Source organism: Brevundimonas sp. (assembly GCF_050729455.1).
Taxonomy (GTDB): Bacteria; Pseudomonadota; Alphaproteobacteria; order Caulobacterales; family Caulobacteraceae; genus Brevundimonas.
Window position 1 is genome coordinate 1 of the sequence record NZ_JBOHLI010000014.1, and the last position, 51730, is coordinate 51730.

The following is a 51730-nucleotide window of genomic DNA, read 5'->3' on the forward strand; positions in this document are numbered from 1 at the left end:
CGCCGTAACGCCGCGCGCGACCGCGCCGGTCCAGCGCGCCGAAGCCCCCCGCACGCCGGAAAACCTGACCGCCGCGCTGAACGGCGGGACGGCGACAACCACGCGCCGCACGACCTCCGCCGCCACGCCTGCGCGCACGCCGACACGCGAAGTCGCCCGCCAGCCCGCCGGACGCTGGACGGTTCAGGTCGGCGCCTTCCGCGAGGAATCGGTCGCCCGCGACTGGCTGAACGACGTCAGCCGCCGCTTCCGCACCCAGTTCACCGACGCTCAACGCGACGTTCAAAGCGCCGACGGCTGGTATCGCTCGCGCTTCACCGGCATGAGCCAGGCCGCCGCCGAGGCCGCCTGCGAAGCCCTGGGCGAGCGCCGCGTCACCTGCATGGTCATCCGCCCCAGCTAATCGCTTTACCGACCCTGACCGTTGAGCCAGCCGCCTTCGGCCAGGCGGGCGGCGTAATCGCGCACGTCCGCCGGCCAGTCCTGGATCGCCGCATCGAACGCGGTCCAGTCGCCGGCGAACAGCATTCGCGCCGCCTCCTCATAGCCCGGCTTGTCGCCCGCCACGGCGGTCATGAAGCGATAGGCGGCCTCGCGGCTGCGGCGCACCCTGTCCGGCCCTTCGGCCTCGCGCAGGGCGTTCTCGACCAGCTTCCTCAAGGCCACCGACGCCCCGCCCGGCTGGGCCGCCAGCCAGTCCCAGTGACGCGGCAGCAGCGTCACTTCGCGCGCCGTCACCCCCAGCTTGGGTCGCCCCGGCCCACGCCTCTCGACAGGCTCGGCGGGCAGACGCGCCAGCACAGCGTCCAGATCGCCGCGCAGGTCGAACTCCACAGGCCGCGCCTCGGCGTCGTCGAACACCAGAACCCCCTCCCCGGCGTCATGCGCGGCCTTCACGGCGGCCACGACCAGGGACGGCGCGCCCGAGGCGATCAGGCGATCCCCGGCGAAGGCGGTGCAGGTTGCAGCAGTCATCATCGTCTCCCTGAAAAGGTCGAGACGATTTACCCGGGCAAAATACGTTCGTCAATATTACCCGGATTTATTTATAGACCCGTTCGCGATCGCCGCTGCCGAACAGCGACCCTGCGACCCAGCTGACCAGGCCGGTGACGACGGCTTGAATGATGAAACGCAGCATGGAAGCTCCTGTCCGCTGAACCTTGACCATATAGTGCGTCAGATCGCGTTCCGCTCCGTGCGAAATCCGCCCTGCCCTGCTAGCCTCGCGCCGACACCTCTGACGGAGCCTCCCCATGAGCCTTCACGGCGCCTACGACCCCGACAACATCTTCGCCAGGATTCTGCGCGGCGAGATCCCCAGCGTGAAGGTGTGGGAAGACGACGAGGTCCTGGCCTTCATGGACGTCTTCCCCCAGTCCGAGGGTCATGTGCTGGTGGTGTCCAAGACCTCGCAGGCCCGCAACCTGCTGGAGGTCGAGCCCGCGACCCTGGCGATCCTGACCGCCGCCGTCCAACGCACCGCCCGCGCCGTCGAAAAGGCGCTGAAGCCGGAAGGCCTCAGCCTGATGCAGTTCAACGGCGAGGCCGGCGGCCAGACCGTCTTCCACCTGCACTTCCACATCGTCCCACGCTGGACCGACCGCGCCATGAAGGGCCATGGACACGCCCCCATGGCCGACGCCGACCATCTGAAGGCTCTGGCCGCCCGGATCGCCGCCGAACTGGACTGAAGCGGCTTTTCCCGACTTGCCTCCGTCGCGCCGGGCCAGCATAAGGCGCGCAACGCCGGTTTAGCTCAGTTGGTAGAGCGCCAGTTTTGTAAACTGGATGTCGCGGGTTCGATTCCTGCAACCGGCACCATCATCTTCGGCCGCCTCCCCCCCATGTCCGAGACGACCAACAAACTGGGCCACAAGATCGGGGCGCGCGGCGCGCGGACCCGCCGGGCCATTCTCGACGCCCTGCGCGGCCTGCTGAACCACAAGCATCTGGGCGAAATCCGCGCCGCCGACGTGGCTCTGACGGCGGGCGTCTCGGCGCCGACCTTCTACACCTACTTCAAGTCGGTCGAGGAAGGCCTGCTGATCCTGTGCGAAGAGGCCGGCGAGGATTTCCAGCGCCTGGCCAAACACATCCACGCCGACTGGACTGGCGACCGCGCCTTCGAGGCCGTCCGCGCCTATGTGCTGGAAGTGCTGGCCCTGTGGGGCGACCACGGGCCGGTGCTGCGGGTCGAACATATGTTGGCCGACAAGGGCGAGCCCGCCTTCGCCGAAAGCCGCATCAAACGCCTGCGCCGCCTGCACCTGGCGCTGGAGCGCCGCATCGCCCAGGCCAAGGCCAACGGCTATCACCCCGAGGGGCTGAACCCACGACTGACCTCCTATGAGACCGCCAATCTGGTGGAATCCGTCGCCGCCGGCTTCGCCCTGATGCGCCGCGCCGACACGGCCGAGGCCATCGTCGATACGACCGCGCATATCGTCGTGAAGCTGACGACGGGGCGCTGACGACTCGTCGTCAGCGCCCCTTCATTCTTGTGGGCCGCGGTCAGAAGGCTGCGCCTTCTCGACCCGACGCGGCCTGACGGCCTCAACTCAAGCAGCACGAAAGAGCGTTAGGCCGCCCTAGCCCCCGCCCAGCGCCACGGCGACGTGATAGACGATGAAGGCCGCCAGATAGGCCAGGCCGAACAGATAGCCGACCATGATCAGGGTCCACTTCAGCGACCCGGTCTCGCGCCGCACCACGCCGAGCGTCGGCAGGCACTGGGGCGCGAAGACGTACCAGGCCAGGAAGGCCAGGCCCGTGGCCAGGGACCAGTCGGCCGACAGGACCGAGGCCAGGGCCCCGACGTTCTCTTCCGCGCCGGCGACGGCGTAGACCGTGCCCAGGACCGCCACGGCGACTTCGCGCGCGGCCATGCCGGGCACCAGGGCCACCACCATCTGCCAGCTGAAGCCGATCGGAGCGAAGATCGGCTCCAGCGCCTTGCCGATCATGCCGGCGAAGGAATAGTCGATGGCGGGTCCCGTCGCGCCCTCCGGCGGATAGGGGAAGGTCGCCAGCGCCCAGACAATGATCATCAGCGGCAGGATGATCTTGCCCGCGCGGCGCATGAAGATCTTGGCGCGCAGCCACAGATTGAACAGCACGCTCTTGATGTCGGGGATCTTGTAGGCGGGCAGTTCCATCATGAAGGGCTCGACCGCCCCGCGCCAGAAGACCTTGCGAACGACCAGCGAGACCAGAAGCGCGCTGATGATCCCGGCGGCGTAGAGGCCGAACATCACCAGGCCTTGCAGGCTGACGAAGCCCCAGACCGTCTCGTTCGGGATGAAGGCGGCGATGATCAGGACATAGACCGGGATGCGCGCCGAGCAGGTCATCAGCGGCGCGATCAGGATGGTGGTCAGGCGGTCGCGCTTCGCCTCGATCACCCGCGTGGCCATGATGCCGGGAATGGCGCAGGCGAAGCTGGACAGCAGGGGAATGAAGGCGCGGCCGTGCAGCCCCGCCCCGCCCATGATCTTGTCCATCAAGAAGGCCGCACGGGCCATGTAGCCGAAGTCTTCCAGCACGATGATGAACAGGAAGATGATCAGGATCTGCGGCAGGAAGACCAGGACGCTGCCGACCCCGCCGATCAGGCCGTCGACGATCAGGCTTTGCAGCAGGCCGTCCGGCAGGACCGTCGCCACCCAGCCGCCGACCAGGGCGAAGAAGGCCTCGATGCCGTCCATCGCGGGCGTGGCCCAGGTGAAGACGGCCTGGAACATGACGAACAGGATGCCCAGCAGGATCGCCAGACCGGCGACGGGATGCAGCAGGACGCTGTCGATCTTGCCGGTCAGGGTGTCGGGCCGCTCGGGCGGGCGCACGCAGGCCTTCATGATGCGCTCGGCCTCGCGGTGGGCGGCGCGGATTTCGGCGGCCGAGGGGGCGTGCCATTCGCTGCGGGTCTCGCCGACGGCCCGATCCGCCTGTCCCTGAGCGGCGGCCACCAGTTCGGCGATGCCGCGCTTGCGCGTCGCCACGGTCGTGACCACGGGCGCGCCGATCTCGGCCGACAGCTTCTCGAGATCGATACGCAGGCCCTGACGCTGGGCGATGTCGAACATGTTGAGGGCCAGCACCATCGGCCGCCCGACCTGTTTCAGCTCCAGCGCCAGACGCAGCACCAGACGCAGGTTGGTGGCGTCGGCGACGCAGACCACCACGTCCGGCGGCGTCTCGCCCGGCAGGGCGCCCAGGACGGCGTCGCGCGTGACTTCCTCGTCCAGGCTGCGTGCCCGCAGGGAATAGGTGCCCGGCAGGTCCAGCACCGACAGGGTGCGGCCGTCGGCGGCGTGGATGCGCCCCTCCTTCCGCTCGACGGTGACGCCGGCGTAGTTGGCGACCTTCTGATGGGCGCCGGTCAGGGCGTTGAACAGGGCGGTCTTGCCGCTGTTGGGGTTGCCGACCAGGGCGATACGGGCGGTGCGAACAGCCATGTCCATCAGGCGTCTCCCCCATCCAGACGAACCGTCAGGCTGGCGGCCTCATGCCGGCGCAGGGCCACGCGCATGTCGTCCACCTTCAAGGCGATGGGGTCGCGGCCGAACAGGCCTTCGTGCAGCAGCTCGACGTGGGCGCCCTCGACAAAGCCCAGCTCCAGCAGGCGTCGCTCCAGTTCGCCCTCATGCTCCTGATGGTGGCAGTGGGCGCCGACCTGAACGATGACGCCGCGATCGCCGCGGCGGGCCTGGCTGAGTTTGATGGTGTCGGTCATGGCGCTCATTACGACGGCGCCCGGCGCCGCTCACTTATGTTGACAGTGATTATCAGCTGCGAACGGTTCGCGTCCAGTAAGGATGACAGTCGCCATTGCGACCAAACGCCCATCGGCTATCACGGCGGATAGGTCTATGGAGTTCGCCATGCACACCGCCCTGATCCCGTCCCCCGCCTTGGCCGCCGTTCTGACCGCCTCGCTGGGGCTGGCCGCCTGCGGCGACAACGCCGCGCCCGCCGCCGCCAGGACCCCAGCGCCGCCCGCGCCGACCGAGGCGGAGAAGGCGGCGCTGCTGGCCTCCCTGCCCGCCCCCTACAACGCCGGTGATCTGGAGAACGGCCGTCGCGCCTTCGCCCGCTGCCGCTCGTGCCACACGATCACGCCCGGCGGCCCGAACATGACCGGCCCGAACCTCTACGGCGTCTTCGGCCGTCAGGTCGGGACACATGAGAAATACAGCTACTCGACGCCGGTGAAACAGGCCGGCTTCACCTGGGACGCCGACCGGCTGGACCACTGGCTGCAGAACCCGCGCACCTTCCTGCCCGGCAACAAGATGAGCTTCCCGGGCCTGCCCGACGCCGAGGACCGCCGCGACGTCATCGCCTTCCTCAAGGTGGAGACGGGCTACAAGCCGGAAACGACGAAGGCCGCCGCACCCGCGACGGCCCCCGCTTCCTGACGATTAAGCCCGGAGCGCCCTAGCCGGGGGTCATGTCGGGCGTCTTGCCGTCGGCGATCTCCTGGGCTTCCCATTCCTCGATCTTACGGGCCGTGTACTCCGGCGACTTGGTGAAGCGCGCCAGCACGCCGTAGATCACCGGCACCACGAACAGGGTCAGGACGGTGGCGAAGATCGCCCCCGTGAAGATGACCACGCCGATGGTCTGACGGCTGCCGGCCCCCGCGCCTTGCCACAGCACCAGCGGCAGGGCGCCGAAGGCCGTGGCGATCGAGGTCATGATGATCGGGCGCAGACGCAAGCTGGACGACTCGATGATCGCCTCGCGGATTGAACGCCCCTGATCGCGCAGCTGGTTGGCGAACTCGACGATCAAGATGCCGTTCTTGGCCGCCACCCCGATCAGGATGATCAGGCCGATCTGGCTGTAGATGTTCAGGCTGGAGCCCGCCATCAGCAGGCCGAACAGCCCGCCGGCCGCCGCCAAAGGCACGGTCAGCATGATGACCGCGGGGGTGATCCAGCTTTCGAACTGGGCCGCCAGCACCAGGAAGACCAGCAGCAGGGCCAGGGCGAAGGCCCAGCCCACGGCGCTGCCCGCCTCCTGCTGATCGCGCGCCGCCCCGCCCCAGCGGATGGTGGCCAGGCCCTGCGGCTGCTTGGCGACCTCGGCGTTCAGGAAGGCCACCGCGTCGTCGATGGTCGTGCCGGGGTTCAGGTCGGCTTGGAGCGAGATGGCCCGCTGGCGGTCCAGACGGCGACGGTCGGGCGTGTCGCCAGACGTCTGAGTCGTGACCACCGCCGACAGCGGTACCAGCTGGCCCGCGCCGGTCGAGACATAGAGGGCCTCGAGGTCCGCGACCTCGCGGCGGTTGTCGCGCTCGGTCTGCAGGATGACGTCGTACTCCTGGCCGCCCTTGATGTAGGTCGTGGCGCGGCGGGAACCGAACATGGTCTCCAGGGTGCGGCCGATCTGCTGCGACGACACGCCCAGGGCCGCCGCCTTCTGCGGATCGACGTCGACCAGCAGGCGCGGCGCGTTCGGCTCATAGTTCAGGCGCGGACGCGACAAGCCCGGGTTCTCCTGCGCCGCCGCCAGGATGGGCTGCAGCCAGTCGTAGATCGGGCCGTATTCGGCGCCGGTGACGATCATCTCGACCGAGTTGGAGTTGCCGCCGCCGCGCTGGAAGGCGCCGGGGGTCGAGGCGTTGACCTGGGCGTCGGTCTGGCCGCGCAGCTTGCCGTTCAGCTCCTGCGCGATCTCGTCGGCCGACCGTTTGCGTTCGGACCAGTCCTTCAGAGTCAGGCTGGCGTTGCCGGTGTTGTAGCTGCCGCCGCCGAAGCCGGGCGCCGAGACCAGATAGGATTCGACCTCGCCGTTGGCCTTGTATTCCGCCAGGATCGGCTCCAGCCCCAGCATGATCTTGCGGGTGTAGTCATAGCCCGCGCCTTCCGGCCCCTGAACGCGCACGCCGACACGGCCCCGGTCCTCGGACGGCACCAGCTCGTTGGGCAGGGTCAGGAAGATGCCCCCGGCTCCGGCCGCGACCAGAACGATCAGGCCGACCACCCCGCCGACAGCCGCGCGGCGGCCCAGCAGGGCGTTCAGCGAGTTGGCGTAGGAGTTCTTCAGCGCGTCCATGGCCCGGTCGACGCGGCGCGCCAACCATCCGCCGGTCTGGGCCGGCTTCAGGATCTTGGACGCCAGCATGGGCGACAGGCTCAGCGCCAGGAAGGCCGAGAAGGCCACGGCCGCGGCGATGGCCGCCGCCAGCTCGACGAACAGACGACCGACGTAGCCCGGCAGGAACAGCAGCGGCGCGAACACCGACAAAAGGACGACGGTCGTGGCGACAACAGCGAAGAAGACCTGACGCGCGCCGCGCTCGGCGGCGACCAGCGGCGGCTCGCCGTGATCCAGACGACGCTGGATGTTCTCGACCACGACGATGGCGTCGTCGACGACCAGGCCGATGGCCAGAACCAGCGCCAGCAGGGTCAACAGGTTCAGCGAGAAGCCCAGCGGCGCCAGAACGATAAAGGTCGCCAGCAGGCAGATGGGCGCCACCACCGAGGGGATGATCGCCGCCCGCAAACTGCCCAGGAAGATGAAGTTGACCAGGGCCACCAGCGCCATCGAGATGCCGATGGTGATCCAGACCTCGTCGATGGCGTGGGAGGTGAAGACCGAGTTGTCCGAGCCGACTTCCAGCGTCGTGCCGGGCGGCAAGGTCGGCCGCACCTGTTCCATCAGAGCGCGCGCGCCCTCGGAAATGGCCAGGTCGTTGGACTGGGCCTGACGGGTGACGGCCAGGCCGATCTGATCAATGCCGTTGCCGCGGAACAGGCGGCGCGCCTCGGCGGGGGCCTCCTCGATCCGGGCGATGTCGCCTAGGCGGGTGACATAGGCGGCGTTGCCCAAAAGGGCGCCGGTCACGCCATTGGTCATGGCGGTCGTGGCGGCGGCCAGCGTGCCCGAGCTTTGCGCGCCCGTCGCCGTCGAGGCCGAGCCGCGCGTGCCGATCGGCAGCTGGGCGAAGTCGGCGGGCCGCGCATAGGTGCGGGCCACGCGGACCGTATAGTCCTTCTGCGCCGACTCCAGCGAACCGGCGGGCAGTTCGACGTTCTGGTTCGTCAGCGCCGTCTCGACGTCATTCACCGTCAGGCCGCGCGCGGCCATGGCGGCGGCGTCCAGCCATATCCGCATGGCGTAGCGCTGCTCGCCGAAGATCTGCACCTGGGCCACGCCCGGCACGGTGGCGAAGCGGTCGACCAGATAGCGGTCGGCGTAGTCCGTCAGCTCCAGCCGGTTCATCGTCGTGGACCGCAGGAACAGGATCATGATCGGCTGGCTGTCGGAATCGGCCTTGGCCACCTCTGGCGGATCGGCCTGATCCGGCAGGCGGCCCTGGACGCGCGACACGCGGTCGCGCACGTCGTTGGCGGCGTCGTCGATATTGCGGTCCAGCGAGAATTCGATGTTCACGTTCGACCGGCCGTCGCGGCTGGACGAGTTGATGCGCTCGACGCCCTGGATGCCGGCGATCTGCTGCTCGATCGGCTCGGTGATCCGGCTCTCGATCACCTCGGCCGAGGCACCGGCGTAGGAGGTGCTGACCGAGACGACCGGCGGATCGACGTCCGGCAGTTCGCGCACCGGCAAGAAGAAGAAGGCCGCCAGACCGATCACGCACAGGACGATGGCCGCCACCGCCGCAAAGACGGGGCGCCGGACCGAGAGATCAGACAGCATCATTTGCGGGCCGCCTCAGCAGCTTTCTCGCCGCCCTTCTCATCAGCCCCGCCGACGCGAACGGGCGCGCCCGGCTGGATGCGGTTCAGGCCCGAGGCGACGACGCGGTCGTTGTTGGACAGGCCTGACAGGATCTCGACATAGCCGCCCTCGACGGCGCCGGTCTGGACCTCGACACGCTGGGCGGTCGCGCCGTTCTCGCCGGGCGCGATGCGATAGACGAAGGCGCCCTGCCCCTCATACTGGACGGCGGCTTCGGGCACCGACAGGCTCTGGCGGCGGCCCTGATGCACGGCGACCCGCATCATCATGCCGGGACGGATGCGCCCGCCCGGATTGGGGAATTCGGCGCGGGCGATGACCGCGCGCGTCTGTTCATTGACCCGCGTGTCCAGCAGGGCGATCCGGCCCGAGAAGGTCTCGCCGGCGTAGGCGTCGGCGGTGGCGCTCAGCGGCGTGCCCACTTGCAGCACGCCCAGATAGCGTTCCGGCATCGGGAAATCGACGCGGACGGCGCTGGTGTCGTCCAGGGTGGTGATGACCGATCCAGGCGTGATCAGCGTACCCGGCGTCACCGTCGTCAGGCCCAGAACCCCGGCGAAGGGGGCCCGCAGCACGCGGTCGCCGCGACGGGCTTCCGACGCCGCCACAGCCGCACGGGCGGTCTGCAGAGCGGTTTCGGCCTGCTCGGCGGTGACGCGCGGAGCCACGCCGCGTTCAGCCAGAATCTTGAAGCGATCATATTCGCGCTGGGCCTGGGCCAGCTGGGCGCGGGCCTGGATCAGGTCGGCGTCTTCCTCGCGCGCCTGAAGCTCGACCAGGGGCGCGCCCGCCGCGACGCGCTGGCCGTCCGTGAACATGACGCGGGTGATCAGTTCACTGGTGTTGGAAGTGATGTTGACCGAGCGCTTGCTGCGCGCCACGCCCAGAACCCGGATCTGATCGGCGAACTCGCGCGAGGTCGCAACCGCCTCGGCCACGACCTGACCGCGCCCGCCGCCGGGACCGCCCCGGCCGCCCGGACCGCCGGCGCCGCCCTTGCTGTCGTCAGCGAAGGCGATTTTCAGAACCGCCGCCAGGACCATGAGTCCCACGAGACAGGCTGCGGCGATGATGAAGAAATGCCGTTTGATCACGCGATGCAGCCTCCCACAGACAAGAGGCCCCGCTTAAAGGGTCGCGCCTGTTACGCAAAGTCAAAGTAGCTGTAACGGCGGCGAGGCTCGGTTCCGTCGCGGCTTGACGGTCAGAATCGTCGCCACAGGCCGATGACCGGCCCATGCGCCGCGGGCGTATCCCGACCCGCTACCGTCTGACGCCATCCCGCCTGCACGCTCCAGTCGCCGAATTCGCGAACGACCGACGCTTCGACCGACAGCCAGCGCGCGCCGGTCGCGTCCGTCGACCCGTCGGCCGCACCGCCGAAGGCCTGGCCCAGCAGCATCCAGTTTTCGCCCAGGTGCGCGCCCGCCGTCAGGTCGATCCGCACCTCGTCCGACAGGTCCTGGCGCCAGCGACGCGCCACCTGTCCCTCGACGAAGACACGCGGTTGCGTCCAGCCGCGACCGGCCATCAGCCGCAACTCCCAATCGCTGTCGCCCGCGCCCGGCGGCGCATAGCCGGCGTTGCGTCCCTCCCCGCCCTGGGCGTAGCCCGCATAGACGGCCACGACATTGTCGTCGTCGCGATAGGCCTGCCAGCGCGCGCCGATCTCGACCGGACCGCGCCCTTCATAGTCGACGAAGTCGTCGCGACCCGACTGCCATTCGCCCTTGAACTGCAAGGTCAGTCGGTGAGTCAGGCCATACTCGACCAGCAGCGACGCCGCGCGATCCACCCGCTCGGCGGGCAGATCGACCCGGCCGCCCGGCGCAAAACGCTCGTCGGCGCGCATATCCTCGTATTTCACGATCGCCTGCCCCTGGCCCCTGGGCAGATTCCAGGCGCCGGCGACGGCGGACGAGGCCGTCCCCGCCAGCCCCAGTCCGATCAGCAGCCCCCCGACCGCCTTCACTCGTCGTAGCCAGGCGATTTTCGCGCCAGCTGGCGCAGGGCTCCGGGCCAGGCGAGCGACGAGATGAAGCCGATGCCCCGCCCCTGATCCCTGGTCTCGGCCTGGGCCTCGTCCGGGGCGATCAGGACGTGCTCGCGGCCGCCCGACAGGGCGGCCACCTGCTGGGCGCAGGCCCGTTCCAGGAAGAAGATCCCGACCCAGGCCTGGGCCGCCGTCTGCCCCACCGCCAGCGTCCCGTGGTTGCGCAACAGCATCAGCGGCTTGTCGCCGAGGTCGGCCACCAGCCGCTCGCGCTCGTCGTGGTTCAGCGCCAGGCCTTCATAGCCGTGATAGGCTACCTGATGCTGCAGCAGACAGGCGTTCTGGCTGATCGGCAGCAGGCCGTCCCGCTGCGCCGCCACGCCGACGCCCGCTACCGTGTGCAGGTGGATGACGAAATGGGCGTCTTCGCGCGCCGCGTGAACCGCCGAATGGATGGTGAAGCCGGCGGGATTGATGAAGCTGGTCGTGTCCTGGACGATGTTGCCGTCCAGATCGACCTTCACCAGAGAAGAGGCTGTGATCTCGTCGAAATACCAGCCGTAGGGATTGATCAGGAAATGATGCTCCGGCCCCGGCACGCGGGCCGAGATATGGGTGAAGATCATGTCGTCCCACCCGTGCAACGCCACCAGCCGGTAGAGCGCGGCCAGTTCAACGCGCGCCTGCCATTCGGCCTCGGACACGTGGGACTTCAGCGACAATGCCGATCCATCCGCCATGACGACCTCCCTTATCATTGTTCTGTTGAACCTCGCCCCGCTCCGGCGCCGCGTCAAGCGACCCGCGTTGGGCGCGGAAGGTTTTCGTTAACCCTGTTTTCACGCCATCGGACCCAGGATGCCGCGCGGTCCAGACGCCGTGTTTCGATGCGCGGAGCCGTCGGTGTCCACAATCGTCCCGCCAGAGCCGACGACAATCGCTCAGGCCGTGCCGCTGTCCGGGCTGAATCAGCTGTTGGACCTGACCCGCAATCGTTCGCCCGACGACCAGCGCCGGCTGCTGCTGGGCGTGGCGGGCCTCTATGAATCCGCTCGCGCACATGGCGGCGCTCCCGACGCCCTGGCCGACATCTTCATCGCCCTGACCCGTAGCGCCGAGCGCGAAATTCGTCAGGCCCTGGCCCAACGGCTGGCCAAGGTGGAGTGGGCCCCCGCCGCCCTGGTGCGGATGCTGGCCGCCGACGAGATCGAGATCGCCCGCCCGGTGATCGCGGCCAGCCCCCTGCTGCTGGACGACGACCTGCTGCAGGTTCTGGCTGACTGTTCGATCGAACATCAGATTCAGGTCGCCCTGCGCCCCAACATCGGCGCCGCCGTGGCCCGCTCGATCATCGCAGGAGCCGACCCGGCGGTGATGACCGCCCTGGCGACCAACCGCAGCGCCCATATGGATGCGGCGACCTTCTCCAGCCTGGTCGACCATTCGCGCCAGTTGGCCGCCCTGCGCGCGCCCCTGACCCGCCACCCGTCGCTGGACGAGGACCTGGCGTTGCGCCTGTATCAATGGGTCGGCGAAGCCCTTCGTCAGGCCATCAGCGACCGTTTCACCCTCGACCCCGCCCGACTCGCCGAGGCCGTCCAGACCGCCGCACAGGCCGGCGCAGGCCGGGCCGCCGCCGTCGAATGGGGAACCGCTTCCTCAGCGCCCCCCGCCGAGGACCACGACGCTCGCTTGGTGGCCAAGCTCCACGCGGCCGGCCAGTTGCGCCCCGCCTATCTGATCCGCGCTCTGCGCGAAGAAAAGCTGAGCGTCTTCGCTCACGGCCTGGCGACCCTGGGCCGGTTCGAGGTCGCCCAGGTTCACCGCGCGCTTGCGGGCGACACGGCCCGCCCCCTGTTCCTGGCCTGCACCGCCGTTGGGTTGGACCGCGCCGCCTTTCCCGCCATTTTGGCCGAAATTCGCAAGCTGAACAAAGGCTTCCCGCGCGATCCCGACGCCTCCGCCTGGCGTCTGGCCGAGCGTTCCGCCGATCAGGCCGCCTATGAATTCCGGTTGCTGATGGCCGACGCCGACGGCGCTTCCGTTTGACACGGGCCGCCCGCTCCGCTTGCGTAGAACCGTGACTACGCCCGCCGCCCCCCTCGCCCTGACCTTCGTCGCCAGCGACCGCCCCGAAGCCGAGGCCGCGCGCGCGCGTCTGACTGCGCGCTACGGTTCGGTTCCCGTGACCGAGGCCGACGTCATCGTCGCCCTGGGCGGCGACGGCTTCATGCTGGAGACCCTGCACAACAACCTGCAGCTCCGCACGCCCGTCTACGGCATGAACCGGGGCTCGGTCGGCTTCCTGATGAACGACTATGAGGAAGACGACCTGCTGGCCCGCCTGGCCGAGGCCGACCGCACCGTCATCCACCCCCTGCAGATGGACGCCTGGGTCGAGAGCGGCGAGGTCCACAGCGGCCTGGCGATCAACGAAGTCTCCCTTCTGCGTCAGACGCGCCAGACCGCCAAGCTGCGTGTCAGCATCAACGACAAGGTGCGGCTGGAGGAACTGAGCTGCGACGGCTGCATGGTCGCCACCCCGGCCGGTTCCACCGCCTACAACCTGTCGGCGCATGGCCCCATCATTCCGCTGGACGCGCCCAGCCTGGCCCTGACGCCGATCAGCGCCTTCCGTCCCCGACGCTGGCGCGGCGCCCTGCTGTCGCACACGGCGCGCGTCCGCTTCGAGGTGCTGGAGCCCGACAAACGCCCGGTCAGCGCCACCGCCGACAATTTCGAAGTCCGCCGCGTCACCCGGGTCGAGGTGCGCGAACGCCGCGATATCAGCCTGACCATGCTGTTCGACGCTGGGCGCTCGTTCGAGGAACGCGTCATGGCCGAACAGTTCGCCAGCTGAAACGTCACGGGTTTTTAAGGCTCCGTCGCCTAACCTCCTCGCTACGAGTTCAGGAGCCCGTCACGTGAGCAACCCTCCGCAAGTCATTCGTCCGCCCAACCCGCTGCGCGCCAAGGTCGGCGGCTTCGGCGGAATCGACGCCGACGCCATCGCCAAGGCCGAAGCCGCCCTCAAGGCCATGTCGGCCCAGTTCGGCCAATGGCTGCAAGACGAAATCGTCAAGCTGGATAAGGCCCAGGCCGACATCCGCGCCATGGGCTACACGCCCGAAACGGCCGAGGCGCTGTATTTCCGCGCCCACGACCTGAAGGGACTGGGCGCCACCTACCAGTATCCGCTGGTGACGCGAATCGCTGGTTCCCTGTGCCGGCTGATGGACGACGCCGACAAGCGGATGCAGGCGCCGGCCGCCATCCTGGACGCCCATATCGACGCCATCCGCGCCGTGGTCCGCGATGAAATCCAGACCGACGACCACCCGACCGGCCGCATCCTGGCCGAAACCCTGGAAGGCCGCGTCGCCGAACACCTGGGCTGACGCCAGACGACCGACAAAGGAAAAGGCGCCGCCGATGCCGGGGGCGCCTTTTTTGTAGGCAGAGACCTGGATCAGGCGGCGCTGACGGCCGCGTCCACGCCCTGAGCCATTGGGCGGTCCAGCCGCTCCATCAGATAGGCCAGATCGTCGCGCGACGTATTCGGCCGCTGGCTCAGAAACCGCTCCAGCATCCGCTGGCGGAAGACGTCGCTGGCGGTGTCGCCACCCTCGGCCTGCAACGCCCGCCAGGTGTCGACGCCCGCGCGGAAGGCCTGGAACAGGCGGGGCGGCAGGCCCGCCCGGTCATAGATGGCTTTCAGCCCCAACGGCCCAGCGTCATGCACCATCAGCCAGGCGCGGTGATGCGGCGTCCCGGTCAACTCGGCCAGGGCGTGTTCGAACAGGGCCATCTGCCCCCGCGCCAGCGCCCGCAGCAGCAGGGACGCGTTCAGCGCCTTGCGCGCGTTCAACCCGGCGACAAAGGCCGGCAGATCGTTGCTGACCCGCGCCTGATCGACCAGATCGACCGTCACCCGCTCGCGCGCGAACTGGGAGAACTGGATGGCGGTCTCGGGCGCCACAGCGTGGCGCGTGACCAGATGTTCGCGGACGGCGTCACTGGCCAGGGCCACCAGCCGCTCGGTGACGGACAGAGGCAGGACCTGACGATAGGCGACGGCCGAGACGATCTCGGACGCCTGGCCGAAGCGGTCGATGACGACGCCCAGGGCGGCTTCGGAAATGTCGGCGTTGTCGTTGGCCGCCAGGGTGCGAACCGCCGACTGGCAACCCTCCGCAGCCAGAACCGTGGCGACGTCGCGCGGCACGCGGCCACGCCCCGCCACGGCGTTCTGACGCACCACCGAGCCGGCGCGGATAATCTCGATCAGATCGTCGTCGGTGAAGGCGGGCGAACTGCTGATGATCGGCAGGGCAACGCTGTCCACATCGGCGACCAGGCGGCGCGCCACCTCGCGCGGCATCAGGTCGGACGATTTCAACGTCACGGCCAGGGCCCGGCGCACCAGTTCGGCGGCGTCGTTGGCGAGGACGTTCAGGATCTTCTGCGCAGCAGCCCGTTCCGTCTCGTCCAGCGGCATACGGTCGATGCTGCGGCACAGCTTATGCGCCGCCGCCGCGCGGTCGTCTTCCGCATCGGACTTGATCAGACGCCTGATATCGCTTTCCGTCAGTCGGGCGCGGTAGGCGGTCATTCGGAGTGCTCATGAGCAAGGCGGCGAAGAATCAACTGTCACGCCTAGCGTTACATAGTTAACGCCTCGTTAGGAACGCCGATAAACCGCGTTCCTTCAGCCCACGCTCTCGGACGGCGGCGCGAAGGCCCCGCCGAAGCCGCCGCCCTGGCCGCCCAGGCCGTCCTGGCCCAACAACAGGGCCAGAAGGCTCTGATCCTGCTTCAGCCGATCTAGGCGCGCAGCCAGCATCCGGTCCTTGTCGCTCAGGTCCGGGGTCGCATTCAGGGTCGAGCCCGCACCAGCCGCCGGGGCGCCCTCGCCTGCCGTGCGCTGCAGGTTGGCGTGCACCTCGGCCACCGTGGCGTGACGGCCGTTGCGGTAGAAGATCGAGCGATTGGCCGAGGCCGCGTCGGGGAACAAGGAGGCCGCGCTGGCGCCCGGCCGCGACTGCATCGCCTCCATCAGCTTGGCGGCGCCCGCCGGGCCGAGGAAGTGGGCGGCGTAGAGGTCGCCCGCGCCCGGCTCCTGCCCCGTGCGGCCGCGCAGATAGGCGGCGTTGGAGGCGGTCAGTTCGGCCGCCATGGTCGAGGCGGCCTGAGGATCGAAACGCAGGTCCAGCACCACGTTGCGGGCCGAGCCCTGCACCCGCCAGCGGCCGTCGTCGCCGCGATGGATCAGGTCGGCGTACTGGCCATAGCCGTGCTTGGCGCCGTGCTGCTTCACCGTGGCCAGCCAGGTCTGCTCGATGAACTGGAACAGGCCCGAGGCGGACGAGGTGCCGGCCCGCGCAGACGGGTTCATCGCGCTCTCGCGGCGGGCCGTCTTCATCAGGAAATCGAAGTCCACGCCGGTCGTGCTGGACGCACGCCGGATGGCCGCCTCAACCCCGCCGGATGATGGAATCGCTCCTACGCTCATAGGGTGAACGGTCGCTAACCAAGGTTAACGAAAGCCTAACCGGCAAGCGCCGCAATATCGCCGCAACCTGAGCGCGACATCTTGACCGTGGGCGCTGGGGAGGGCCTGCGACAGGAGGCGTTGAAGGCCATGATGATCAGAACCGCGGGCGGCCCCGGACTGGTGAGCCCGATAGACTTTTCGGAACGCAAGAAACCGATTCCGCGCTGGATGTGGGCGGCGATCGGGGTGTCGGCCCTGGTCCACGTCGGAGCCGGGGTGTGGCTCTATAATCAGCGGTTCCAGTTGGCGGAGATTCCGGCCGTCAAGGACACGCCGACCACGGTCGTCGAACTGTTCCCGTCGCCCAAGCCGCCGGAGCCGACCGTCGCGCCCAAGACCCCGCCCGCGCCGACGCCGCCGCTGCATCGCCCGGAAACGGTCATCGCTTCGCCCGTGGCGCCGCTGGAGGTCCCGGTCGCGCCCGTCACCACGACGGACCCCGGCACGGTGATCAACCTGACCGCCCCGGCCAGCGAGCCCTCGACCGGCACGACCGTCTCGGCCGAGCCAATGCGCACGCCGCCGGTCATCACCAACCCTGACTGGGTGAGGCGCCCGACGGCAGACCAAATGATGCGGGCCTATCCGTCGGCGGCCGAGACGCGCGGCGTCAGCGGCGTCGCCAACCTGTCCTGCCTGGTCAAGATCGACGGGACCCTGACCGGGTGCTCGGTGTCGTCCGAGACGCCGGGCAACCAGGGCTTCGGGCGGGCGGCGCTGGGCCTGACGCGCTACTTCCGCCTGAGCCCGCGCACCGTGGACGGTCAGGCCGTCGACGGCGCCCGCGTCAGCATGGCCATTCGCTTCACCCTGCCCGAGTAGGACTGCCCTCGAAGGTCAGGTGAAGCGACGGGGGGCGAGGGTCGGTTCTTTCGAGGACCGGCCCTCGACTTCGTCGGCGACCACGCTGGCGACCAGCGGCCCCAGCAGCCAGCCGTTGCGGCGCGGCCCCAGCGCCAGATGCAGCCCCTGCCCGACCGCCCCCGCCATCGGCAAACCATCGGGCGTGGCGCCGCGCACCCCGGCGCGCCACTCGATTTTGAGCGGACGCGGCGTCTGGTCCAGCACGGTCCAGGCCGCCGCCAACATCTGCGCGCAGCGCTCGGGATCCGGCGTCAGCGACCGCTCGCCCGCCTCCATCGTCGCCCCGATCACACAGCCCTCGCCCATCGGCGCGACATAGGCGCCGGGCCCGCGCACGACGTGTTCGACCAGCCGCTCACCCACCAGACCGATCTGCCCCCGGATCGGCGTGATCAGAGCCAGCAGGCGAGCCGCATCGTCCGGCAGGCCCGCTAGCGGCGCGGCCGCCCCGGTCGCCAGCACGACCTGATCAGCCTCGACCGGGCCCGCCGTCGTCTCCACGCGCCAGCGCAAGCCCGACCGCGACAGGGCCGTCGCGCGGCCTTCCAGCAGCCGAACGCCCTGCGCCAGCGCCGACAGCGCCTGCGCTGGTTCGACCTTCCAGTCCTCGTGGGTCGTCAGTCGTCCGGCCTCGCGGTCGTAGGCGTGTTCAAAACCCAGAGCCGCCAACCGCACCGCCAGAACCTCGACGTCGCCGCCGCGCCATTCGGCCGGGTCGCGGTCCAGCCTGACCCCAGTCGCCTCGGCGAAATCGGCCCAGGCGTCGCGGCCGCGGCGCAGCAGGGACGCGTGGTCGGGGCTCAGGTCGTCGACGGCGCTTTCCATCGCCGGGGCGATCATCCCCGCCGCCACGGCTGAAGCGTTGAGGCCGCCAGGATCGACCACCGTTACCGCATGGCCGCGCCGGGCCAGTTCCGCCGCCGTGCACAGGCCCAGAACGCCCGCGCCGATGACCAGGATGTCTTGAGAATTGAAAAGGGGCACGGTCAGTCCTTCGACCTCCCGCGCCCCGATTTCAACCCGGCGCCTGCCTTATTCGGCGGCGAGCTTGGCCGCGCGGGCCTCTTCCAGACGCTTGGTCAGGGCCGCGTGCTGGTCCCACAGGACCTTGGGCAGGCGCTCGCCGAACTTCTCGTAGAAGGCGGGGATCAGGGCCGCTTCCTCGGTCCAGACGTCGGCGTCGACGTCGAGCAGGATCTTCAGGTCGGCGTCCGACAGGCTCAGGCCCGACAGGTCCAGCGAAGCCTTGGTCGGCAGGCGGCCGACCGGGGTGTCCACGGCCTCAGCCTTGCCGTCCAGACGCTCGACGATCCACTTCAGCACGCGGGCGTTGTCGCCAAAGCCCGGCCAGACGAACTTGCCGTCCTCGTTCTTGCGGAACCAGTTGACGAAGAAGAGACGCGGCAGCTTCGCGGCGTCGGCCTTCTCGCCCAGCTTCAGCCAGTGGCCGAAGTAGTCGCCCATGTTGTAGCCGCAGAAGGGCAGCATGGCGAAGGGATCGCGGCGCAGCTCGCCGACCTTGTTCTCGGCGGCGGCGGTGCCTTCCGAGGCCACGGTCGAGCCCATGAAGACGCCGTGCTCCCAGTCGAAGGCTTCCGTCACCAGCGGCACGGCCGAAGCGCGGCGGCCGCCGAACAGGATGGCGTCGATCGGCACGCCCTTGGGGTCTTCCCATTCCGGGGCGATGGCCGGGCACTGACCGGCGGGGGCGGCGAAGCGCGCGTTGGGGTGAGCGGCAGGCTCGCCCGAGGCCGGATCGTGCGGCTGGCCCTTCCAGTTCGTCAGGCCTTCCGGCGCTTCCTTGGTCAGGCCTTCCCACCAGACGTCGCCGTCGGCGGTCAGAGCGACGTTGGTGAAGATGGTATTCTTCGCCAGGGTCTCGAGCGCGTTGTGGTTGGTGTTGCGGCTGGTGCCCGGCGCCACGCCGAAGAAGCCCGCTTCCGGGTTCACAGCATACAGACGACCGTCGTCGCCGAAGCGCATCCAGGCGATGTCGTCGCCGACCGTCTCGGCCTTCCAGCCCGCCAGCGCCGGTTGCAGCATGGCCAGGTTGGTCTTGCCGCAGGCGCTCGGGAAGGCGGCGGCCACGTATTTGGACACGCCCTCGGGGCTGGTCAGCTTGAGGATCAGCATGTGCTCGGCCAGCCATCCCTCGTCGCGGGCCATGATCGAGGCGATGCGCAGGGCGTAGCACTTCTTGCCCAGCAGGGCGTTGCCGCCATAGCCCGAGCCGTAGGACCAGATTTCGCGGGTCTCGGGGAAGTGGACGATCCACTTGTCGTCGTTGCAGGGCCACGGCACGTCGGCCTGACCTTCAGCCAGCGGCGCGCCCAGGGTGTGGACGGCGGGGACGAAGACGCCGTCGGCGCCCAGCATGTCCAGCGCGCCCTTGCCCATGCGGGTCATGACGCCCATCGACACGGCGACATAGCCGCTGTCGGTGATCTCGACGCCCAGGGCGGAGATCTTGGAGCCCAGCGGGCCCATGCAGAAGGGCACCACATACATGGTGCGGCCCTTCATGCAGCCGTCGAACAGGCCCTCGAGGCGATCACGCATCTCGACCGGATCGGACCAGTTGTTGGTCGGGCCGGCGTCGGCCTCGTCTTCCGAGCAGATGAAGGTGCGGCTCTCGACGCGGGCCACGTCCTTGGGGTCCGAGGCGGCGTAGTAGCAGCCGGGACGCTTGCTCTGATCCAGCGCCTTCAGCGTGCCCTTGCCGATCAGGTCGGCGATGATGGCCGACTTTTCCGCTTCCGAACCGTCGCACCAGTGAACCCGGTCCGGCTTGGTCAAAGCCGCGATCTGCTCAACCCAGGCGACCAGACCCTTGTGGGCCGTAGGGGCCGGATAGAGTCCCGGAATCGATACGTCTGCAGTCACAACATGGTCTCCTGAACCGTGCCGCCCGACGATCTGACGCCGCCGTGACGAGTCGGACGCCGATCACGTCCTGTTTCAGGCGCAATGCCACCGGAGACGACGCAAGGTCAACCGTTGCCGGAATTCACCTTGGCCGGAATAGAATTGCTGCATTGCAGCAAGTTTTCCGGTCGCGACGGACACCGAGCGGCGATATCACGCTCAGATGCGAACCATGGACACCCTCACCGCCCTGCCAGACGGCGCTTTGGCCTCGCCGGCCTCGGTTCGCAACGCCGAACCGATCCTCAGCCTGCTGCGCGCCCATCTGCCTAAAAACGGGCGGGTGCTCGAAATCGCGGCCGGTTCCGGCCAGCACGCCGTGACCTTTTCCAGCGCCCTGACCGGCCTAGAATGGACGCCCAGCGACCCCAGCCCCGATGCTCGCGGCAGCATCGCCGCCTGGGCCGCTCAGGCGGGCGCCGCAAACCTTCAGCCCCCGCTGGCGCTGGACTGCATGGACGAAGCGAGCTGGCCCGATGGTCCGTTCGACGCCGTCCTCTGCATCAACATGATCCACATCAGCCCCTGGGCGGCGACCGAAGGGCTGATGAAGCTGGCCGAGCGCGCCCTGCCCCGCCCCGGCGGCCTGCTCTATCTCTACGGCGCCTATCGCGAGGCCGATGTTCCGCTGGCCCCGTCGAACGAGGCGTTCGACATCAATCTGAAGGCCCGCGATCCGGCCTGGGGTCTGCGCGACCGCGACGAGGTCGTCGCCCTGGCCCGATCGCACGGCCTGACGCTGACCTTGCGGACGGAAATGCCCGCCAACAACATCAGCCTGTTGTTCCGCCGGGCCTGACCCTCTCCGCCCCGAGGCTTGCCCCTGCGCCCCCCGGCCCTCTACAGAGCCGCATGGCTTTCACCCGCACCTACGACGGCCCCGAGCCGGTCCGCATCAACAAGTGGCTGGGCCAGACCGGCGTCTGCTCGCGCCGCGAGGCCGAGGCCCTGATCGCCGCTGGCATGGTCACCATCGACGGCGAGAGCGTCACCGACGCCGGCCGCAAGATCGAGCCGGGCCAGACCCTGACCCTGAACGACCGGGGCGAAGCCGCCCTGGCCTCGGGCGTCACCATCCTGATCCACAAGCCGCTGGGCTATGTCTCGGGCCAGCCCGAGCCGGACAAGATCCCCGCCGTGCGCCTGCTGACCGCCGAGAACCTCGTCGGCGAGGGCGTGCCGCCCGCCGAGGGCGCCTCCCTGCCCCCCATCGGCCGTCTGGACGAGGACTCGCGCGGCCTTCTGATGCTGTCGTCGGACGGCGTGGTGGCCAAGGCCGTGATCGGGCCGCAGTCGAACCTGGACAAGGAATACCTGGTCCGCGTGGCCGGCGACGTCACCGAGAAGAAGCTGGCCCTGCTGCGCCGCGGCCTGATGCTGGACGGACGAGTGCTGAAATACGCCAAGGTGTCGCGCATGGAGCAGAACCGGCTGCGCTTCATCCTGACCGAGGGCCGCAACCGTCAGATCCGCCGCATGTGCGAGATGGTGGACCTGGAGGTGATCGACCTGCTCCGCATCCGCGTCGGCCCGATCCATCTGAACAACCTACCCGAGGGCAAGTGGCGGATGATCACCCCTGAGGAACGCGAAGCGTTGATCAGCGGCGCGACGGGCTGAGGATCAGCCCCGCAGCGCCTCGAACCACCGCTGCAACAGGGTCGCCTCGGCGCGGTGCGCGGCGACGCGGGCGGCGGCTTCCTCGTCCACGCCCCAGCGTTCCTCGGTGAAGGCTTCGTCCAGACGCGACAGGTCCAGCGCCGCCTCGCCCGACAGGGCCCCGCGCTGCACCGCCAGACCCAGCACCGCCGACCCCAGCAGAGGCACCGCCGTCGCCAGGCCGGTCAGGCTGTGGTCGTCCATCTCCAGCGCCAAGGCCTTGACCCGTTCCAGCGCCTCGGGCGCCTGAGGCCGGTGCACGATGCCCTCGGCGGTGTGCAGGGCCACGCCCAGCTCCTTGGCCGCCCAGTCGCGCCATGGTCCCCATTCCGCCTGCTGACGCTCGATCAGGGCCGTCGGATGTTCGGCCAGGTAGCAGATGACGTCCGACCCGGCATAGGCGGCGATCTCGGCGGCCACCGGCTCGCGCGTCTGGCTGACCCGGTCGATGGCCGTCGAGGCTAGACGGGTGGCGGGCATGGTTCCGGGCTCCACGAACTCGCCCTGCGCCGCCCATTCGTCAGCGACCAGCTGCGCGGCGGCCTCGGTGGGCAGGGTCAGGGTGTTCCCCGCCGGCGTCTTGGGCGTGCGCCCGTCCAGCCGCACCGTCCAGCCGTTCGCGTCCGCGGAGACGTCAGCGACCTTCCAGAAGCGTTTGATGCGCTCCTCGGACTCGCGAAAGCCCTTGCGGGCGGCGACGTTGGGATCAAGCGGGGGAATGTGGGACATAGGGTCGTCTCAAGCGGCAAGAGCGGTCGAGGCGAAGCGATCCAGCGCCGCCTCCAGATCAGGACAGTCGACGGCGACGTGGCGGGCGCCCGCCGCCACCTGTTCCTCATGGGTGTGGAAACCCCAGCCGACGCCCAGCGGATGCACGCCCGCGTTCAGCGCCATCAGGATGTCGTGACTGGTGTCGCCGATCATGACGGTCGAGGCCGCGTCGGCCCCGCAGGCGGTCATGGCGGCGAACAGCATGGCCGGGTCGGGCTTGCCCGGACCGTCGGCGGCGCAGTGGCTGGACAGGAACAGCTCGCTCCATTCCGGCCGCGCCAGATTGCGGGCCACGCCGCGCCGGTTCTGGCCCGTCGCCAGCGACAGCCGCCAGCCCTCGCGCTTCAGCCGACGCAGGGTGTCCATGACGCCGGGGTAAAGAGGCTCCTCGTGCCCCGCATCGTACATGGCGCGGAAGCTGGCCTGAAAGGCCGCGACGAAGTCCGCCAGCTCGGCCAGCGTCAGGCTGGGCTCCAGCACATGCAGCGCCTTGTCCAGCGTCAGACCGACGATCTGACGCACCCGGTCATAGGAGGGCTCGGGCAGGCCCAGGGCCCGCGCCGCCTCGCACGAAGCGCGATGGATCGAGGCCCGGCTGTCGACCAGGGTCCCGTCGATGTCGAAAACGGCGAGCGGGCGGCTCATCGCTGGCGCTTGACCCCTTCGAACGGATCCGTGTCGCACTCGTCCTCCGAGAAGCCGAAGTGGGCGAAACCGGCCTTCATCTCGGGACTCAGCGGGGCCTCGACGATCAACTTGCCGCCGCCGGGATGGTCCAGCTCGATGCGGCGGGCGTGCAACTGCAGCTTCAGCACGCCGGACAGTTCACGCGACTTGTCCTCGCCGTACTTGGGATCGCCCAGGATGGGGTGACCGATGGCGGCCATGTGGGCGCGCAGTTGGTGCGTCCGGCCGGTGAAGGGGCGCAGCGCCATCCACGACGCCCGATGGGCGGCGCGACTGATGGTGGCGAAGGCGGTCTCGGCGGGCTCCCCCTTGGGGTCCTTGGGATCGGCCGGGCGCATCATCTCGAAGTCGTTGATGCCGGTCTTCTTCAGCGCCATGTCGATCTGGCCCGCCGAAGGCTTGGGGTTGCCGATGACGATGGCCCAATAGGTCTTCTTGGCCTGACGCCGCGCGAAGGCCCCGGCCAGACGCTTGGCCGCCTCGGGCCCCTTGCCCAGCAGCAGCACGCCCGAGGTGTCGCGGTCCAGGCGGTGGACCAGACGCGGCCGGTCCATCCCCTCGCCCCAGGCCGACAGCAGACGGTCGACGTGCTTGGTCGTCTTGGTGCCGCCCTGCACGGCCAGGCCGTGCGGCTTGTTCAGGGCGATGACCATGTGATCTTCGTAGAGGACCAGCGACTTGGCGTAGGCGATGTCGCGCTCGGTCAGCTCATGGGCGTCGCCGGGCTTGCGCGGGTTGGCCTCGGGCAGGGGCGGCACGCGCACGGCGGCCCCGGCGGTCAGGCGGTCCTGCGGCTTGACGCGCGATCCATCGACGCGGATCTGGCCGCTGCGGGCCATCTTCTCGACCTGGATATGGGTCAGGTGCGGCCAGCGGCGCTTGAACCACCGATCCAGGCGGATGTCGTGCTCGTCTTCGGCGACATAAAGGGTCTGGACTTCGCGGCTCATGCGCCCACTCCGGTAAACAGTTTGCGCGCGATCATCAGGCCGACGAACAGGGCGGCGATGGAAAGAACCACCGAACCCACCGCATAGAGGAAAGCCGAGACTATTTCACGGCGTTCGATCATCAGGGCCGCTTCCAGCGAAAAGGCCGAGAAGGTGGTGAAGCCGCCCAGCACGCCGACGGCGGCGAAAAGACGGAGGCTCTCCTGCCCCGCGCCCGCCTTCAGCGCCAGCCATCCGGCCAGCAGCCCCATCAGCAGACCGCCCGAAATATTGGCGGCGAACGTCGCCCACGGCCAGCCCGCGCCGGGGGCCAGCCGCCCCACGGTCAGGCCCAGCCCATAGCGGGCGACGGCCCCCAGGGCGCCGCCGGCGGCGACGAGAAGAAATTGCGTCATGCCGGGCTTCTACACCGACACGCCGCGAATGACAGCGGTCGGCGGCCCTTACAGCCGGTTGCGGATCGCGTCCTGCACCCGGCGCGCGTCATAGGCGTCGGGACTATCCGGCTTGGCGCCGCGGCCCATGACGATCTCCAGCGTGGTCGAGGTCGGCTGCGGCCCGCTGAGGTCGAAGCCCAGACCGACGCCGACGCCGGACGAACGATAGCCGCCGTAACGGCTAGAGCCCGCGCCGATCGAGACGCTGGGGCGCACGCCGCCGGCGCTGTCGGGACGACCGTCGATCCAGCGCTGCGTCACCTCGAACCAGTCATAGCCCTGATCGACGGTCAGTTGCGCCGCGCGGAACAGGGCGCGATCGACCACGGGACCAGGCGCGCCGACGCCGTTGTAGGTGACGCGGAATCGATTGGATTCAATACGTTGCTCGCTGAACCCCTGCCCCCGCGCGCCCTGCTGCGGACCATAGGAGGCCAGGCTGGCGCAGGCGGTCAGCGCCAGAGCCGAAACCGCGATCAGGCTGAAGGTCAGACGTTTCATGCCGTTTCTCCCTGCCCGAATAGCGCCGGGCCCGTCGGGATGTTCCGCCGTGAAGCTGAACAGAGACTGAACCGCCTAGAGCCCCGCCGCCGCCTGCAGCGCGGCGAAGTCCTCGGGCGGGGCCGCCTCCAGCGTCATCCGCTCGCCGCCCTCGGGGTGCGGGAAGGACAGCTTGGCCGCGTGCAGCATCAGCCTCGGCGCACCGCGACCGGCAAACGTCAGCGCCCCGCCATAGCGCACGTCCCCGACCAGAGGCCGACCGATCGAGGCCATGTGGACCCGCAGCTGGTGCATCCGCCCCGTCTCGGGCGACAGCTCGACCAGAGCGCCGTCCTCGCTCGCGGCCAGGGTGCGATAGCCGCTGACGGCGCCTTGCGCGCCCGGCGCGTCGAACTCGACCACCCGCATGTAGGATTCGCGCCCGATCTCCTCGCGACGCAGGGCGGCGGTGATGCGGCCCGACTTAGGCTCGGGGGCGGCGGACACCAGGGCCAGATAGGTCTTCTGGAACCGGCGCATCTGCATGGCCTTGCCCAAAAACCCAGCGGCGGGCTTGGTCTTGGCCGCCAGGATGACGCCCGAGGTGTCGCGGTCCAGCCGATGCACCAGTTCGGGCCGCTTGCCGTTCGAGCGGGCGAAGGCCCACAGCAGGTCATCCAGGGTATGGGCCTGGATGCGGCCGCCCTGGCTCGACAGGCCCGAGGGCTTGTTGAAGGCGATGATGTGCGCGTCCTCGTGGATGACCCACGAACGGACGGCGGCGATGTCTTCTTCGGTCAGGGAAGCGGGCTGGCGGGTTTTCACCCGCCGAGCCTTTAGCGGAGGACGCCCTTCTTCGCCATGGTCCAGGCGTACCAGAGCAGGAAGGCCGCGATCAGGGCGATGACGTAGGGCATCCATTCCATCATCGCCAGCTCCGGCGGCAGAGCCGGCGGCGGGTTGATGAATTTGGAATAGATCAGGCTGACCACCGCCCCCAGCAGCGACAGGGCGAAGGCGTGAACCGCCCAGCGACTGCGCGCCAGCAACAGCAACGAGCCGATCACCGCGCCCCAAACGCCCAGCGTCCACGGCAGGTACATCCAGGCGGGCATGGCGTTGAAATAGGCGATCATGTCGTCGCCGAAGCCGGATTCGCGCATATAGACTTCGCCGCGCGTCGTGGTCTGAATGAAGTCGTAGCCGCCGAAGCCGCTCCACAGCAAAGACAGCACGCCGACCAGCCACAGGTGCCACGGCGTGCGCTGCGTTCTCAGAATATCGGTCATTGTTCCCTCCCCAGGTTGCCGATCAGCAGGAGGCTAAGCCCGAACCGCCATGCTTAACAATGAACAGTGATCAGGAACCCGCAACGCGCCACGGCGGGTTCATCCGGTTCTCGCCGGCCCAGTAGAAGCACAGACGGTTGCCGTCAGGATCGCGCAGCCAGGCTTCGCGCCACAGCCAGGTCTGATCGACCGGATCATGATCGAACGCCACGCCCGCCGCCCTCAGCGCGGCCACCCGCTTATCCAGATCAGCGCACTCGAAATAGACGCCGGCGCCGCCGGGCGTCACCTGATCGGTCAGGTGGACCGAAAAGGTCGCGGGCGCGCCTGATCCGTCGCCGGGACAGAGGAAACGAGCATAGTGATCGCTCGACACGATCATCGTCAGCCCCAGCCGCTGGTAGAAGGCCTTGGCGCGCGGAATGTCCGTCGTTTCGACTGTGACCTGATTGAGATTCATGGCGTTACGGCTTCACAACTGAGGAGCGCAGGACTTGGGAACCCCACGGCCTCGCTTCAACGCCGCCCGCGCCTCAGCCTTCGCCCTGCGCCCGCGCCCGCGCCCGCATCGCCGCCCAGCGTTCCAGCCGCGCCTTGACCTTCTCTTCGTGGCCCTCGCCCTTGGGCTTGTAGAAGGTGCGGCGCTCCATCTCGTCGGGGAAGAAGTCGGCGCCGGAGAAGCCCTCGGGCGTGTCGGGGTCGTATTGATAGCCCTTGCCGTAGCCGAGTTGCTTCATCAGCTTGGTCGGGGCGTTGCGGATATGGGCGGGCGGCATCAGGGAGCCGGTTTCGTGCGCCGCCTTCTTGGCCGCCTTGAAGGCCTCATAGACCCCGACCGACTTGGGCGCCGTGGCCAGGTGGACCACGGCTTGAGCCAGGGCCAGTTCGCCTTCGGGACTGCCGAGGAAGTCATAGGTGTCCTTGGCGGCGTTGGCGACCAGGAGGGACAGGGGGTCGGCCTGGCCGATGTCCTCGACCGCCATCCGCACGATCCGCCGCGCCAGATAGAGCGGGTCCTCGCCCCCATTCAGCATCCGCGCCAGCCAGTAAAGCGCCGCGTCCGGGTCTGACCCGCGCACCGATTTATGCAGGGCGGATATGAGGTTATAGTGTTCTTCTCGACTCTTGTCGTAAGCAGGCGCGCGCTTCTGCAGCACACCCGCCAGGGCCTGAACGTCCAGCGGTTCGCCTTCCGGCAGGTCGAACAGGACCTCGGACATGGTCAGTAGATAACGGCCGTCGCCGTCGGCCAGGGCCAGCATGGCGTGGCGCGCTTCGGGCGTCAGCGGCAGGGGCCGCTCCATCAAAACCGCCGCCCGGTCCAGCAGCTGATCCAGGGCCGCATCGTCCAGACGCTTCAGCACATAGACCTGGCTCCGCGACAGCAGGGCGCCGTTCAGCTCGAAGCTGGGATTCTCGGTCGTGGCCCCGACCAGGGTGACGATCCCCTCCTCGACGAAGGGCAGGAAGCCGTCCTGTTGGGCGCGGTTGAAGCGGTGGATCTCGTCCACGAACAGCAGGGTCTGCTGGCCCGCGGCGCGGCGCATCCGGGCGGCCTCGAACGCCTTCTTCAGGTCGGCGACGCCTGAGAAGACCGCGCTAATCGATTGATATTCATAGCCTGCCGCCTTGGCCAGTAGACGGGCGATGGTGGTCTTGCCGGTGCCGGGCGGTCCCCACAGGATCATGGAGCCCAGACGCCCGGCCTCGATCATGCGACGGATCGGCCCGCCCTCGCCCAGCAGATGGTCCTGACCCACGACCTGATCCAGCGTCTGCGGGCGCAGACGGTCGGCCAGCGGGGCGTCGGGGGCGTGGATGCCGGAGGCTTCGAACAGATCACTCATGAGACAGACAAGGTTTGGGGAACAGCCTAGATAGGCGTTCGTTCAGGCGAATACACGCACTTCCAGCGGCCCGAACGGAGGAACCATGTCCGCATCCCAGCCGAACCAGGGCCCGACCGGCGGCGTCACGCCCCATCTGACCATTCCGTCGCGCGGCGGTGCGGCGGCCATCGAATTCTATGGCCGGGCCTTCGGCGCCGAGGAGATCATGCGCATGCCCGCCGAGGACGGCGAACGGCTGATGCACGCCCACCTCAAGATCAACGGCGCCAGCCTGATGCTGGCCGACGAGTTCCCCGAATGGACCGGCGAGGCCGACATCACGCCCAGGGGCGTGACCCTGCATCTTCAGGTCGATGATCCCGACGAATGGTGGAACCGCGCCCTGGTGGCGGGCGCCATCCCGGTCATGCCGCTGGAGGATCAGTTCTGGGGCGACCGCTATGGCCAGGTCCGCGACCCCTTCGGCCACACCTGGTCCATCGGCGGCCGCAAGAAGGGATAAGATCATGTCCGACCCCGCCTATCCCCCGCTCAGCCCCTATCTGATGGTCAAGCGCGGGCCGGAGGCGCTGGACTGGTATAGCCGCGCCTTCGACGCCGAGGTGGTCGAGCGCTACGACATGGACGACGGCCGCCTGGGTCACGCCACCCTCAGCCTGAACGGCGGCTCGCTGATGCTGTCGGACGAGTTTCCCGAAATGGCCGAGATCACCGGCACGGCCTCGCCCGAGACCCTGGGCGGCACCACCAGTTCGGTGAACCTGTCGGTCGATGACGTGGACCGCTGGTTCGACCGCGCCATTGAGGCCGGGGCCATCGCCCTGAGACCGCCCGCCGACGAGTTCTACGGTCGTCACGGCAAGCTGCGCGATCCCTACGGCCACGTCTGGTCGATCATCGGGCCAGCCCGGGGCGCCTAGGACGCCTCGCGTTCCAGCCGCGCCTGGAGCCGCCCCTTCGCCCGTTCGGCATAGGCGCGACAGGCTGACGGATCGAGGAAGGGGTTGGGCGTCGCCCCGGCCTGCAAGGCCGCGATCTTGACGTCGCCGCCCGAGTTGTCGGGATGGGCCGAGATCAGCAGGTCGCAGGGCAGCGCCTCCACCCGGTCGATCGAGGCGCGCAGCGTCGCCGTCACGTCGGGGTGCCCCGTATAGGTGAAGGACCCGTTCGCCACCGCATTGAGACTGGAGGCGAACACCACGTCCACGCAGGTCTCGCCTTCGCAAGATTTCCAGGTCCAGCTGACGCTGCCAGGCGTGTGGCCCGGCGTGAAGACCGCCGTCACCGCCGTATCGCCCAGGCGCACCGCCTCTCCATCACCGATGCCGCGAGCGTTGGGGACCGACGGATGTTCAGGGATGTCCGCGGCCTGCGGATCATGAGCGTCGACCCGCCCCGTGCGCAGCGCGGCGGCGCCGATGGGACTGGTGATCACCTCCGCGCCGCTATCGCGCGCCAGGGCCGCCAGACCGCCCGAATGATCATAGTGCGCCTCGGTGTTCAGGATGTAGCGGATGTCCTCGACCCGAAACCCCAGTTGGCGAATGTTCGCCTCCGTCGCCGCCACGGTCTGAGGCAAGGTGCCGTCGATCAGGATCAGGCCGCCGCCGGTGTCGATCAGCACCAGGCTGAGGCCGCCAGTGCCGACGAAATAGGTCTTACCGTAGAGCTTCAGCGGCGTCTGCGGCTTCACCCAGTCCGCGTTGCCCGGGATGGGCTGCGTCAGGGGGTCGTCATGGACAGCGCCCCCGGTTGCAGACATCAGGGCGAGAGCGGCGGCGAAGGGCAGGAAGATCATCCCGCCACTCTGCACGCGCGCTCCCTCTCAACAAGCCATGGTGAAGCCGGGCCTCAAAGCTATCCCCAGCGCCATTCCTTTCGGTCGATTACGGCAACCGCCCCGTCAGCTTGCGCCCGCCGCGTACGATGGTCAGCTCCGAGCCGCGCTGCGCCCTCGCCAGAGCCGCGACCGAGGTCGCCGGGCGGCCGTCCACCTGAACGATCAGGTCGTTGGGACGCAGGCCGATGCGGGCCGGGATGCTGTTGCGTTGCAGGCCTGTCACCACCACGCCGCTGGTGAAGGGATCGCCGCCCAGCCTGTCGGCCAGAGCCGGGTTCAGCGCCACGCCCTGCAGGCCGGCCAGCGCGCCCTGCCCCACGGTCGTGCCCTGACCGGGATCGGCCACGCCCGGCAGGGCCGAGACGCGGGCGTTGACCGTCTGGGTCTTACCGTCGCGCAGGATGGTCACGGCCACCGTGTCATTGGGCGCGCGCGTGCCGACGCGGAAATTCAGACCGCCCTGATCGTTGATCTCGGCGCCGTCGATGGCGGTGATGACGTCACCTTCCTCCAGACCCGCACGCGCGCCCGGCCCTTGCGGGTAGACCTCGGTGATGATCAGGCCCTGAGGGCGCGACAGGCCCAGGCTGCGGGCGATGTCGGCGCTGACGGTGTCGCCCTTCACGCCCAGCCACGGGCGAACCACGGCCTTGGCCCCGCCGACGGCGGAATCCACCACCCGCTTCACCATGGTCGCCGGCACCGCAAAGCCCACGCCGGTCGAGGAGCCGGTGCGCGAGAAGATGGCCGTGTTGATGCCGATCAGGTCGCCGTCCATGTCGACCAGGGCCCCGCCTGAGTTGCCGGGGTTGATGGCCGCGTCGGTCTGGATAAAGGAGCCGGAATCGCTGATCCCGGTCTCGGTGCGGTTCACCGCCGAGATGATGCCGTTGGTCACGGTCTGACCGACGCCGAACGGGTTGCCGATGGCCAGGACCAGATCGCCGACCTGCTGTTCCTCCTGATCGTCGATGCGCAGGGCCGGCAGCGTCCCCTCGACGCCCTCCAGTTGCAGCACCGCAATGTCCGAGCGCGAGTCCGCCAGCAGCACCTTGGCCGCGTACTCACGCCGGTCGTTCAGGGTGACGCGGATCTCCTGCATGTTCTCGATGACATGGTTGTTGGTCACCACGATCCCGTCGCCGCGCACGATGACGCCCGAACCGATCGAGCCGGTCACGCGCGACTGCGGCCCGCCGCCGAACATCTCGAAGAAGGGATCGCGGACCTGCTGCACCCCGCGCGCCGAGATATTGACCACAGCGGGCGCGGCCTCGCGCACCACGGGGGCGAAGCTGGCCTTTACGGAGGCGGCGTCGCGCGGCGCCTGACGCGGCTGCTCGGCGAAGACCCCCTCCTGCGCCTTGGACGGTTGCGGCTGACCGCAGGCGGACAGCATCAGGGCGGCGGCAATAGCCTGTCTGGAAGTCTTCATCTCGTCCCGGTCTTGTTCGGAAGGCTGAGTTTTCAGGCCATTGCGCAATGGCTTTGGGACAGGATCAAGGCCAATGGCCAAGCCTGCGACGCCCCACGATCAAACGAGCGTGACCGCCGCCCGTTCCAGCCTCAGCGCGTCGTCACCGGCAGGGTGTCTTCCGGGCGACCGTCGCCACGCGGCGCGTCCACGCCCAGCAGACGGGCGAGGAAGGGCTGGACGTCCACGCTGTCCAGATCATGCAACCGCCGACCCTGGACCACGCCCGGACCGTGGGCGATGAAGATCGCCGCCATGTCCGGCGAGGCGTTGTCATAGCCGTGCGCCCCGCCCGGCTTGGTCACCGGCCGCGCCCGCGTCGTGAAGGTCCAGCCCGTCTCCGAGGCGCAGACGATGGCCGAAACGCGCGGGTTGGAGCCCAGCACGAACCGGGCCGGGATCTCGCTCTTCCTCCAGCAGTCCAGATGCGGACGCGAACCCAGCAGCCCCGCCTCGACCTCGGCCTCGCGACCCGGAACCGGGTTCAGGAAGGTCACCGCGCCGGAATAGACGATCTGAATCGCGGCGGGATCGATCAGGTCGTCGATCCACGTCACCCGCTCGGGCGAGGTCGCGGCCATGCCGTGGTCGGACACGACGACCAGCACCGTGCGCTCATACAGGCCGCGCGCCTTCAGCCCCTCGACCAGACGGCCGATGGAGGCGTCGACCGAGCGGATCGCCTCGGCGGTTTCCGGCGCGTCGGGGCCGTTGTGGTGGCCCTGGGTGTCGACGATGTCGAAATAGAGGGTGGTCAGCTGCGGCCGCTGATCCGACGGCAGGTCCATCCATTGCAGCACGCGGTCCACGCGCGCATCGCCGGGCATGGCTTGGTCAAAGGTCGTCCAGTAGGAGGGCCGCACGCCGCGAATATCGGCCTCCGACCCCGGCCAGAACATGGTCGCGGTCTTCACGCCCGCCTTCTCGGCCGAGACCCAGATCGGCTCACCCTGATCCCACCAGCGGCGGTCGGTCACGGCCTGCTTGTTACCCAGCGAGAACCGGCCCAGTTCGGCGTCGACCATGTTGTTGCCGACGATGCCGTGGTGATCGGGGTGCAGGCCCGTCACCAGCGTATAGTGGTTGGGGAAGGTCACGCTGGGGAAGGACGGCCGCATCGGCCCCGTCGCGCCCTCGCCCGCCAGACGTGACAGGTTCGGCGTGATCCCCCGGTCCAGATAGTCGGCGCGGAAGCCGTCGATGGAGACCAGCATGACCAGCGGCCGCTCGGCTGGCGGCTCCGGGCTCTGAACCGGCGTGGTGGCGCAGGCCGCCAGCAGCAGGGCCAGACACAGGCCCGCGACACGAGAAAACATGGGGAACTCCGAAGCGGCTTCGGGAAGATTGCCTAAGCTTAATCTACGACAGGCAGAAGACGGCTTGTCGGCTTATCCCCACCGGGCCAAGCTCCGCCGTATGACCGCTGTTATCGAAACGACCGGCCTGACCAAGACCTATGGCGCCGTGCGCGCCCTGGACGGGCTCAGCCTCTCCATCCCGCGCGGCGGGGTCTACGGCGTGCTGGGGCCGAACGGCGCCGGCAAGTCCACCCTGTTCCGCATCCTGCTGGGCCTGATTCGTCCGACGGCGGGCGAGGTCCGGGTCCTGGGCCAGCACGCGGGCGATCCCGCCGTCATGCGCCGTATCGGCTCCATGATCGAGACGCCTCGCTTCCCGCCCTACATGACCGCGCGTCAGGTGCTGGAATGGCTGGCCCTGGCGCACGGCATGGGGAAAGACGCCGCCATCGAGGCCTGGCTGGACCGGGTCGGCCTGACCGAGGCCGCCAATCGCAAGGTGCGCGGCTTCTCGGTCGGGATGTTGCAGCGCCTCGGCGTCGCCGCCGCCCTGATGACCAAACCGGATCTCGTCATCCTGGATGAACCGACCAGCGGCATGGACCCGCCCGGCATCCAGGAAATGCGCGCCCTGATCCGCAGCCTGGCCGACGACGACGGCGTGACCATCATCCTGGCCAGCCACCAGCTGCTCGAGGTCCAGCGCGTCTGCGACCGCGTGGCCATCTTCAATCGCGGCACCCTGGCCGCCGAGGGCAAGGTCAGCGACCTGACCGCGTCCGGTGAGCGCCTGCGTCTGTCGGCCACGCCGCTGGCCCGGATCATGAGCGTTCTGGGCGACAAGGGTTCGCTGGACGGCGACGCCGTCCTCGCCGCCATCCCCCGCGCCGAGGGCCCCGCCCTGCTGCGCGCCCTGATCGAACAGGGCGTGGACGTCGACGAGGCCCGCTGGGTCGGCGCCGATCTGGAAAGCGTCTTCATGGCCGAGACCGGCCCCGCACGCACCGATGCTCAGGTCCGGGAGGCCCTCCATGCTGGCTGACGCCATCCGCTCCGAATCCTATCGCCTGTTTCAGAACCGCACCGCGGTCTTCTGGAGCGTCTTCTTCGTGCCGGTCATCAGCCTGGCCCTGTCGACCCTCGGCTTCTTGCTGGTCAAGTCGAAGGCGGCCCAGATCAACGGCGGCCAGTTGCCGCCCGAACTGTCGCTGGGCGGCCCGCTGGACCTGGGACAGGCCATCGCCGGCAACGCCGGCGACCTGGCCAATCCGGCCATCCTCGCCTTTCTGCTGATCGGCGCCGCCACCCTTTATGCCGGCGACTATCGCTGGGAGACCTGGCGCCTGATCAGCGCCCGCAACAGCCGGCCCAACCTGCTGCTGGGCAAGGTCGGCGTGCTGAAGCTGCTGACCCTGGCCGCCATGCTGGTCTTCCTGCTGACCGGCACGCTTTCCGAGGTGATCAAGGCGGGGATCTTCGCCCGGCCCTTGACCTTCACCTTCGGCGCGACCGAGGCGGGCCAGTTCGCCCTGCTCTTCCTGCTGTCCTTCGTGAGGGTGGTGCAGTTCCTGATGATCAGCCTGCTGGCCGCCACCGTGACCCGGTCGCTGCTGGCGGCCCTCTTCATCCCCCTGGTGGTCGGCGTCGGCCAGTTCTTCCTCGGCGGCCCGTTCGCGCCCATGCTGGGGCTGGCGCCGGGCGACTGGTTGACGCAACTGCTCCTGCCCGGAGCGGCGTTCGACGCGCTCAAGGCCCTGATCACGGGGGGGATGGAAGCCGCCGCCCTGCCCGACGGCGTTGCCTTCAAGGCCATCGCCAGCCTGGCCCTGTGGAGCCTCGTCCCCCTGGCCGCCGCCATCGCCTGGTTCAGCCGTCAGGACCTGTCGAAGGAGTAGCGGTTACAGCCGCTTCTCCATCCAGACGTCGCAGCGCGCATAGGGCGTCGGCTGCGGCGACAGGATCACGAAGCCAAAGCGGGCGTAAAGGCCCAGCGCGGGCGCCAGCGTCGAGCTGGTCTCCAGATAGAGGCGGTGTGCGCCCGCGTCCCGCGCCGCCGCTTCGCAGGCCTCCAGGAGCCGCAGCGCCAGTCCGCCGCCCCGCGCCTCGGGCCGCACCGTCATCTTGGTGACCTCATAGCCGCCGTCCCCCATGGCGATCAGGCCGCAGCAGCCCACCGGCGTCCCGTCGCGCTCGGCGAAGAAGATGCGCCCGCCCTTGGCCAGGATCTGCCCCTCGGGATCGTCCAGCGTCAGGTGGTCCTTGGCCTCCAGCGTGAAGCCGCCCGCCACGAGCCAATCGGTGTTCAACCGCTTCCAGGCATCCCTATGGGCGGGCGTATAGGCGACGATGCGATCTTCAGGCGTAGTCATGGCCGCTCTATCGCCCGCTCGCCTCGCCCCAACAAGCCCAGTCGGACAAACGAAAGGGGCGGCTGGATCGCTCCAACCGCCCCTTCAATGTCTCAAGCCTATGAAGCGATTAAGCTTCGTCGTCGCCTTCGATCGCATAGACCGGACCCGAGTCCAGGCCCTTGGCGGCGGTGTCGCGGTCGACGAACTCGATCACGGCCATCGCGGCGTTGTCGCCGTGACGGAAGCCAGCCTTCATGATGCGGATGTAACCACCCGAACGTTCGGCGTAGCGCGGGCCGATCGTTTCGAACAGCTTGCCGACTTGCGGCACGTCGCGGACGGCGCTGATGGCCTGACGACGAGCGTGCAGGTCGCCCTTCTTGGCGAGCGTCACCAGCTTCTCAACGAAGGGACGCAGTTCCTTCGCCTTCGGCAGGGTGGTCGTGATCTGCTCGTGCTTGATCAGCGAGGCGGCCATGTTGGCGAACATGGCTTGGCGGTGGCTGACCGTACGGCCGAGCTTGCGGTAAGCGGCGCCGTGGCGCATCGGGGTCTCTCCTACTCAACCCTGGTTTCCGGCCCTAACTAAGGGGCGGGACCTGGGGCCTTTTCATTCTAACCGCCCCATCCGCGCCCCGAAGGGCGCTGGGCGGAGGGTTGATGATCAGATCTGGTCGTCGAACTTCTTGGCCAGATCTTCGATGTTTTCGGGCGGCCAGTTCGGCACGTCCATGCCGAGCGACAGGCCCATCGTCGCGAGAACTTCCTTGATCTCGTTCAGCGACTTGCGGCCGAAGTTCGGGGTGCGAAGCATTTCGCCCTCGGTCTTCTGGATCAGGTCGCCGATGTAGACGATGTTGTCGTTCTTCAGGCAGTTGGCCGAACGGACCGACAGCTCCAGTTCGTCGACCTTCTTGAGCAGGGCCGGGTTGAAGGGCAGGTCGGGCTTGCCGTCCGCCGCTTCGACCGCCTTGGTCGGCTCGTCGAAGGTGATGAATATCTGCAGCTGGTCTTGCAGGATGCGGGCGGCATAGGCCACCGCGTCAACCGGCGAGACGGCGCCGTTGGTTTCAACTTCCAGGATCAGCTTGTCGTAATCCATCGACTGGCCCTGGCGGGTCGGCTCGACGCGATAGGCGACGCGCTTGACCGGCGAGTACAGGGCGTCGACGGCGATCAGGCCGATCGGCGCATCTTCCGGACGGTTCAGTTCGGCGGCGACGTAGCCCTTGCCGTTCTGGACGGTCAGTTCCATGCGAACCGAGGCGCCGTCGTCCAGCGTGCAGATGACGTGGTCGGGGTTCAGAACCTCGATGTCAGCCGGAGCTTCAATCTGGCTGGCCGTAACGACGCCGGGGCCCGTGGCGCGCAGGGTCATGCGCTTGGGGCCTTCGGCGTGCATACGCAGCGCCAGTTGCTTGATGTTCAGGACGATGTCGACCACGTCCTCGCGAACGCCTTCCAGCGACGAGAACTCGTGGACCACGCCGTCGATCTGGATGGCCGTGACAGCCGCGCCTTGCAGCGAGGACAGCAGAACGCGACGAAGCGCGTTGCCAAGCGTCACACCGAAACCGCGCTCGAGAGGCTCAGCGACCAGACGCGCCTTGCGCAGCGGGTCGGAGCCGCCTTCGACTTGCGGCTTCTCGGGACGGATCAGCTCTTGCCAGTTTCTTTCGATCATAGAGTCCCTCGAACGGGTTTCGCCGGCTCCGCGCCCTCACGTTCAGGGCAGCCGGAACCGGCGGGAAAAGGGGTAGTCGGTCGCTTAGACGCGGCGGCGCTTGGGCGGACGGCAACCATTGTGCGGCATCGGGGTGACGTCGCGAATGGTCGTGATCGTCAGGCCGACGGCTTGCAGGGCGCGAAGCGCCGACTCACGGCCGGAACCCGGACCCGAGACGTTGACTTCCAGCGTCTTCACGCCGTGCTCTTGAGCCTTCTTGCCGGCGTCTTCCGCAGCCATCTGGGCGGCGTAAGGGGTCGACTTACGCGAACCCTTGAAGCCCATGTGACCGGCCGAAGACCAGGAGATCGCGTTCCCCTGGGCGTCCGTGATCGTGATCATGGTGTTGTTGAAAGAGGCGTTCACGTGGGCGACGCCCGACGTGATGTTCTTGCGCTCGCGCTTCTTTACGCGACCCTGTTCCTTGGCCATCGATCAGCCCTCTCTTACTTCTTCTTGCCGGCGATCGGCTTGGCCGGACCCTTGCGGGTACGGGCGTTGGTGTGCGTGCGCTGACCGCGGACCGGCAGGCCCTTGCGGTGACGCAGACCGCGGTAGCAGGCCAGGTCCATCAGACGCTTGATGTTCATCGACGTCTCACGGCGCAGGTCGCCCTCGACCGTGTGATCCTTGTCGATCGTTTCACGGATCTGCAGGATTTCAGCGTCGGTCAGCGAGTTGACGCGGCGAGCGGGCTCGATGCCGACTTTCGCGGTGATTTCCTTGGCGGCGTGAGCGCCGATGCCATGGATGTACTGAAGCGCGATTTCGACGCGCTTGTTGGTCGGAATGTTGACGCCAGCGATACGGGCCACGAGAATCTCCAGATACGCTTAAACAGACGCGGAAACCGCTCCGGTCAACAGACCAGGAGCGTGTGCGCCCTTCGCGGAAGCGGCCCTTATACAGGGGATTCTATTTGCGTCAACGGGCGCACATCGACTGCATCCCGTCACGGCATGAACTCCACACCCACAGTGATCTCGCGTCCTTCAACAGGGCGACCGTCGCGCGTGGGAGGACGAAAGCGGAAATAGGCCGAGGCCGCAAGGGCCGCCTGTCCGAATCCCCGCCCCGGCGGCGCTTCTTCCACAACCCGGCAATCCTCCAGACGGGTGTCGAGCCGAATCCGGCAGGCGATCACCGCCCGCCCGTCCAGCCGCTGACGGAAGGCTTCTGGCGGATGCAGACGCCTGCGCTGGTCGGGCGTCGGCCCTTGCAGGAAGCGCGGCGGCCCGTCCCCTACCCCCGGTCCCGCGCCGGATCCGACGCCTCCGCCGGTTCCGGTCCCCTCGCCGCCCTGCCCCGCCCCCGGAACCGGACCGGCGACCGGCGCGACCCCGACGACCAGCGCCTGCTCAGGCGCGGGCTTGGGCGGAGCCGTCACCTCTGGCGGACGTTCGGTCTTCCTGGGCGGCAGGTGAAGCCGCGAGGGCGCCGCCGGCGCCCCGCCGCCCTCCGACGGCGCTGGCCTGGGCGGCGGCGGAACCGGGGGGAGCGGAATTGGCGACGGCCGGACGAGGACAACCTCGACCGGCCGCGACGGCGGCGTGAATTGAGTGGGGACCTGCATCCGCCCCAGAAGACCGAACAGCGCCAGATGCAGCGCCCCGACGCCGACCGCCACGCCCGCCGTGACGAGCCTGACGTTTCGGGGCGACGATCTTCTGCTCATGTGCGCCCCGTTGAAGCGGATACCCAGACGCTTAACGCCCGAACCCCCGCTTCAGATCAGGCGCGTCTCAGGCCAGGGCGCCGTCGATAGCGGCGGCGACCGTGGCGATGTCGCCCATGCCGTCGATCTCGGTCAGCTTGCCCTGGGCGTCATAATAGGGAAGCAGGGGGGCGGTCTGGGCGTTGTAGACGGCCAGACGGTCCTTGAAGGTCTCGGGATTGTCGTCCGGACGGCCCTGCTCGGCGAACCGCTTGGCGATCCGGTCGGTCAGGGCCTGATCGTCGACCTTGAGGCGGACGACGCGATCGATCTTGGCGCCGCGCTTGGCCAACATGGCGTCCAGGGCTTCCGCCTGGGACACATTGCGGGGGAAGCCGTCGAAGATGGCGCCGCCGGCGGCCTCGGCCTCCGGCAGGCGGTCCTCGATCAGGGCGATGACGATCTCGTCGGTGACGAGGTCGCCGCGCGCCAGCACGTCCTTCACCTTGAGCCCCAGTTCGGAGCCCGAGGCGATCGCCGCGCGCAGCATATCGCCGGTCGAGAGCTGGACCATGCCGCGCTCTTCGACCAGGCGCTTGGCTTGCGTGCCTTTACCGGCCGCGGGCGGGCCGAACAGGATCAGGTTCATCTTACGGGCTCCCCTACCCGAGCATCAGCGCCGGGCGGGGGCGGGACCGCCCCGGCCGCGACCACGCAGCTTGGCCTTCTTGATCAGGCCTTCGTACTGGTGCGCCAGCAGTTGGGACTGAATCTGGGCGACAGTGTCCATCGTGACCGAGACGACGATCAAGATAGACGTTCCTCCGAAGTAGAGGCTGTTGCCCAGGTTGCTGACCAGGAATTCCGGCAGCAGGCAGACCGCGGTGATGTAGGCCGCGCCGATCACCGTCAGGCGCGTCAGCACATAGTCCAGATACTCGGCCGTGCGCTTGCCCGGACGGATTCCCGGCAGGAAGCCGCCGTACTTGCGCAGGTTCTCGGCCGTGTCCTCGGGGTTGAAGGTGATCGAGGTGTAGAAGAAGCAGAAGAAGACGATCAGGACCGCATACAGGATCATGAACAGCGGCTGGCCGTGCGTCAGCTGCGCCGTCACCAGCGGCAGCCAGCTCATCCACTCGGGCAGGTTGGCGTTGGCGGTGAAGGTGGCCACCGTCGTCGGCAGCATCAGCAGCGACGAGGCGAAGATGGCCGGGATGACGCCGGCGGTGTTGACCTTCAGCGGCAGGAACGAACGCTCGCCGCCCGTCATGCGGTTGCCTTCCTGGCGCTTCGGATACTGGATCAGAAGACGGCGCTGGGCGCGTTCCATGAAGACGATGAAGACGATAGTCGCCACGGCCAGGGCGGCGATGAACAGCAGGACGAAGACCGACATCTGACCTTGCTGGGCCAGGCCCAGCAGTCGGGCGATGGTAGCGGGCAGGACCGCCACGATGCCGGCGAAGATGATCAGCGAGATGCCGTTGCCGACGCCGCGCGCCGTCACCTGCTCACCCAGCCACATCAGGAACATGGTGCCGCCGGTCAGGGTGGTGACCGTCGAAATGATGAAGAAGATCCCGGGGGAATCGATCAGGCCGGCCTGGGCGTTGAGGCCCGCCGCGATGCCGAAGGACTGGGCCAGGGCCAGAAAGACCGTCAGGTAACGGGTGTACTGGTTCAGCTGCTTGCGGCCGCTTTCGCCGCCTTCCTTCTTCAGCTTCTCCCAGGGCGGATACACCGCGCCCATCAGCTGCACGATGATCGAGGCCGAGATGTACGGCATCACGTTCAGCGCGAAGACGGCCATCCGCTCGACAGCGCCGCCCGAGAACATATTGAACATGTCCAGGATGCCGCGCTGGCCATCAGGGTTCTGGAAGAAGGCCAGGAAGGCCTCGGAATTGATGCCCGGAATCGGAACATAGGTGCCGATCCGATAGACCAGCAGCGCGCCCAGCGTGAACAGCAGGCGTTTGTGCAGCTCGGTCGCTTTCGCGAACGAGCCCATGTTCATATTGGCAGCGAGTTGTTCAGCGGCCGAAGCCATCAGGCGGTCCCCACGACTATGCCCGTCGTCAGATAGGCGGAAAGCGGCTCCCTTGCGAGAGCCGCTTTCGGAAAATCGTCATCCCGGTGCGGATGATCCCGGCGAACGTCGCGTCAGCGACGCTCGCACGGGATGACGATATCGATTTTAGGCCTTGGCCGCGGTGCGCTTGGCGCGGGCCGAGATCTTGTTGGCGTCGCCCAGCGGAGCCTTAGGAGCCGGAGCCTTGCCCTTGGCGGCGTTGCGCTTCTCGACGCGAGCAGCGGCCTTGGCTTCAGCGGCGATGCGCTGTTGCTCGACCGAACCGCCGGCGGCTTCGATGGCCTTGATGGCGCCGGCCGAGGCCGACCACACGACCAGGTTCAGCTTGGCCTTCAGCTCGCCTTCGCCCAGAACGCGGACGCCGTCCTTGACGCGGCGGATCACGCCGGCGGCCACCAGGGCGGCGCCGTTGATCTCAGCCTTGGCGTCCAGCTTGCCGGCGTCGATGGCTTCTTGCACGCGCCACAGGTTCACTTCGGCCAGCTTCAGAGCGTTGGCGTTGTTGAAGCCGCGCTTCGGCATACGCATGTACAGCGGCATTTGACCGCCTTCGAAGCCGCCGATGGCGACGCCCGAACGCGACTTCTGACCCTTGACGCCGCGACCGGCGGTCTTGCCCTTGCCCGAACCCGGGCCGCGGCCGACGCGCATACGCTTCTTGTGGGCGCCTTCGTTGTCGCGAATTTCGTTCAGTTTCATATGCCTGATCCTTTCGGGTTCTAGCGCCAGGCTGCGTAACGCAATCTGACTCGGCGTTGGAAAAATTGAAGGCCGCTTCTAAGCGGCCCGTCGCAGCATCGCAAGATGCTTCTTCAAAAGCGAAACGCCCTCCCCCGCGAACGGGAGAGGGCGCACCTGCTTATTTTTCGACCACTTCGACCATGTGGGCGACCTTGGCGATCATCCCACGAACCGAGGGGGTGTCTTCCAGCGTCGACTCACGGCCGATGCGGTTCAGACCCAGGCCCGACAGAGTGGCGCGCTGATCCGACTTGCGGCGGATCGGGCTGGCCGTCTGGCGAACCGTGACGGTGGCTTTTTCGTTCTTGGCCATGTCTATCAGCCCTCGACTGCTTCAGGCGCCGAGGCGCCGTCGTTGCGGCGGCCCATCAGGTCGGCGACCTTCTTGCCACGCTTTGCAGCAACCTGACGCGGCGACGATTGAACCTTCAGAGCTTCGAAGGTCGCGCGGATCATGTTGTAGGGGTTCGACGAACCGGTCGACTTGCCCACGACGTCCTGGACGCCGAGGGTTTCGAGGACCGCACGCATCGGACCGCCGGCGATGACGCCGGTCCCGGGAGGGGCGGCGCGCATCATGATCTTGCCGGCGCCCCAACGGCCGTTGCCGTCGTGGTGCAGGGTGCGGTTCTCGCGGAGCGGAACGCGGATCATGGTCTTCTTGGCTTCTTCGGTCGCCTTGCGGATGGCTTCCGGCACTTCACGCGCCTTGCCGTGACCGAAGCCGACCCGGCCCTTGCCGTCGCCGACGACCATCAGGGCCGCGAACGAGAAACGACGTCCGCCCTTAACGGTGGCGGCGACGCGGTTGATGTGCACCAGCTTTTCGACGATGTCCGAATCCGGACCGTCGACAGCGGGAGCGTTACGGTCGCGGCGGTCGCGGTTCTGACCACCTTGTCCGCGTTGGGGTTCACGAGCCATGCTTCTCGATCCCTTAGAAGTTCAGGCCGGCTTCACGCGCGGCCTCCGCCAGCGCCTTGACGCGGCCGTGATAGATGTAGCCGCCGCGGTCGAAGACGACGTCCTTGACGCCCTTCTCGATGGCGCGTTCGGCGATCAGCTTGCCGATGAGAGCAGCAGCGGCGACGTCCGAACCCTTCGAGCCCTTGCCGCCTTCCAGCGACGAGGCGGCGGCCACCGTGACGCCTTGAGCGTCGTCGATGATCTGAGCCGAGATGTTCTTGTCCGAACGGAAGACCGACAGACGCAGACGACCGTTGGCGACAGCCTTGAGGCGACGACGGTTGCGTTCGGCGCGGCGCTTGGCTTGTTGTTGCAGAGAAAGAGCCATGACTTACTTCTTCTTGCCTTCCTTGCGCCGGACGGTTTCGCCCTGATAGCGCACGCCCTTGCCCTTGTAGGGTTCCGGCGGACGCAGCTTGCGGATGACGGCGGCGATTTCACCGACGACCTGCTTGTCCGAACCCGAGATCTTGATCTCGGTTTGCTTCGGCACGGCGAAGGTGATGCCGGCGGGCGGCGCGATGTCGACTTCATGCGAGAAGCCGAGCTGCAGCGACAGAGCCTGGCCCTTCAGGGCGGCGCGGTAACCGACGCCGACCAGTTCCAGGGTCTTCTCGAAGCCGTCGGTGACGCCGACAACCATGTTGTCGACCAGGGTGCGCGACAGACCCCACATGGCGCGAGCGCGCGGGGTGTCCGAACGCGGGGTCAGCGACAGACCCTCTTCGCCCTGGGTGACTTCGATTTCTTCGGCCACGGTCCAGGAGCGTTCGCCCTTGGGACCCTTCACCGAGACGGTCTGGCCGTCGAGCGTGACAGTCACGCCCTTCGGCACAGCGATGGTTTTCTTGCCAATACGGGACATATCAGTAGACCCTGCAGAGGACTTCGCCGCCGACGTTAGCGTCGCGGGCGTTGGCGTCGGACATGACGCCCTTCGAAGTCGAAAGGATCGAGATGCCGAGGCCGTTCTTGATCGGCTTCAGATCGTTGATGGCCGAGTAGACGCGGCGGCCGGGCTTCGACACGCGAGCGATCTCAGCGATCACCGGCTGGCCGTCGAAGTACTTCAGCTCGATCTCGAACTGCGGGAACTCGCCGGGGTTTTGAACCAGCGAATAGCCGCGGATGTAGCCTTCGTCCTGCAGCACGTCGAGGACGCGCTGGCGCAGGCGGGAGGCCGGGGTCAGCACCTTGGAACGCTTGCGGGTCGCCGCGTTCTTGATGCGAGCGATCATGTCGCTCAGGGGATCGTTGATCATCATGTCTGTTCGCTCCCCTTACCAGCTCGACTTCGTCAGGCCGGGGATCTGCCCCAGGTTGCCCAGTTCGCGCATGGCGATCCGGCTCATCTTGAGCTTGCGGTAGAAGGCCCGCGGACGGCCCGTGACTTCGCAACGGTTGCGAATGCGGGTCGGGGCGGAGTTGCGCGGCAGCTCGGCCAGCTTCAGGCGCGCGTCAAAGCGCTCCTCCAGCGGCAGGCTTTCATCGTTGGCGGTCGCCTTGAGGGCAGCCCGCTTCGCGGCATACTTCGCAACCAGGGCCTTGACGGCTTCGTTACGGTTTACGGCGCTTTTCTTAGCCATTGTTCTCTTCCCTTCCCGCTCAGTTCTTGATGAACGGGAAATTGAACTCGGTGAGGAGAGCCTTGGCTTCCTCATCGGTCTTGGCCGTGGTGCAGACGACGATGTCCATGCCCCACATCTGATCAATCTGGTCGTAGTTGATCTCGGGGAACACGATGTGTTCCTTCAGACCCGTGGCGTAGTTGCCACGACCGTCGAACGAGGTGCCCTTCAGACCACGGAAATCCTTCACGCGCGGCAGCGCGATCGTGATGAAGCGGTCCAGGAACTCGTACATCTGGGCGCCGCGCAGCGTGACCTTGCCGCCGATGACCATGCCTTCGCGCAGCTTGAAGCCGGCGATGGAGTTACGAGCCTTGGTGGCGACAGCCTTCTGGCCGGCGATGGCCGTCAGATCCTTGAGGGCCGCGTTGGCCTTCTTGGAGTCGGCGACAGCTTCACCGATACCCATGTTCAAGACGATCTTGTCCAGCTTGGGGATCTGCATCTCGTTCGTGTAGCCGAACTTTTCCTTCAGGGCGCCGCGGATGCGGTCCTGATACTCGGTCTTGAGACGCGGCGTGTACTTGGTGTCGGCCATCAGATGACGTCTCCCGTGGTCTTGGCGAAGCGAACCTTGGCGTCGCCTTCGACCTTGAAGCCGACGCGGGTCGCCTTGCCGTTGGCGTCGGCGATCGCGACGTTCGACAGGTGAAGCGAGGCTTCCTTGTTCTTGATGCCGCCTTGCGGGTCAGCCTGGGTCGGGCGCGTGTGGCGCTGAACCATGTTGACGCCTTGCACGACGACGCGATTTTCGGTCGGGAGGACCTTCAGCACCTGGCCGGTGCGTCCCTTGTCCTTGCCGGTCAGGACGACGACGTTGTCGCCCTTCTTGATCTTGGCGGCCATGTTACAGGACCTCCGGAGCCAGCGAGATGATCTTCATGTGGTTCTTGGCGCGCAGTTCGCGGGGAACCGGGCCGAAGATCCGCGTGCCGACAGGCTCGTTCTGCTTGTTGACGATGACGGCGGCCGACTTGTCAAAACGGATGACCGAGCCGTCCTTGCGCTGGATGTCCTTGGCGGTGCGCACGACGATGGCGCGAACGACGTCGCCCTTCTTCACGCGGCCGCGAGGAATAGCTTCCTTCACCGAGGCGACGATAGTGTCGCCCACCGAGGCGTAGCGGCGCTTGGAGCCGCCCAACACCTTGATGCACATGACCCGGCGGGCGCCCGAGTTATCGGCGACCTCCAGGTTAGTTTGCATCTGGATCATAGGATCCGATCCTTTTCTTTAGGAAGCCGAGGCGGGGGAAACGACTTCCCAACGCTTCAGCTTGGACTTGGGGGCGCACTCGACGATGCGTGCGACGTCGCCGACTTTGAGGGCGTTGCCCTCATCGTGAGCGTGGTACTTCTTGGACAGACGGACGATCTTCTTCAGGACCGGGTGCAGCAGAGTGCGCTCGACCTTCACAACGACCGTCTTGTCGCCCTTGTCGGACACGACCACGCCTTCAAGAATACGTTTGGGCATAGGTGTTTCCTTAAACCGCCGCGCGCTTCTCACGCAGAAGCGTGGAGATGCGAGCGATGTCCTTGCGCACTTCCGAGACCCGATGGGTCTTTTCCATCTGGCCGGTAGCGGCCTGGAAGCGCAGGTTGAACTGTTCCTTCTTGAGCTTCAGCAGCTCGTCGGACAGTTGGTCGGGGGTTTGACCCCGGAGATCGGCGATCTTGGTCATGCCGCTTCCTCAAGGTGAGCGATGCCGGCGTCGAGGCGGGTGACCACCTTGGTGCGGACCGGCAGCTTGGCGGCGCCGAGGCGCAGCGCTTCGCGAGCCACATCGTCCGGCACGCCGTCGATTTCGAACAGGATGCGGCCCGGGTGGCAACGCGCGGCCCAGTGGTCCACGGCGCCCTTGCCCTTACCCATCCGGACTTCAGCCGGCTTGCCCGTGACGGGCAGATCCGGGAAGACCCGGATCCAGACGCGGCCCTGACGCTTCATCTGGCGCGTGATCGCGCGGCGAGCCGCTTCGATCTGGCGTGCGGTGATGCGTTCCGGTTCCACCGTCTTCAGGCCGTAGGAGCCGAAGTTCAGCGAGAAACCACCCTTGGCTGCGCCATGGATGCGGCCCTTGAAGGCCTTGCGGTACTTGGTCTTTTTCGGTTGCAACATGGCCTATCAGCCCTCACGACCACGGCGCGGACCGCGATCACCGCGGGGGCCGCGCTCACGGCCTTCGTTGGACGACGGACCCGAAGCTTCCTGGGCCCAGCGCTTGTCCTGAGCCATCGGGTCGTGCTCGAGCACTTCACCCTTAAAGACCCAGACCTTCACGCCAATGATGCCGTAGGTCGTCTTGGCTTCGTAGAAGCCATAGTCGATGTCGGCGCGCAGCGTGTGAAGCGGCACGCGACCTTCGCGATACCATTCCATACGAGCGATTTCAGCGCCGCCCAGGCGACCCGAGACGTTGATCCGAACGCCCTTGGCGCCCAGACGCATCGCCGACTGCATCGAACGCTTCATGGCGCGACGGAAGGCGATCCGGCGCTCCAGTTGCTGTGCGATGTTCTCGGCGATCAGCTGCGCGTCGGTTTCCGGCTTGCGGACTTCGACGATGTTCAGGTGAACTTCGCCTTCGGTGCGAGCCGAGATGTCCTTGCGGAGCTTCTCGATGTCAGCGCCCTTCTTGCCGATCACGACGCCCGGACGGGCGGCATAGATCGTCACGCGGCACTTCTTGTGCGGACGCTCGATGATGATGCGCGACACGCCGGCGGCGACCAGGCGTTCCTTGAGCCACGTACGCAGCTTCAGGTCCTGGTGCAGCAGGCGGGCGTAGTCGGCGCCGCCGGCGAACCAGCGGCTGTCCCACGTGCGGTTCACGCCAAGGCGCAGACCGACCGGATTGATTTTCTGTCCCATCAGGCGGCCTCGCCGGCTTCACGGACCACGATCGTGATCTCGCTGAACGGTTTCAGGATGCGCGACGAGCGACCACGAGCGCGGCTCGCGAAGCGCTTCATCACCAGGTTCTTGCCCACGAAGGCCTCGGCGACGATCAGGTTGTCGATGTCGAGGTTGTGGTTGTTTTCGGCGTTGGACACGGCCGAATACAGGACCTTGCGGACGTCGGTGGCGATGCGCTTGCGGCTGAACTCAAGCTCGTTCAGCGCCTTCTGAACCGGCAGACCGCGGATCGAAGCGGCGACCAGGTTCAGCTTTTGAGGGCTGATGCGAACGTTGACCAGCTTGGCGCGAGCCTCGGTGGCGCCGACGCGGCGGGGGTTGTTGGACTTGGCCATCAGTTACTTCCTTTTGGCCTTCTTGTCCGCCGCGTGGCCCGGGAAGTTCCGGGTCGGGGCGAACTCGCCAAACTTCATGCCGACCATGTCTTCGTTGACCATCACCGGCACGTGCTTTTGGCCGTTGTGGACGCCGAAGGTCAGGCCGACAAACTGCGGCAGGATGGTGGAGCGGCGCGACCAGGTCTTGATCACGTCCTTGCGGCCCGACGTTTGAACGGCGTCGGCCTTCTTGAGCAGATACCCGTCGACAAACGGGCCTTTCCAGGAGGAGCGGGCCATTCTTAGCGAGCCTTCTTCACGTGGCGAGTACGGATGATGTATTTATCCGTAGCCTTGTTCTTGCGGGTGCGGGTGCCCTTGGTGTCCTTACCCCACGGCGTAACCGGGGTACGACCACCAGAGGTCCGGCCTTCACCACCACCATGCGGGTGGTCGATCGGGTTCATGGCGACGCCGCGAACGTGCGGACGCCAGCCCATGTGACGAACGCGACCGGCCTTGCCGAGGTTCTGGTTCATGTGGTCCGGGTTCGACACGGCGCCGACAGTGGCCATGCACGAGTCCAGGACCATGCGCAGCTCGCCCGAGCCCAGACGGATCTGGGCGTAGCCCTGATCGCGGCCGACCAGCTGGGCGTAGGCGCCGGCCGAACGGGCCAGCTGAGCGCCCTTGCCCGGCTTCATCTCGATGTTGTGGATGATCGTACCCACGGGCATCGAGCGGAGCGGCATGGCGTTGCCCGGCTTCACATCGACCTTTTCACCCGCGACGACGACGTCGCCAGCCTTCAGGCGCTGCGGAGCGATGATGTAGGTCTTCTCGCCGTCGGCATAGGTCACCAGGGCGATGAAGGCGGTGCGGTTCGGGTCGTATTCCAGACGCTCGACCGTACCGATGGCGTCGAACTTGCGACGCTTGAAGTCGATCTTGCGATACAGGGTCTTGGCACCGCCGCCGCGGAAGCGAACAGCGATGCGACCGCCCTGCCCGCGACCGCCCGACTTGGTCAGGCCTTCAACGAGCGACTTCTCGGGACGGCCCTTGTGGAGCTCGGACCGGTCGACCAGCACCAGGGCGCGGCGGCCCGGCGACGTCGGATTGTAGGTTTTCAAGGCCATCGTCTTAGAGCCCCGTCGTGACGTCGATCGACTGGCCGTCAGCCAGCGTCACGATCGCTTTCTTGATGTCCACGCGACGGCCCAGGATGCCCCGGAAGCGCTTGGTCTTGCCCTTTTGAACCAGGGTGTTGACCTTGAGGACGTTGACTTTGAACAGGCTCTCGACCGCAGCGGCGATCTCGTCCTTGGTCGCCGTGCCGGCGACGCGGAAGACGACCTTGTTCTGCTCCGACAGGATCGTGGCTTTTTCCGTGATGATCGGAGCCAGGACGGTGTCGTAGTGTTTGGCGGTGGGTTGAGCGGCGGCCATTATGCGGCTTCCTTCTCAGCGAAGCGCGCCTCGATCGCCTCGACGGCGGCCTTGGTCAGCACCAGTTTGTCGGCCCGCAGGATGTCATAGACGTTCAGGCCGGCGTTCGGCAGCACGTCGATGTGCGGGATGTTGCGAGCAGCCAGGCCGAAGTTGGTATCGACTTCCGGACCCGCGATGATCAGAGCCTTGGTCCAGCCGAGCTTGCCGAAGGTCTCGCGCAGCGAGGCCGTCTTGGCTTCCTTGACCGAAACGCTGTCGACCACGATCAGATCGCCGGCCTTGGCCTTCGAGCTGAGGGCGTGACGCAGAGCCAGGGCGCGGACCTTCTTCGGCAGCGAGTAGCCGTGATCGCGAACGACCGGACCGAAGGCGCGCGAACCGCCGACGAACTGCGGTGCACGGCGCGAACCGTGACGAGCGCCGCCGGTGCCCTTTTGCTTGTACATCTTCTTGCCCGTACGAGAGTTCTCGTTGCGGGTTTGAACCTTGTGCGTGCCGGCGCGGCGCTTGGCCAGCTGCCAGTTGACGTAACGGGCCAGCAGGTCGCCGCGAATGTCGGAGATGCCGAAGACGGCTTCCGACAGTTCAACGTCGCCGGCAGCCTTGCCGTCGAGCTTGATGACAGAGAGTTTCATTACGCTTCACCGCCTTCGGTCGCTTCAACGGCCGGAGCTTCTTCAGCCGGCGTCGAGGCGGGTTGAGCGGCCTTCGTCGACTTGACGGCGCCCGGGAACGGGGCCTCAGCCGGACGGGCCTTCTTAACGGCGTCGCGAACCTTGACGTAGCTGCCGTCGTGACCCGGGACAGCGCCCTTGATCAGGATCAGGCCACGCTCGGCGTCCACGCGGACGACGGTCAGGTTCTGCTGGGTGACGACTTCCTGGCCGTAGTGGCCAGCCATCTTCTTGCCCTTGAAGGTCTTGCCCGGGTCTTGACGCTGGCCGGTCGAACCGTGCGAACGGTGAGACACCGACACGCCGTGGGTGGCGCGCAGGCCGCCGAAGTTCCAGCGCTTCATGGCGCCGGCGAAGCCCTTACCGATGGTCTCGCCCTGGATGTCGACCTTTTGACCCGCCAGGAAGTGATCAGCCGACAGTTCGGCGCCCACGTCCAGCAGACCATCCGCATCAACGCGGAACTCGGTCACATAATGTTTGGGTTCAACCTCGGCCTTGGCGAAAACTTCGCGCTGAGCCTTGTTGGTGTTTTTTGCCTTCTTGGTTCCGGCACCCAGTTGCAGGGCGACGTAGCCGTCCCGCTCTTGAGTGCGCTGACCCACGACCTGACAGCCATCAAGCTGCAGAACCGTGACCGGGATGTGCACGCCGTCTTCAGAGAAGACGCGCGTCATACCCAGTTTCTTGGCGATCACGCCCGTACGCATGTCGGATCCCGCCTCTTTCTTTCTTAAATCTTGATCTCGACGTCCACGCCAGCGGACAGGTCGAGCTTCATGAGCGCGTCCACGGTCTGCGGGGTGGGGTCGATGATGTCGAGCACGCGCTTGTGCGTGCGGATTTCAAACTGCTCACGCGACTTCTTATCGACGTGCGGCGAGCGGTTCACGGTGAACTTTTCGATCAGGGTCGGCAGCGGGATCGGACCGCGAACGGTCGCCCCGGTGCGCTTGGCGGTGTTGACGATCTCGCGCGTCGAAAAGTCGAGGACGCGATGATCGAAGGCCTTGAGCCTGATGCGGATGCTTTGATCCATATCGGTTGTTATTCCCAAGCGGTCGGAACCGCGTCCCTGTGAACCATTTCAAAGACCGAAGCCTCGGGCAGAGCCCCAAGGAACGCAAATCCGCAAAAACGATCGGCCCACGCAGTTCCCCGCGAAGGCCGTAAAGTCCCAAGAAGCTGCAAAGAACAGTAACTTAGGTCGTTCCTGCGAACCGCGTCTGCACCCGAAGATGCACAGCCGGTCCAACAAGAGGGGCGCTTATGCCCTCCGATTCCGTTTCCGTCAAGCGGCGAAACCGTGGCGGCGCGGGGCTTTCGGACTCACTCGCCCAACCTGCCGCGTCGAACGCTCGACGCCAGGAACCCGAACGGCTCCGCCCGTCGACCGACACCCTTCCGCGCCACGCCTTTAACGGTTTGGGCCAAAGAACGGCGAAATGACAAGGCCGTTAGGGCTTGGCCTCATTCCGCGCCGTCCAGTGACGCAATCATGCCGCAATGCGTCACACTTCGGCAACATCGGCCCTAAACCGCTGAAAGATGACAAGTTCGTTACAGCAAAGCGTCGATCCGGGGACTATCTGCGCAGTCCCGCTGCGGTGCGAACCCGGCGGCACGACAAAAAGGATAATCATAATGAAAACCGTCTTCCTCGCCTCGGTCGCCGCCGCGACCCTGATCGCCGCTCCCGCCCTGGCTCAAGACGCTGTCGGCTCGGCCGGCATCGGCTACGTCCACACGGACACCGAAGGCTTCAAGACCGACGGCGCTCAGCTGGACGGCGTCAGCGCCTTCAAGGTCGCTCCTGAATGGACCGTGACCGTCAACGGCGCCGTCACCTACTCCAACAGCAACGCCGGCGACGACACCGCCGCCTCGGGCGCCGCCCACCTGACGAAAACCTTCGGTTCGGACCTGCGCGCCGGCGGCTTCGTCGGCGTCACGGACATCGGCGACGCGAACACCTTCACCGTCGGCGGCGAAGTGCAGAAGTACCTGGCTTCGGCGACCCTGACGGGTCTGGTCGCCTACACGGATCTGGACGGCGCTGACGCCTGGACCTTCGGCGGCGACGCCGCCTACTACGTCAACCCGTCGCTGCGCCTGAACGCCGGCGTCTCGTACAACACCATCGACGCCGACGTGGTTGGTGAAGTCGACGCCTGGGCCTACGGCGCCGGCGCCGAGTACCAGTTCGCCAACAGCCCGTTCAGCGTCTACGGCACGTATCAGCGCGTGTCGCTGGACGACGTCGACGTCGATTCGGACACCTTCATGATCGGCGCCCGCTACAACTTCGGCAGCACCCTGCAGTCGCTGGACCGCGCCGGCGCCAACCTGGGCCGCACCCTGGCCGGTCTGCCGGGCATCCGCGGCTTCTAATCCAGAAGCCTCGACTTCCGGTCGAAACGAAT

At 67.4% G+C, this 51730-nt stretch carries 67 protein-coding genes and 1 tRNA gene; 16 read left to right on the forward strand and 52 right to left on the reverse strand.

Annotated features, from left to right (window positions below; genetic code table 11):
- Positions 1–403, forward strand: a 403-nt coding sequence (locus ACREEF_RS05285; RefSeq protein ID WP_431564564.1) for an SPOR domain-containing protein, incomplete at its 5' end; no start/stop codon positions are given.
- 5 nt (positions 404–408) lie between these two features.
- Here the strand turns inward: ACREEF_RS05285 and ACREEF_RS05290 are convergent.
- Positions 409–978 (reverse strand): DUF2239 family protein, encoded by a 570-nt coding sequence (locus ACREEF_RS05290; RefSeq protein ID WP_431564565.1) that lies wholly within the window; start codon positions 976–978, stop codon positions 409–411.
- 278 nt (positions 979–1256) lie between these two features.
- On the opposite strand from ACREEF_RS05290, the gene ACREEF_RS05295 reads away from it, so the two are divergent.
- The 3 genes from ACREEF_RS05295 to ACREEF_RS05305 all read left to right on the forward strand — a co-directional run bounded on the left by ACREEF_RS05295 (position 1257) and on the right by ACREEF_RS05305 (position 2474).
- On the forward strand, positions 1257–1694 hold the full coding sequence (locus ACREEF_RS05295; protein ID WP_431564566.1) for an HIT family protein: 438 nt from the start codon (positions 1257–1259) through the stop codon (positions 1692–1694).
- 54 nt (positions 1695–1748) lie between these two features.
- A tRNA-Thr gene (locus ACREEF_RS05300) sits at positions 1749–1824 on the forward strand.
- Positions 1825–1847: 23 nt separating this feature from the next.
- Complete coding sequence (locus ACREEF_RS05305) at positions 1848–2474, forward strand: TetR/AcrR family transcriptional regulator (RefSeq protein ID WP_431564567.1); 627 nt, start codon at positions 1848–1850, stop codon at positions 2472–2474.
- Between the two features lie 117 nt (positions 2475–2591).
- Here ACREEF_RS05305 and feoB read toward each other — a convergent pair whose 3' ends face one another.
- Both feoB and ACREEF_RS05315 read right to left on the reverse strand, forming a co-directional pair.
- Positions 2592–4463, reverse strand: a complete 1872-nt coding sequence (feoB, locus tag ACREEF_RS05310) for a ferrous iron transporter B (protein WP_431564568.1) — start codon at positions 4461–4463, stop codon at positions 2592–2594.
- Complete coding sequence (locus ACREEF_RS05315) at positions 4463–4735, reverse strand: FeoA family protein (RefSeq protein WP_431564569.1); 273 nt, start codon at positions 4733–4735, stop codon at positions 4463–4465. The genes feoB and ACREEF_RS05315 overlap by 1 nt, the downstream gene beginning before the upstream one ends.
- A 148-nt stretch (positions 4736–4883) precedes the next feature.
- Here ACREEF_RS05315 and ACREEF_RS05320 point away from each other — a divergent pair, with 148 nt between their 5' ends.
- The gene (locus ACREEF_RS05320) at positions 4884–5420 is read left to right on the forward strand and encodes a c-type cytochrome (RefSeq protein ID WP_431564570.1); all 537 of its coding nucleotides are present in this window, start codon (positions 4884–4886) and stop codon (positions 5418–5420) included.
- Between the two features lie 19 nt (positions 5421–5439).
- Here the strand turns inward: ACREEF_RS05320 and ACREEF_RS05325 are convergent, their stop codons facing one another.
- From ACREEF_RS05325 to ACREEF_RS05340, 4 genes are all read right to left on the reverse strand, one after another.
- Positions 5440–8673, reverse strand: a complete 3234-nt coding sequence (locus ACREEF_RS05325) for an efflux RND transporter permease subunit (RefSeq protein ID WP_431564620.1) — start codon at positions 8671–8673, stop codon at positions 5440–5442.
- Positions 8673–9809 carry an efflux RND transporter periplasmic adaptor subunit gene (locus tag ACREEF_RS05330; RefSeq protein WP_431564571.1) on the reverse strand — a complete coding sequence of 379 codons (1137 nt, stop codon included), beginning with the start codon at positions 9807–9809 and terminating at the stop codon, positions 8673–8675. Before ACREEF_RS05330 ends, ACREEF_RS05325 begins: the two co-directional genes overlap by 1 nt.
- 110 nt (positions 9810–9919) lie before the next feature.
- The gene (locus ACREEF_RS05335) at positions 9920–10687 is read right to left on the reverse strand and encodes a hypothetical protein (protein ID WP_431564572.1); all 768 of its coding nucleotides are present in this window, start codon (positions 10685–10687) and stop codon (positions 9920–9922) included.
- The gene (locus ACREEF_RS05340) at positions 10684–11448 is read right to left on the reverse strand and encodes a class II aldolase/adducin family protein (RefSeq protein ID WP_431564573.1); all 765 of its coding nucleotides are present in this window, start codon (positions 11446–11448) and stop codon (positions 10684–10686) included. The genes ACREEF_RS05335 and ACREEF_RS05340 overlap by 4 nt, the downstream gene beginning before the upstream one ends.
- Before the next feature lie 163 nt (positions 11449–11611).
- Between ACREEF_RS05340 and ACREEF_RS05345 the strand changes: the two genes are divergently transcribed.
- The 3 genes from ACREEF_RS05345 to ACREEF_RS05355 all read left to right on the forward strand — a co-directional run bounded on the left by ACREEF_RS05345 (position 11612) and on the right by ACREEF_RS05355 (position 14106).
- Entirely contained in the window at positions 11612–12757 is a 1146-nt protein-coding gene (locus ACREEF_RS05345) for a DUF2336 domain-containing protein (RefSeq protein ID WP_431564574.1), read from the forward strand.
- 31 nt (positions 12758–12788) lie between these two features.
- Positions 12789–13568 carry an NAD kinase gene (locus ACREEF_RS05350; protein WP_431564575.1) on the forward strand — a complete coding sequence of 260 codons (780 nt, stop codon included), beginning with the start codon at positions 12789–12791 and terminating at the stop codon, positions 13566–13568.
- A 64-nt stretch (positions 13569–13632) separates the two neighbouring features.
- On the forward strand, positions 13633–14106 hold the full coding sequence (locus ACREEF_RS05355; protein ID WP_431564576.1) for an Hpt domain-containing protein: 474 nt from the start codon (positions 13633–13635) through the stop codon (positions 14104–14106).
- 71 nt (positions 14107–14177) lie between these two features.
- Here ACREEF_RS05355 and ACREEF_RS05360 read toward each other — a convergent pair whose 3' ends face one another.
- Positions 14178–15320, reverse strand: coding sequence for a DUF2336 domain-containing protein (locus ACREEF_RS05360; RefSeq protein ID WP_431564577.1), 1143 nt, complete (start codon positions 15318–15320; stop codon positions 14178–14180).
- A gap of 96 nt (positions 15321–15416) precedes the next feature.
- Positions 15417–16220 carry a transglycosylase SLT domain-containing protein gene (locus ACREEF_RS05365; RefSeq protein WP_431564578.1) on the reverse strand — a complete coding sequence of 268 codons (804 nt, stop codon included), beginning with the start codon at positions 16218–16220 and terminating at the stop codon, positions 15417–15419.
- A gap of 129 nt (positions 16221–16349) precedes the next feature.
- On the opposite strand from ACREEF_RS05365, the gene ACREEF_RS05370 reads away from it, so the two are divergent.
- Positions 16350–17084 (forward strand): TonB family protein, encoded by a 735-nt coding sequence (locus ACREEF_RS05370; RefSeq protein WP_431564579.1) that lies wholly within the window; start codon positions 16350–16352, stop codon positions 17082–17084.
- Positions 17085–17099: 15 nt separating this feature from the next.
- Here ACREEF_RS05370 and ACREEF_RS05375 read toward each other — a convergent pair whose 3' ends face one another.
- Complete coding sequence (locus ACREEF_RS05375) at positions 17100–18110, reverse strand: NAD(P)/FAD-dependent oxidoreductase (RefSeq protein ID WP_431564580.1); 1011 nt, start codon at positions 18108–18110, stop codon at positions 17100–17102.
- A 48-nt stretch (positions 18111–18158) separates the two neighbouring features.
- The gene (locus ACREEF_RS05380) at positions 18159–20009 is read right to left on the reverse strand and encodes a phosphoenolpyruvate carboxykinase (GTP) (RefSeq protein ID WP_431564581.1); all 1851 of its coding nucleotides are present in this window, start codon (positions 20007–20009) and stop codon (positions 18159–18161) included.
- 214 nt (positions 20010–20223) lie between these two features.
- Here ACREEF_RS05380 and ACREEF_RS05385 point away from each other — a divergent pair, with 214 nt between their 5' ends.
- Both ACREEF_RS05385 and ACREEF_RS05390 read left to right on the forward strand, forming a co-directional pair.
- Positions 20224–20850 carry a DUF938 domain-containing protein gene (locus ACREEF_RS05385; protein WP_431564582.1) on the forward strand — a complete coding sequence of 209 codons (627 nt, stop codon included), beginning with the start codon at positions 20224–20226 and terminating at the stop codon, positions 20848–20850.
- Positions 20851–20903: 53 nt separating this feature from the next.
- Positions 20904–21671: a pseudouridine synthase gene (locus ACREEF_RS05390; protein WP_431564583.1), complete on the forward strand. Its 768-nt coding sequence runs from the start codon at positions 20904–20906 to the stop codon at positions 21669–21671.
- Positions 21672–21674: 3 nt separating this feature from the next.
- Here the strand turns inward: ACREEF_RS05390 and ACREEF_RS05395 are convergent, their stop codons facing one another.
- The 9 genes from ACREEF_RS05395 to ACREEF_RS05435 all read right to left on the reverse strand — a co-directional run bounded on the left by ACREEF_RS05395 (position 21675) and on the right by ACREEF_RS05435 (position 28171).
- A complete protein-coding gene (locus ACREEF_RS05395) occupies positions 21675–22439 on the reverse strand; it encodes an ATP12 family chaperone protein (protein WP_431564584.1) in 765 nt (254 codons plus the stop codon).
- Positions 22440–22448: 9 nt separating this feature from the next.
- On the reverse strand, positions 22449–23126 hold the full coding sequence (locus ACREEF_RS05400; RefSeq protein WP_431564585.1) for an HAD-IA family hydrolase: 678 nt from the start codon (positions 23124–23126) through the stop codon (positions 22449–22451).
- Positions 23123–24118 (reverse strand): RluA family pseudouridine synthase, encoded by a 996-nt coding sequence (locus tag ACREEF_RS05405; protein WP_431564586.1) that lies wholly within the window; start codon positions 24116–24118, stop codon positions 23123–23125. Before ACREEF_RS05405 ends, ACREEF_RS05400 begins: the two co-directional genes overlap by 4 nt.
- Positions 24115–24513 (reverse strand): fluoride efflux transporter CrcB, encoded by a 399-nt coding sequence (gene crcB, locus ACREEF_RS05410; protein WP_431564587.1) that lies wholly within the window; start codon positions 24511–24513, stop codon positions 24115–24117. Before crcB ends, ACREEF_RS05405 begins: the two co-directional genes overlap by 4 nt.
- Before the next feature lie 48 nt (positions 24514–24561).
- Positions 24562–25056 carry a CC0125/CC1285 family lipoprotein gene (locus ACREEF_RS05415; protein ID WP_431564588.1) on the reverse strand — a complete coding sequence of 165 codons (495 nt, stop codon included), beginning with the start codon at positions 25054–25056 and terminating at the stop codon, positions 24562–24564.
- A gap of 75 nt (positions 25057–25131) precedes the next feature.
- Positions 25132–25860, reverse strand: a complete 729-nt coding sequence (locus ACREEF_RS05420; protein ID WP_431564589.1) for an RluA family pseudouridine synthase — start codon at positions 25858–25860, stop codon at positions 25132–25134.
- Positions 25861–25871: 11 nt separating this feature from the next.
- On the reverse strand, positions 25872–26324 hold the full coding sequence (locus ACREEF_RS05425; RefSeq protein ID WP_431564590.1) for a hypothetical protein: 453 nt from the start codon (positions 26322–26324) through the stop codon (positions 25872–25874).
- Between the two features lie 70 nt (positions 26325–26394).
- Complete coding sequence (locus ACREEF_RS05430; protein WP_431564591.1) at positions 26395–26784, reverse strand: VOC family protein; 390 nt, start codon at positions 26782–26784, stop codon at positions 26395–26397.
- A gap of 73 nt (positions 26785–26857) precedes the next feature.
- Entirely contained in the window at positions 26858–28171 is a 1314-nt protein-coding gene (locus tag ACREEF_RS05435) for a replication-associated recombination protein A (protein ID WP_431564592.1), read from the reverse strand.
- Positions 28172–28256: 85 nt separating this feature from the next.
- Here ACREEF_RS05435 and ACREEF_RS05440 point away from each other — a divergent pair, with 85 nt between their 5' ends.
- Together ACREEF_RS05440 and ACREEF_RS05445 are read left to right on the forward strand one after the other, a co-directional pair.
- Positions 28257–28676, forward strand: a complete 420-nt coding sequence (locus ACREEF_RS05440; protein ID WP_431564593.1) for a VOC family protein — start codon at positions 28257–28259, stop codon at positions 28674–28676.
- A 4-nt stretch (positions 28677–28680) separates the two neighbouring features.
- Positions 28681–29094 carry a VOC family protein gene (locus tag ACREEF_RS05445; RefSeq protein WP_431564594.1) on the forward strand — a complete coding sequence of 138 codons (414 nt, stop codon included), beginning with the start codon at positions 28681–28683 and terminating at the stop codon, positions 29092–29094.
- Here the strand turns inward: ACREEF_RS05445 and bla are convergent.
- The 3 genes from bla to ACREEF_RS05460 all read right to left on the reverse strand — a co-directional run bounded on the left by bla (position 29091) and on the right by ACREEF_RS05460 (position 32804).
- Complete coding sequence (gene bla, locus ACREEF_RS05450) at positions 29091–29987, reverse strand: subclass B3 metallo-beta-lactamase (protein ID WP_431564595.1); 897 nt, start codon at positions 29985–29987, stop codon at positions 29091–29093. The genes ACREEF_RS05445 and bla overlap by 4 nt on opposite strands.
- A gap of 73 nt (positions 29988–30060) precedes the next feature.
- Positions 30061–31449, reverse strand: a complete 1389-nt coding sequence (locus ACREEF_RS05455; protein WP_431564596.1) for a trypsin-like peptidase domain-containing protein — start codon at positions 31447–31449, stop codon at positions 30061–30063.
- A gap of 131 nt (positions 31450–31580) precedes the next feature.
- A complete protein-coding gene (locus ACREEF_RS05460) occupies positions 31581–32804 on the reverse strand; it encodes an ectonucleotide pyrophosphatase/phosphodiesterase (RefSeq protein ID WP_431564597.1) in 1224 nt (407 codons plus the stop codon).
- A gap of 100 nt (positions 32805–32904) precedes the next feature.
- Here ACREEF_RS05460 and ACREEF_RS05465 point away from each other — a divergent pair, with 100 nt between their 5' ends.
- Positions 32905–33828 (forward strand): ABC transporter ATP-binding protein, encoded by a 924-nt coding sequence (locus ACREEF_RS05465; RefSeq protein ID WP_431564598.1) that lies wholly within the window; start codon positions 32905–32907, stop codon positions 33826–33828.
- Complete coding sequence (locus tag ACREEF_RS05470; protein ID WP_431564599.1) at positions 33818–34681, forward strand: ABC transporter permease subunit; 864 nt, start codon at positions 33818–33820, stop codon at positions 34679–34681. The genes ACREEF_RS05465 and ACREEF_RS05470 overlap by 11 nt, the downstream gene beginning before the upstream one ends.
- A 3-nt stretch (positions 34682–34684) precedes the next feature.
- On the opposite strand, the gene ACREEF_RS05475 is transcribed toward ACREEF_RS05470, so the two are convergent.
- From ACREEF_RS05475 to rpsJ, 29 genes are all read right to left on the reverse strand, one after another.
- Positions 34685–35155, reverse strand: a complete 471-nt coding sequence (locus ACREEF_RS05475) for a GNAT family N-acetyltransferase (RefSeq protein WP_431564600.1) — start codon at positions 35153–35155, stop codon at positions 34685–34687.
- Between the two features lie 109 nt (positions 35156–35264).
- The gene (gene rplQ / locus ACREEF_RS05480) at positions 35265–35684 is read right to left on the reverse strand and encodes a 50S ribosomal protein L17 (protein ID WP_184272481.1); all 420 of its coding nucleotides are present in this window, start codon (positions 35682–35684) and stop codon (positions 35265–35267) included.
- 117 nt (positions 35685–35801) lie between these two features.
- Positions 35802–36821: a DNA-directed RNA polymerase subunit alpha gene (locus tag ACREEF_RS05485; RefSeq protein ID WP_431564601.1), complete on the reverse strand. Its 1020-nt coding sequence runs from the start codon at positions 36819–36821 to the stop codon at positions 35802–35804.
- A gap of 84 nt (positions 36822–36905) precedes the next feature.
- Positions 36906–37295 (reverse strand): 30S ribosomal protein S11, encoded by a 390-nt coding sequence (gene rpsK / locus ACREEF_RS05490; RefSeq protein WP_431564602.1) that lies wholly within the window; start codon positions 37293–37295, stop codon positions 36906–36908.
- A gap of 14 nt (positions 37296–37309) precedes the next feature.
- Entirely contained in the window at positions 37310–37678 is a 369-nt protein-coding gene (gene rpsM / locus ACREEF_RS05495) for a 30S ribosomal protein S13 (protein ID WP_105563653.1), read from the reverse strand.
- Positions 37679–37815: 137 nt separating this feature from the next.
- Positions 37816–38538, reverse strand: a complete 723-nt coding sequence (locus ACREEF_RS05500) for an energy transducer TonB (RefSeq protein WP_431564603.1) — start codon at positions 38536–38538, stop codon at positions 37816–37818.
- 67 nt (positions 38539–38605) lie between these two features.
- On the reverse strand, positions 38606–39166 hold the full coding sequence (locus ACREEF_RS05505; protein ID WP_431564604.1) for an adenylate kinase: 561 nt from the start codon (positions 39164–39166) through the stop codon (positions 38606–38608).
- Between the two features lie 24 nt (positions 39167–39190).
- Positions 39191–40567, reverse strand: a complete 1377-nt coding sequence (secY, locus tag ACREEF_RS05510) for a preprotein translocase subunit SecY (protein WP_431564605.1) — start codon at positions 40565–40567, stop codon at positions 39191–39193.
- Positions 40568–40714: 147 nt separating this feature from the next.
- Positions 40715–41308: a 50S ribosomal protein L15 gene (gene rplO, locus ACREEF_RS05515; protein ID WP_431564606.1), complete on the reverse strand. Its 594-nt coding sequence runs from the start codon at positions 41306–41308 to the stop codon at positions 40715–40717.
- A 160-nt stretch (positions 41309–41468) separates the two neighbouring features.
- Positions 41469–41663 (reverse strand): 50S ribosomal protein L30, encoded by a 195-nt coding sequence (gene rpmD / locus ACREEF_RS05520; protein ID WP_105563648.1) that lies wholly within the window; start codon positions 41661–41663, stop codon positions 41469–41471.
- 5 nt (positions 41664–41668) lie between these two features.
- On the reverse strand, positions 41669–42274 hold the full coding sequence (gene rpsE / locus ACREEF_RS05525; protein ID WP_105563647.1) for a 30S ribosomal protein S5: 606 nt from the start codon (positions 42272–42274) through the stop codon (positions 41669–41671).
- Positions 42275–42287: 13 nt separating this feature from the next.
- Positions 42288–42644, reverse strand: coding sequence for a 50S ribosomal protein L18 (rplR, locus tag ACREEF_RS05530; protein WP_207826423.1), 357 nt, complete (start codon positions 42642–42644; stop codon positions 42288–42290).
- A gap of 3 nt (positions 42645–42647) precedes the next feature.
- A complete protein-coding gene (rplF, locus tag ACREEF_RS05535) occupies positions 42648–43181 on the reverse strand; it encodes a 50S ribosomal protein L6 (protein WP_431564607.1) in 534 nt (177 codons plus the stop codon).
- Between the two features lies 1 nt (position 43182).
- Complete coding sequence (gene rpsH, locus ACREEF_RS05540) at positions 43183–43581, reverse strand: 30S ribosomal protein S8 (protein ID WP_114818612.1); 399 nt, start codon at positions 43579–43581, stop codon at positions 43183–43185.
- A 15-nt stretch (positions 43582–43596) separates the two neighbouring features.
- Positions 43597–43902, reverse strand: a complete 306-nt coding sequence (gene rpsN / locus ACREEF_RS05545; protein WP_431564608.1) for a 30S ribosomal protein S14 — start codon at positions 43900–43902, stop codon at positions 43597–43599.
- 19 nt (positions 43903–43921) lie between these two features.
- Positions 43922–44482 carry a 50S ribosomal protein L5 gene (gene rplE, locus ACREEF_RS05550; RefSeq protein ID WP_431564609.1) on the reverse strand — a complete coding sequence of 187 codons (561 nt, stop codon included), beginning with the start codon at positions 44480–44482 and terminating at the stop codon, positions 43922–43924.
- A complete protein-coding gene (gene rplX / locus ACREEF_RS05555) occupies positions 44482–44790 on the reverse strand; it encodes a 50S ribosomal protein L24 (protein ID WP_431564610.1) in 309 nt (102 codons plus the stop codon). Before rplX ends, rplE begins: the two co-directional genes overlap by 1 nt.
- Before the next feature lies 1 nt (position 44791).
- Positions 44792–45160, reverse strand: a complete 369-nt coding sequence (gene rplN / locus ACREEF_RS05560) for a 50S ribosomal protein L14 (protein ID WP_021698481.1) — start codon at positions 45158–45160, stop codon at positions 44792–44794.
- An 18-nt stretch (positions 45161–45178) separates the two neighbouring features.
- A complete protein-coding gene (gene rpsQ, locus ACREEF_RS05565) occupies positions 45179–45421 on the reverse strand; it encodes a 30S ribosomal protein S17 (RefSeq protein ID WP_105563640.1) in 243 nt (80 codons plus the stop codon).
- A gap of 10 nt (positions 45422–45431) precedes the next feature.
- The gene (gene rpmC / locus ACREEF_RS05570; protein ID WP_431564611.1) at positions 45432–45629 is read right to left on the reverse strand and encodes a 50S ribosomal protein L29; all 198 of its coding nucleotides are present in this window, start codon (positions 45627–45629) and stop codon (positions 45432–45434) included.
- On the reverse strand, positions 45626–46066 hold the full coding sequence (rplP, locus tag ACREEF_RS05575; RefSeq protein WP_431564612.1) for a 50S ribosomal protein L16: 441 nt from the start codon (positions 46064–46066) through the stop codon (positions 45626–45628). Before rplP ends, rpmC begins: the two co-directional genes overlap by 4 nt.
- A 6-nt stretch (positions 46067–46072) precedes the next feature.
- The gene (gene rpsC / locus ACREEF_RS05580; RefSeq protein ID WP_431564613.1) at positions 46073–46819 is read right to left on the reverse strand and encodes a 30S ribosomal protein S3; all 747 of its coding nucleotides are present in this window, start codon (positions 46817–46819) and stop codon (positions 46073–46075) included.
- Complete coding sequence (gene rplV, locus ACREEF_RS05585) at positions 46819–47199, reverse strand: 50S ribosomal protein L22 (protein WP_409020433.1); 381 nt, start codon at positions 47197–47199, stop codon at positions 46819–46821. The genes rpsC and rplV overlap by 1 nt, the downstream gene beginning before the upstream one ends.
- Positions 47200–47202: 3 nt before the next feature.
- Positions 47203–47481 carry a 30S ribosomal protein S19 gene (rpsS, locus tag ACREEF_RS05590; protein WP_184272436.1) on the reverse strand — a complete coding sequence of 93 codons (279 nt, stop codon included), beginning with the start codon at positions 47479–47481 and terminating at the stop codon, positions 47203–47205.
- A 2-nt stretch (positions 47482–47483) separates the two neighbouring features.
- Positions 47484–48320 (reverse strand): 50S ribosomal protein L2, encoded by an 837-nt coding sequence (gene rplB, locus ACREEF_RS05595; protein WP_207826381.1) that lies wholly within the window; start codon positions 48318–48320, stop codon positions 47484–47486.
- Between the two features lie 4 nt (positions 48321–48324).
- Positions 48325–48630 (reverse strand): 50S ribosomal protein L23, encoded by a 306-nt coding sequence (locus ACREEF_RS05600; protein WP_431564614.1) that lies wholly within the window; start codon positions 48628–48630, stop codon positions 48325–48327.
- Complete coding sequence (rplD, locus tag ACREEF_RS05605) at positions 48630–49268, reverse strand: 50S ribosomal protein L4 (RefSeq protein WP_292083343.1); 639 nt, start codon at positions 49266–49268, stop codon at positions 48630–48632. The genes ACREEF_RS05600 and rplD overlap by 1 nt, the downstream gene beginning before the upstream one ends.
- Complete coding sequence (rplC, locus tag ACREEF_RS05610; RefSeq protein ID WP_431564615.1) at positions 49268–50017, reverse strand: 50S ribosomal protein L3; 750 nt, start codon at positions 50015–50017, stop codon at positions 49268–49270. The genes rplD and rplC overlap by 1 nt, the downstream gene beginning before the upstream one ends.
- A 23-nt stretch (positions 50018–50040) precedes the next feature.
- A complete protein-coding gene (gene rpsJ / locus ACREEF_RS05615; protein ID WP_105563630.1) occupies positions 50041–50346 on the reverse strand; it encodes a 30S ribosomal protein S10 in 306 nt (101 codons plus the stop codon).
- Between the two features lie 605 nt (positions 50347–50951).
- On the opposite strand from rpsJ, the gene ACREEF_RS05620 reads away from it, so the two are divergent.
- Complete coding sequence (locus tag ACREEF_RS05620; protein WP_431564616.1) at positions 50952–51698, forward strand: hypothetical protein; 747 nt, start codon at positions 50952–50954, stop codon at positions 51696–51698.
- Positions 51699–51730 lie beyond the last annotated feature (32 nt).

What these genes read in the sequence shown, in the direction of transcription:
- ACREEF_RS05290 (WP_431564565.1), bottom strand. Translation starts at nt 978, where the DNA reads ATGATGACTGCTGCAACCTGCACCGCCTTCGCCGGGGATCGCCTGATC.
- ACREEF_RS05295 (WP_431564566.1), top strand. Translation starts at nt 1,257, where the DNA reads ATGAGCCTTCACGGCGCCTACGACCCCGACAACATCTTCGCCAGGATT.
- ACREEF_RS05305 (WP_431564567.1), top strand. Translation starts at nt 1,848, where the DNA reads ATGTCCGAGACGACCAACAAACTGGGCCACAAGATCGGGGCGCGCGGC.
- feoB (WP_431564568.1), bottom strand. Translation starts at nt 4,463, where the DNA reads ATGGACATGGCTGTTCGCACCGCCCGTATCGCCCTGGTCGGCAACCCC.
- ACREEF_RS05315 (WP_431564569.1), bottom strand. Translation starts at nt 4,735, where the DNA reads ATGACCGACACCATCAAACTCAGCCAGGCCCGCCGCGGCGATCGCGGC.
- ACREEF_RS05320 (WP_431564570.1), top strand. Translation starts at nt 4,884, where the DNA reads ATGCACACCGCCCTGATCCCGTCCCCCGCCTTGGCCGCCGTTCTGACC.
- ACREEF_RS05325 (WP_431564620.1), bottom strand. Translation starts at nt 8,673, where the DNA reads ATGCTGTCTGATCTCTCGGTCCGGCGCCCCGTCTTTGCGGCGGTGGCG.
- ACREEF_RS05340 (WP_431564573.1), bottom strand. Translation starts at nt 11,448, where the DNA reads ATGGCGGATGGATCGGCATTGTCGCTGAAGTCCCACGTGTCCGAGGCC.
- ACREEF_RS05360 (WP_431564577.1), bottom strand. Translation starts at nt 15,320, where the DNA reads ATGACCGCCTACCGCGCCCGACTGACGGAAAGCGATATCAGGCGTCTG.
- ACREEF_RS05365 (WP_431564578.1), bottom strand. Translation starts at nt 16,220, where the DNA reads ATGAGCGTAGGAGCGATTCCATCATCCGGCGGGGTTGAGGCGGCCATC.
- ACREEF_RS05370 (WP_431564579.1), top strand. Translation starts at nt 16,350, where the DNA reads ATGATGATCAGAACCGCGGGCGGCCCCGGACTGGTGAGCCCGATAGAC.
- ACREEF_RS05385 (WP_431564582.1), top strand. Translation starts at nt 20,224, where the DNA reads ATGGACACCCTCACCGCCCTGCCAGACGGCGCTTTGGCCTCGCCGGCC.
- ACREEF_RS05390 (WP_431564583.1), top strand. Translation starts at nt 20,904, where the DNA reads ATGGCTTTCACCCGCACCTACGACGGCCCCGAGCCGGTCCGCATCAAC.
- ACREEF_RS05395 (WP_431564584.1), bottom strand. Translation starts at nt 22,439, where the DNA reads ATGTCCCACATTCCCCCGCTTGATCCCAACGTCGCCGCCCGCAAGGGC.
- ACREEF_RS05400 (WP_431564585.1), bottom strand. Translation starts at nt 23,126, where the DNA reads ATGAGCCGCCCGCTCGCCGTTTTCGACATCGACGGGACCCTGGTCGAC.
- ACREEF_RS05405 (WP_431564586.1), bottom strand. Translation starts at nt 24,118, where the DNA reads ATGAGCCGCGAAGTCCAGACCCTTTATGTCGCCGAAGACGAGCACGAC.
- crcB (WP_431564587.1), bottom strand. Translation starts at nt 24,513, where the DNA reads ATGACGCAATTTCTTCTCGTCGCCGCCGGCGGCGCCCTGGGGGCCGTC.
- ACREEF_RS05415 (WP_431564588.1), bottom strand. Translation starts at nt 25,056, where the DNA reads ATGAAACGTCTGACCTTCAGCCTGATCGCGGTTTCGGCTCTGGCGCTG.
- ACREEF_RS05425 (WP_431564590.1), bottom strand. Translation starts at nt 26,324, where the DNA reads ATGACCGATATTCTGAGAACGCAGCGCACGCCGTGGCACCTGTGGCTG.
- ACREEF_RS05430 (WP_431564591.1), bottom strand. Translation starts at nt 26,784, where the DNA reads ATGAATCTCAATCAGGTCACAGTCGAAACGACGGACATTCCGCGCGCC.
- ACREEF_RS05435 (WP_431564592.1), bottom strand. Translation starts at nt 28,171, where the DNA reads ATGAGTGATCTGTTCGAAGCCTCCGGCATCCACGCCCCCGACGCCCCG.
- ACREEF_RS05440 (WP_431564593.1), top strand. Translation starts at nt 28,257, where the DNA reads ATGTCCGCATCCCAGCCGAACCAGGGCCCGACCGGCGGCGTCACGCCC.
- ACREEF_RS05445 (WP_431564594.1), top strand. Translation starts at nt 28,681, where the DNA reads ATGTCCGACCCCGCCTATCCCCCGCTCAGCCCCTATCTGATGGTCAAG.
- ACREEF_RS05455 (WP_431564596.1), bottom strand. Translation starts at nt 31,449, where the DNA reads ATGAAGACTTCCAGACAGGCTATTGCCGCCGCCCTGATGCTGTCCGCC.
- ACREEF_RS05460 (WP_431564597.1), bottom strand. Translation starts at nt 32,804, where the DNA reads ATGTTTTCTCGTGTCGCGGGCCTGTGTCTGGCCCTGCTGCTGGCGGCC.
- ACREEF_RS05465 (WP_431564598.1), top strand. Translation starts at nt 32,905, where the DNA reads ATGACCGCTGTTATCGAAACGACCGGCCTGACCAAGACCTATGGCGCC.
- ACREEF_RS05470 (WP_431564599.1), top strand. Translation starts at nt 33,818, where the DNA reads ATGCTGGCTGACGCCATCCGCTCCGAATCCTATCGCCTGTTTCAGAAC.
- ACREEF_RS05475 (WP_431564600.1), bottom strand. Translation starts at nt 35,155, where the DNA reads ATGACTACGCCTGAAGATCGCATCGTCGCCTATACGCCCGCCCATAGG.
- rplQ (WP_184272481.1), bottom strand. Translation starts at nt 35,684, where the DNA reads ATGCGCCACGGCGCCGCTTACCGCAAGCTCGGCCGTACGGTCAGCCAC.
- ACREEF_RS05485 (WP_431564601.1), bottom strand. Translation starts at nt 36,821, where the DNA reads ATGATCGAAAGAAACTGGCAAGAGCTGATCCGTCCCGAGAAGCCGCAA.
- rpsK (WP_431564602.1), bottom strand. Translation starts at nt 37,295, where the DNA reads ATGGCCAAGGAACAGGGTCGCGTAAAGAAGCGCGAGCGCAAGAACATC.
- ACREEF_RS05500 (WP_431564603.1), bottom strand. Translation starts at nt 38,538, where the DNA reads ATGAGCAGAAGATCGTCGCCCCGAAACGTCAGGCTCGTCACGGCGGGC.
- ACREEF_RS05505 (WP_431564604.1), bottom strand. Translation starts at nt 39,166, where the DNA reads ATGAACCTGATCCTGTTCGGCCCGCCCGCGGCCGGTAAAGGCACGCAA.
- secY (WP_431564605.1), bottom strand. Translation starts at nt 40,567, where the DNA reads ATGGCTTCGGCCGCTGAACAACTCGCTGCCAATATGAACATGGGCTCG.
- rplO (WP_431564606.1), bottom strand. Translation starts at nt 41,308, where the DNA reads ATGAAACTGAACGAAATTCGCGACAACGAAGGCGCCCACAAGAAGCGT.
- rpmD (WP_105563648.1), bottom strand. Translation starts at nt 41,663, where the DNA reads ATGGCCAAGAACGAAAAAGCCACCGTCACGGTTCGCCAGACGGCCAGC.
- rpsE (WP_105563647.1), bottom strand. Translation starts at nt 42,274, where the DNA reads ATGGCTCGTGAACCCCAACGCGGACAAGGTGGTCAGAACCGCGACCGC.
- rplR (WP_207826423.1), bottom strand. Translation starts at nt 42,644, where the DNA reads ATGGCTCTTTCTCTGCAACAACAAGCCAAGCGCCGCGCCGAACGCAAC.
- rplF (WP_431564607.1), bottom strand. Translation starts at nt 43,181, where the DNA reads ATGTCCCGTATTGGCAAGAAAACCATCGCTGTGCCGAAGGGCGTGACT.
- rpsH (WP_114818612.1), bottom strand. Translation starts at nt 43,581, where the DNA reads ATGATGATCAACGATCCCCTGAGCGACATGATCGCTCGCATCAAGAAC.
- rpsN (WP_431564608.1), bottom strand. Translation starts at nt 43,902, where the DNA reads ATGGCTAAGAAAAGCGCCGTAAACCGTAACGAAGCCGTCAAGGCCCTG.
- rplE (WP_431564609.1), bottom strand. Translation starts at nt 44,482, where the DNA reads ATGGCCGACACCAAGTACACGCCGCGTCTCAAGACCGAGTATCAGGAC.
- rplX (WP_431564610.1), bottom strand. Translation starts at nt 44,790, where the DNA reads ATGGCCGCCAAGATCAAGAAGGGCGACAACGTCGTCGTCCTGACCGGC.
- rplN (WP_021698481.1), bottom strand. Translation starts at nt 45,160, where the DNA reads ATGATCCAGATGCAAACTAACCTGGAGGTCGCCGATAACTCGGGCGCC.
- rpsQ (WP_105563640.1), bottom strand. Translation starts at nt 45,421, where the DNA reads ATGCCCAAACGTATTCTTGAAGGCGTGGTCGTGTCCGACAAGGGCGAC.
- rpmC (WP_431564611.1), bottom strand. Translation starts at nt 45,629, where the DNA reads ATGACCAAGATCGCCGATCTCCGGGGTCAAACCCCCGACCAACTGTCC.
- rplP (WP_431564612.1), bottom strand. Translation starts at nt 46,066, where the DNA reads ATGTTGCAACCGAAAAAGACCAAGTACCGCAAGGCCTTCAAGGGCCGC.
- rpsC (WP_431564613.1), bottom strand. Translation starts at nt 46,819, where the DNA reads ATGGGACAGAAAATCAATCCGGTCGGTCTGCGCCTTGGCGTGAACCGC.
- rplV (WP_409020433.1), bottom strand. Translation starts at nt 47,199, where the DNA reads ATGGCCAAGTCCAACAACCCCCGCCGCGTCGGCGCCACCGAGGCTCGC.
- rpsS (WP_184272436.1), bottom strand. Translation starts at nt 47,481, where the DNA reads ATGGCCCGCTCCTCCTGGAAAGGCCCGTTTGTCGACGGGTATCTGCTC.
- rplB (WP_207826381.1), bottom strand. Translation starts at nt 48,320, where the DNA reads ATGGCCTTGAAAACCTACAATCCGACGTCGCCGGGCCGCCGCGCCCTG.
- ACREEF_RS05600 (WP_431564614.1), bottom strand. Translation starts at nt 48,630, where the DNA reads ATGGCCGCCGCTCAACCCACCGCCAAACACTACGACACCGTCCTGGCT.
- rplD (WP_292083343.1), bottom strand. Translation starts at nt 49,268, where the DNA reads ATGAAACTCTCTGTCATCAAGCTCGACGGCAAGGCTGCCGGCGACGTT.
- rplC (WP_431564615.1), bottom strand. Translation starts at nt 50,017, where the DNA reads ATGCGTACGGGCGTGATCGCCAAGAAACTGGGTATGACGCGCGTCTTC.
- rpsJ (WP_105563630.1), bottom strand. Translation starts at nt 50,346, where the DNA reads ATGGATCAAAGCATCCGCATCAGGCTCAAGGCCTTCGATCATCGCGTC.
- ACREEF_RS05620 (WP_431564616.1), top strand. Translation starts at nt 50,952, where the DNA reads ATGAAAACCGTCTTCCTCGCCTCGGTCGCCGCCGCGACCCTGATCGCC.